This is a genomic window from Fusibacter sp. JL298sf-3 (assembly GCF_053842995.1).
Genome location: NZ_CM132608.1, coordinates 458,451 through 516,121 on the forward strand (window position 1 = coordinate 458,451; position 57,671 = coordinate 516,121).

The 57,671-nt window shown below is 46.0% G+C and carries 48 protein-coding genes and 1 other annotated feature (2 of these 49 cut by a window edge); of the genes, 8 read left to right on the forward strand and 40 right to left on the reverse strand.

What is annotated here, in order from left to right:
* From trpS to ACR6HW_RS02285, 8 genes are all read right to left on the reverse strand, one after another.
* Nucleotides 1–314, reverse strand: the 5' portion of a protein-coding gene (gene trpS, locus ACR6HW_RS02250) for a tryptophan--tRNA ligase (RefSeq protein ID WP_455729547.1). The gene continues 676 nt to the left of window position 1, outside the view; only the first 314 of its 990 coding nucleotides appear in the window; its start codon is at nt 312–314; its stop codon lies off the left edge, out of view.
* A 140-nt stretch (nt 315–454) separates the two neighbouring features.
* Nucleotides 455–659: a binding site (T-box leader), on the reverse strand.
* Nucleotides 660–700: 41 nt separating this feature from the next.
* Nucleotides 701–1,579 carry an exonuclease domain-containing protein gene (locus ACR6HW_RS02255; protein ID WP_455729548.1) on the reverse strand — a complete coding sequence of 293 codons (879 nt, stop codon included), beginning with the start codon at nt 1,577–1,579 and terminating at the stop codon, nt 701–703.
* A gap of 12 nt (nt 1,580–1,591) precedes the next feature.
* Complete coding sequence (locus ACR6HW_RS02260; protein ID WP_455729549.1) at nt 1,592–1,963, reverse strand: VOC family protein; 372 nt, start codon at nt 1,961–1,963, stop codon at nt 1,592–1,594.
* Nucleotides 1,964–2,023: 60 nt separating this feature from the next.
* Nucleotides 2,024–2,671, reverse strand: a complete 648-nt coding sequence (locus ACR6HW_RS02265; protein ID WP_455729550.1) for a hypothetical protein — start codon at nt 2,669–2,671, stop codon at nt 2,024–2,026.
* Complete coding sequence (locus tag ACR6HW_RS02270) at nt 2,661–3,518, reverse strand: ATP-binding cassette domain-containing protein (RefSeq protein ID WP_455729551.1); 858 nt, start codon at nt 3,516–3,518, stop codon at nt 2,661–2,663. Before ACR6HW_RS02270 ends, ACR6HW_RS02265 begins: the two co-directional genes overlap by 11 nt.
* Entirely contained in the window at nt 3,518–3,895 is a 378-nt protein-coding gene (locus ACR6HW_RS02275; protein WP_455729552.1) for a GntR family transcriptional regulator, read from the reverse strand. The genes ACR6HW_RS02270 and ACR6HW_RS02275 overlap by 1 nt, the downstream gene beginning before the upstream one ends.
* Before the next feature lie 192 nt (nt 3,896–4,087).
* Nucleotides 4,088–4,606: a GNAT family N-acetyltransferase gene (locus ACR6HW_RS02280; protein ID WP_455729553.1), complete on the reverse strand. Its 519-nt coding sequence runs from the start codon at nt 4,604–4,606 to the stop codon at nt 4,088–4,090.
* Nucleotides 4,606–4,914 (reverse strand): MTH1187 family thiamine-binding protein, encoded by a 309-nt coding sequence (locus ACR6HW_RS02285; RefSeq protein ID WP_455729554.1) that lies wholly within the window; start codon nt 4,912–4,914, stop codon nt 4,606–4,608. The genes ACR6HW_RS02280 and ACR6HW_RS02285 overlap by 1 nt, the downstream gene beginning before the upstream one ends.
* Nucleotides 4,915–5,129: 215 nt before the next feature.
* On the opposite strand from ACR6HW_RS02285, the gene ACR6HW_RS02290 reads away from it, so the two are divergent.
* On the forward strand, nt 5,130–6,533 hold the full coding sequence (locus ACR6HW_RS02290; RefSeq protein WP_455729555.1) for an MFS transporter: 1,404 nt from the start codon (nt 5,130–5,132) through the stop codon (nt 6,531–6,533).
* A gap of 75 nt (nt 6,534–6,608) precedes the next feature.
* Complete coding sequence (locus tag ACR6HW_RS02295) at nt 6,609–9,521, forward strand: insulinase family protein (RefSeq protein WP_455729556.1); 2,913 nt, start codon at nt 6,609–6,611, stop codon at nt 9,519–9,521.
* A 119-nt stretch (nt 9,522–9,640) separates the two neighbouring features.
* On the opposite strand, the gene zupT is transcribed toward ACR6HW_RS02295, so the two are convergent.
* Together zupT and ACR6HW_RS02305 are read right to left on the reverse strand one after the other, a co-directional pair.
* Nucleotides 9,641–10,429, reverse strand: a complete 789-nt coding sequence (gene zupT, locus ACR6HW_RS02300; protein WP_455730849.1) for a zinc transporter ZupT — start codon at nt 10,427–10,429, stop codon at nt 9,641–9,643.
* A 31-nt stretch (nt 10,430–10,460) separates the two neighbouring features.
* On the reverse strand, nt 10,461–10,706 hold the full coding sequence (locus tag ACR6HW_RS02305; RefSeq protein WP_455729557.1) for a glutaredoxin domain-containing protein: 246 nt from the start codon (nt 10,704–10,706) through the stop codon (nt 10,461–10,463).
* A gap of 154 nt (nt 10,707–10,860) precedes the next feature.
* Between ACR6HW_RS02305 and ACR6HW_RS02310 the strand changes: the two genes are divergently transcribed.
* Nucleotides 10,861–11,601, forward strand: a complete 741-nt coding sequence (locus ACR6HW_RS02310; protein ID WP_455729558.1) for a YwaF family protein — start codon at nt 10,861–10,863, stop codon at nt 11,599–11,601.
* 281 nt (nt 11,602–11,882) lie between these two features.
* Here the strand turns inward: ACR6HW_RS02310 and ACR6HW_RS02315 are convergent, their stop codons facing one another.
* The 5 genes from ACR6HW_RS02315 to ACR6HW_RS02335 form a co-directional block, all read right to left on the reverse strand.
* The gene (locus tag ACR6HW_RS02315) at nt 11,883–12,833 is read right to left on the reverse strand and encodes an ABC transporter ATP-binding protein (RefSeq protein WP_455729559.1); all 951 of its coding nucleotides are present in this window, start codon (nt 12,831–12,833) and stop codon (nt 11,883–11,885) included.
* The gene (locus ACR6HW_RS02320) at nt 12,826–13,884 is read right to left on the reverse strand and encodes an ABC transporter ATP-binding protein (RefSeq protein WP_455729560.1); all 1,059 of its coding nucleotides are present in this window, start codon (nt 13,882–13,884) and stop codon (nt 12,826–12,828) included. The genes ACR6HW_RS02315 and ACR6HW_RS02320 overlap by 8 nt, the downstream gene beginning before the upstream one ends.
* A gap of 16 nt (nt 13,885–13,900) precedes the next feature.
* Nucleotides 13,901–15,040, reverse strand: a complete 1,140-nt coding sequence (locus ACR6HW_RS02325; protein ID WP_455729561.1) for an ABC transporter permease — start codon at nt 15,038–15,040, stop codon at nt 13,901–13,903.
* Entirely contained in the window at nt 15,040–15,987 is a 948-nt protein-coding gene (locus ACR6HW_RS02330) for an ABC transporter permease (protein ID WP_455729562.1), read from the reverse strand. The genes ACR6HW_RS02325 and ACR6HW_RS02330 overlap by 1 nt, the downstream gene beginning before the upstream one ends.
* 74 nt (nt 15,988–16,061) lie before the next feature.
* On the reverse strand, nt 16,062–17,861 hold the full coding sequence (locus ACR6HW_RS02335; RefSeq protein WP_455729563.1) for a peptide ABC transporter substrate-binding protein: 1,800 nt from the start codon (nt 17,859–17,861) through the stop codon (nt 16,062–16,064).
* 497 nt (nt 17,862–18,358) lie between these two features.
* Here ACR6HW_RS02335 and ACR6HW_RS02340 point away from each other — a divergent pair, with 497 nt between their 5' ends.
* Nucleotides 18,359–18,727 (forward strand): hypothetical protein, encoded by a 369-nt coding sequence (locus ACR6HW_RS02340; RefSeq protein ID WP_455729564.1) that lies wholly within the window; start codon nt 18,359–18,361, stop codon nt 18,725–18,727.
* A gap of 77 nt (nt 18,728–18,804) precedes the next feature.
* Here ACR6HW_RS02340 and ACR6HW_RS02345 read toward each other — a convergent pair whose 3' ends face one another.
* The 6 genes from ACR6HW_RS02345 to carA all read right to left on the reverse strand — a co-directional run bounded on the left by ACR6HW_RS02345 (nt 18,805) and on the right by carA (nt 29,804).
* Nucleotides 18,805–19,602: a P-loop NTPase gene (locus tag ACR6HW_RS02345; RefSeq protein ID WP_455729565.1), complete on the reverse strand. Its 798-nt coding sequence runs from the start codon at nt 19,600–19,602 to the stop codon at nt 18,805–18,807.
* Nucleotides 19,574–19,954 (reverse strand): DUF134 domain-containing protein, encoded by a 381-nt coding sequence (locus tag ACR6HW_RS02350; protein ID WP_455729566.1) that lies wholly within the window; start codon nt 19,952–19,954, stop codon nt 19,574–19,576. Before ACR6HW_RS02350 ends, ACR6HW_RS02345 begins: the two co-directional genes overlap by 29 nt.
* A gap of 221 nt (nt 19,955–20,175) precedes the next feature.
* Nucleotides 20,176–21,429, reverse strand: coding sequence for a glyceraldehyde 3-phosphate dehydrogenase NAD-binding domain-containing protein (locus ACR6HW_RS02355; RefSeq protein ID WP_455729567.1), 1,254 nt, complete (start codon nt 21,427–21,429; stop codon nt 20,176–20,178).
* Between the two features lie 43 nt (nt 21,430–21,472).
* Nucleotides 21,473–25,519, reverse strand: coding sequence for a PEP/pyruvate-binding domain-containing protein (locus ACR6HW_RS02360; RefSeq protein ID WP_455729568.1), 4,047 nt, complete (start codon nt 25,517–25,519; stop codon nt 21,473–21,475).
* A gap of 98 nt (nt 25,520–25,617) precedes the next feature.
* A complete protein-coding gene (gene carB, locus ACR6HW_RS02365) occupies nt 25,618–28,749 on the reverse strand; it encodes a carbamoyl-phosphate synthase large subunit (protein ID WP_455729569.1) in 3,132 nt (1,043 codons plus the stop codon).
* Nucleotides 28,740–29,804, reverse strand: a complete 1,065-nt coding sequence (gene carA / locus ACR6HW_RS02370; protein WP_455729570.1) for a glutamine-hydrolyzing carbamoyl-phosphate synthase small subunit — start codon at nt 29,802–29,804, stop codon at nt 28,740–28,742. The genes carB and carA overlap by 10 nt, the downstream gene beginning before the upstream one ends.
* A gap of 383 nt (nt 29,805–30,187) precedes the next feature.
* On the opposite strand from carA, the gene ACR6HW_RS02375 reads away from it, so the two are divergent.
* From ACR6HW_RS02375 to ACR6HW_RS02385, 3 genes are all read left to right on the forward strand, one after another.
* Complete coding sequence (locus tag ACR6HW_RS02375) at nt 30,188–31,603, forward strand: ISNCY family transposase (RefSeq protein WP_455730850.1); 1,416 nt, start codon at nt 30,188–30,190, stop codon at nt 31,601–31,603.
* A 148-nt stretch (nt 31,604–31,751) separates the two neighbouring features.
* Nucleotides 31,752–33,359, forward strand: coding sequence for an amidohydrolase (locus tag ACR6HW_RS02380; protein WP_455729571.1), 1,608 nt, complete (start codon nt 31,752–31,754; stop codon nt 33,357–33,359).
* Between the two features lie 15 nt (nt 33,360–33,374).
* Nucleotides 33,375–34,466 (forward strand): DEAD/DEAH box helicase, encoded by a 1,092-nt coding sequence (locus ACR6HW_RS02385; RefSeq protein WP_455729572.1) that lies wholly within the window; start codon nt 33,375–33,377, stop codon nt 34,464–34,466.
* Between the two features lie 75 nt (nt 34,467–34,541).
* Here ACR6HW_RS02385 and ACR6HW_RS02390 read toward each other — a convergent pair whose 3' ends face one another.
* The 17 genes from ACR6HW_RS02390 to ACR6HW_RS02470 all read right to left on the reverse strand — a co-directional run bounded on the left by ACR6HW_RS02390 (nt 34,542) and on the right by ACR6HW_RS02470 (nt 54,475).
* The gene (locus ACR6HW_RS02390) at nt 34,542–35,408 is read right to left on the reverse strand and encodes a cell division protein FtsX (protein WP_455729573.1); all 867 of its coding nucleotides are present in this window, start codon (nt 35,406–35,408) and stop codon (nt 34,542–34,544) included.
* Nucleotides 35,405–36,064 carry a cell division ATP-binding protein FtsE gene (locus ACR6HW_RS02395; RefSeq protein WP_455729574.1) on the reverse strand — a complete coding sequence of 220 codons (660 nt, stop codon included), beginning with the start codon at nt 36,062–36,064 and terminating at the stop codon, nt 35,405–35,407. The genes ACR6HW_RS02390 and ACR6HW_RS02395 overlap by 4 nt, the downstream gene beginning before the upstream one ends.
* Before the next feature lie 9 nt (nt 36,065–36,073).
* Nucleotides 36,074–37,120 (reverse strand): hypothetical protein, encoded by a 1,047-nt coding sequence (locus ACR6HW_RS02400; protein WP_455729575.1) that lies wholly within the window; start codon nt 37,118–37,120, stop codon nt 36,074–36,076.
* Between the two features lie 127 nt (nt 37,121–37,247).
* Nucleotides 37,248–37,463 carry a hypothetical protein gene (locus tag ACR6HW_RS02405; RefSeq protein ID WP_455729576.1) on the reverse strand — a complete coding sequence of 72 codons (216 nt, stop codon included), beginning with the start codon at nt 37,461–37,463 and terminating at the stop codon, nt 37,248–37,250.
* A 17-nt stretch (nt 37,464–37,480) separates the two neighbouring features.
* Complete coding sequence (locus ACR6HW_RS02410; protein ID WP_455729577.1) at nt 37,481–39,034, reverse strand: oligopeptide/dipeptide ABC transporter ATP-binding protein; 1,554 nt, start codon at nt 39,032–39,034, stop codon at nt 37,481–37,483.
* Nucleotides 39,027–40,019, reverse strand: a complete 993-nt coding sequence (locus ACR6HW_RS02415) for an ABC transporter ATP-binding protein (RefSeq protein WP_455729578.1) — start codon at nt 40,017–40,019, stop codon at nt 39,027–39,029. Before ACR6HW_RS02415 ends, ACR6HW_RS02410 begins: the two co-directional genes overlap by 8 nt.
* A 12-nt stretch (nt 40,020–40,031) precedes the next feature.
* The gene (locus ACR6HW_RS02420; RefSeq protein ID WP_455729579.1) at nt 40,032–41,870 is read right to left on the reverse strand and encodes an ABC transporter permease subunit; all 1,839 of its coding nucleotides are present in this window, start codon (nt 41,868–41,870) and stop codon (nt 40,032–40,034) included.
* A 14-nt stretch (nt 41,871–41,884) separates the two neighbouring features.
* Nucleotides 41,885–42,871 carry an ABC transporter permease gene (locus tag ACR6HW_RS02425; protein WP_455729580.1) on the reverse strand — a complete coding sequence of 329 codons (987 nt, stop codon included), beginning with the start codon at nt 42,869–42,871 and terminating at the stop codon, nt 41,885–41,887.
* A gap of 136 nt (nt 42,872–43,007) precedes the next feature.
* The gene (locus tag ACR6HW_RS02430; RefSeq protein ID WP_455729581.1) at nt 43,008–44,948 is read right to left on the reverse strand and encodes an ABC transporter substrate-binding protein; all 1,941 of its coding nucleotides are present in this window, start codon (nt 44,946–44,948) and stop codon (nt 43,008–43,010) included.
* Between the two features lie 456 nt (nt 44,949–45,404).
* Nucleotides 45,405–47,369: a polyphosphate kinase 1 gene (ppk1, locus tag ACR6HW_RS02435; protein ID WP_455729582.1), complete on the reverse strand. Its 1,965-nt coding sequence runs from the start codon at nt 47,367–47,369 to the stop codon at nt 45,405–45,407.
* A gap of 155 nt (nt 47,370–47,524) precedes the next feature.
* Nucleotides 47,525–47,689 carry a hypothetical protein gene (locus tag ACR6HW_RS02440; protein WP_455729583.1) on the reverse strand — a complete coding sequence of 55 codons (165 nt, stop codon included), beginning with the start codon at nt 47,687–47,689 and terminating at the stop codon, nt 47,525–47,527.
* 166 nt (nt 47,690–47,855) lie between these two features.
* Nucleotides 47,856–49,025 (reverse strand): SpoIIE family protein phosphatase, encoded by a 1,170-nt coding sequence (locus tag ACR6HW_RS02445; protein WP_455729584.1) that lies wholly within the window; start codon nt 49,023–49,025, stop codon nt 47,856–47,858.
* A gap of 9 nt (nt 49,026–49,034) precedes the next feature.
* Nucleotides 49,035–49,340 (reverse strand): STAS domain-containing protein, encoded by a 306-nt coding sequence (locus tag ACR6HW_RS02450; protein WP_455729585.1) that lies wholly within the window; start codon nt 49,338–49,340, stop codon nt 49,035–49,037.
* Entirely contained in the window at nt 49,337–49,756 is a 420-nt protein-coding gene (locus tag ACR6HW_RS02455) for an ATP-binding protein (RefSeq protein WP_455729586.1), read from the reverse strand. Before ACR6HW_RS02455 ends, ACR6HW_RS02450 begins: the two co-directional genes overlap by 4 nt.
* A 13-nt stretch (nt 49,757–49,769) precedes the next feature.
* Nucleotides 49,770–51,557, reverse strand: coding sequence for a putative Na+/H+ antiporter (locus ACR6HW_RS02460; RefSeq protein ID WP_455729587.1), 1,788 nt, complete (start codon nt 51,555–51,557; stop codon nt 49,770–49,772).
* A 135-nt stretch (nt 51,558–51,692) separates the two neighbouring features.
* Entirely contained in the window at nt 51,693–52,592 is a 900-nt protein-coding gene (locus ACR6HW_RS02465) for a MerR family transcriptional regulator (protein ID WP_455729588.1), read from the reverse strand.
* A 71-nt stretch (nt 52,593–52,663) separates the two neighbouring features.
* Nucleotides 52,664–54,475 carry a transporter substrate-binding domain-containing protein gene (locus tag ACR6HW_RS02470; RefSeq protein ID WP_455729589.1) on the reverse strand — a complete coding sequence of 604 codons (1,812 nt, stop codon included), beginning with the start codon at nt 54,473–54,475 and terminating at the stop codon, nt 52,664–52,666.
* Between the two features lie 175 nt (nt 54,476–54,650).
* On the opposite strand from ACR6HW_RS02470, the gene ACR6HW_RS02475 reads away from it, so the two are divergent.
* Nucleotides 54,651–55,778: an MGDG synthase family glycosyltransferase gene (locus ACR6HW_RS02475; RefSeq protein WP_455729590.1), complete on the forward strand. Its 1,128-nt coding sequence runs from the start codon at nt 54,651–54,653 to the stop codon at nt 55,776–55,778.
* Between the two features lie 184 nt (nt 55,779–55,962).
* On the opposite strand, the gene ACR6HW_RS02480 is transcribed toward ACR6HW_RS02475, so the two are convergent.
* Nucleotides 55,963–57,015 (reverse strand): lysylphosphatidylglycerol synthase transmembrane domain-containing protein, encoded by a 1,053-nt coding sequence (locus ACR6HW_RS02480; RefSeq protein WP_455729591.1) that lies wholly within the window; start codon nt 57,013–57,015, stop codon nt 55,963–55,965.
* A 62-nt stretch (nt 57,016–57,077) separates the two neighbouring features.
* Nucleotides 57,078–57,671 carry the 3' portion of a lysoplasmalogenase family protein gene (locus tag ACR6HW_RS02485; protein WP_455729592.1) on the reverse strand. 117 nt of this gene lie beyond the right edge of the window, so the window shows 594 of its 711 coding nt (coding positions 118–711); its start codon lies off the right edge, out of view — the gene reads right to left on this strand; its stop codon occupies nt 57,078–57,080.

The following is a 57,671-nucleotide window of genomic DNA, read 5'->3' on the forward strand; positions in this document are numbered from 1 at the left end:
CGCAATGTGTTCACAGTTGTAATCATTGAGTAAAATACCGTGAGTTCGGCAATTGCCGCCACATGTGACTGCTGAACCAAAGTCACCTTCTCGGGATCTAAACCCACCGACAAGTTGTCGAGAGCGACGTCGAGAACACTTTCCCGTATCAGAGCCGGCGACTCAAAATGCGTGGTCATCGCTTGGACATCGGCAAGTAGGACATACGTATCGTATGTGTCCTGAAGTGCAACGCGGTTTTTTAAACTCCCGACATAGTGTCCCAAATGAAGTTTGCCGGTGGTGCGTTCGCCTGTTAAAATTCTTTTTTGCATAAAAAATACCTCCCTAATTACTGTGAGGCATGTGCACCATTAAGTGTGGTTTTATAAAGCTCGGCGTTCAGCACCCAAAAGCACTCAAAGTGCCTTGATACAAGCGATGAACCACGAAAAATACAAAAAGCTCCTATCCATTACAGGATAGAAGCCACCTTAATTGTCTATTTGTCACATACCATCATATGCTCTCATCATAACGGTTAGAGTTTCCGTCAACGCCTACTGAATTCGGGTTGCCCTCATGAGCCCACTTCAACTTTTCTCCCAATGCCGTCTCTCACCAACAACGGCTCTCTTTAAATCTTCAAAAAGTCTACTCTTCTCAATCAACGGTTTCACTGAAGCCTATTGTACACGATGTACAGGGGCAAGTCAAGCTGCTACAGAACATCGCTTTCTTTAAGAATCTTCAAGTCCACGCCTTTTGCCTTGACGTACAGTGCCTTTTGAATTTTCGTCCCAAAAGAACCGCACACCCATCGACTGCTTCCAAGAGCGCCTACGACGAGATAGTCCACCTTTCTCGACACTTGTGCCACACAAACACCGCCTTTAGAAGTAATAAAAGCCGTGACATCGCCCTTGGAACCGAAACTGAAATTGCCGGTCAAACAAAACCACTTGCCCTCAAATATCAGAGGGCCTTCCAAGGCGTCAATATAGTCGCAGGTTTCAGTGGAAAGGCTGATATTAAGCGCACTGCGACGTACATAGCGGTCGTTGATTTTAGGGTGAAACAGTTTGACGTCTTCAGCTGTGAAGCCGAACAACTGGTAGAGGCGTATAAAAATACCGTAACAGCCCCAAGTATCCGCCATGGCGTTGTGATGGTTCTCAAGCGGTATCCCAAAGGTTTCGCAGATGCCGTCTAAACTGTACCGCGGCAACTCCAAGCGCTGATTGCACATTTCCCACGTACAGGCATAGCGCAGTTCGGGAATCTCGATTTCATAATAATACAACACTTTTGTGAGAACCGTTAAATCGAAACGCGCATTGTGGGCGACGATGACGGCGTCTGTAAAATAAGGTGCCACTTCAGGCCAAAGCGCTTTAAAAGTCGGCGCATCCTTCACCGCTTCCGCGGTGACACCGTGGAGATCCACATTAAACGGATCGAAATACGCCTCAGGATCTACGTAATACTCGTGCTCGAACACCACTTCACCGTCGACCATGTGCACGATTCCAAAAGAACAAATGCGGTCGTTCAGTTTGTTGGGGGTCTCTAAATCAAAAAAAGTAAACTTGTCGTTCAAAACTGCCCCCCTCTACTCAAAGCATTGAAACTCAATGCGGTTTCCCGAAGGGTCTAGAGCGTAAAACTGATAGATGCCGAATTCGGGTTTAAACATCGGCTCTGAAGTTGCAGAAGCCCCCAGTGAAGCCGATTTAGATACTAGGGCACTATATACGGCATCAACCGCGGTCCTATCCTTTAAAACAAAACACACGAGGCCCGCCGAGCCCGCTTCTTTATAGTGTTCGCAAAAGCCTATGAGCCCGGACGGACTTTTATAAATTCGGCAACGCCCTTGATCAACAGCTAAGGGCAATCCGAGAAATGTATTGTAAAATGCGTGTACGGCCTCTAAATTCAGGCCCTTTAAAAATGTAATCGTCGATTCAATCTCAAAAGCCATAAAACATCCCTTCTTTAACGTCGTGTTATAACTATTGTAACACGAGCGTCACAAGAAAGGCTACCTGAAATCGGAAGTTTCAAGTTTGATGTGGTTGTAAGGGCGAAGAAATAAAATCGGTATCAGGCAAATCCCCACAATCGCCGGTAAGAGCCACTGGGTGGGTAGAGAAGTCAGCGGCAACAGCAGAATGTTGAGCGCTAGAACACCTGCGACACATAGAGCAGTGGCCCTAAGTGGCGGCTTGGTTAAATAGAGCACTACGACTGCCGTTGCAAGTGTCATTACTGCAGACGATGCCAGTAGCAGGAGCATCAACAGTTTAAAATAAAAGCCTGCAGTAGGTGACGCACCAATCCATTGCAGATGTGTCATGCTTCTTAAAGACAGGGCTACCGCGGGAACATAGGCGACGATGCTGCCCACTAGAACCACCAGCCATTGATAGCGGCCGATTTCTTTTAAAGTACGTTTTCTAGGTGCTGAAAAAACAATGGCGTATTTGTAGTTGATTAAAGGCATGGCAATACCGTGTATTACCGCGACGACAAGCGAGAGTATAGCGAAAATCAGGGCGACCACTTGGTAGGCGGTGTTGGGGTTCGCCCAGTGTTGAACGGGAATTTGAATAGCGAGGTTCCCTAGTGTCACTAAGCCAAATATTAAGTAGAGCATCTGAAGCTCTTTAAAAATGCGTTTAATCCACATACGTCCCTCCTATTCGCTTGCTGTACAGGATGAGGTCGTCTAAGGAAAGCTGGGAAATTACTGCGCCACGCGCCTCCAACTGACGACGCTCCGTTTCGTTTAACACATCGTAAATGGCGCATACAGACTGCTGTCCGAACTGTGATGTATGAAGTCGTCTTTTGTTATCTAATAGCGATGCCACCAGATCTGTAGGCATCTTAATCTCAAACGCGCGTCTGCGCACATCGTCATAAGTGGCGTCGATGACGAGCTTGCCTTCAGACAAAATCAAAACATGGTCAAGCAGCGGTGACAACTCGTTGGCATGATGCGTCGTTAAGATAAACGTGCGGTTGTCTCGCATATAATCGTCAATCAGTCTTTCGAAAATAAGTTTTCGCGTACCGACGTCTACAGAGACAAATGTTTCGTCGAGTACCGTTACAGGTGACCGGCTCGCCAGTGCCAAAGCGGTGCACACAAGACCGCGCTCCCCCTTTGACAACCGACTGTATCGCTTTTTAACCGGAATTTGAAAGGTGTTGACCAGCTTCGCTTCGTAGTCGACGTCGTACGACGGATAATAAGGGCGCGCCACTTTAAACAGTTGCTTTACCGTAATATCTACTTTTTCAAAGTCCCTATCGGTAACCATACAGATATGCCCATCGCTCTGATCCACAACGACCTCCCCAGACGTGGGAAACAATCGACCGGAAAGCAATTTTAAAAGCGTTGTTTTACCGGCGCCGTTCTCGCCGAACAACCCGATTATCTGACCGCAAGCCATCGTCGTCGAAACGGCATCTAAGGCAGACACGCCGCCTTTATAAACCTTTGTAATCTCTTTAAACTCTAGAGCCATTATAAAACACCTCCTTTGTACTTCTCGTCTATCAATCCCATCAAAGCTTCTCGTGTAATGCCTAGTTTCTTAGCGGTTAAAATCGCCTGTTCTAATTGTACATCGAAAAAATACCGCTTGCGTTCTTCCACGATTAGAGCTTTGGCATTTTCTGAAACAAACATCCCAATCCCCCTCTTTTTGTAGACCATTCCTTCTTCAATAAGAAGGTTGAGCCCCTTCAACGCCGTCGCTGGATTGACTTCGAGTTGCGCCGCCAAGACATTCGTCGAATAAACGCGTTCGTCTGTACAGAGTGCATCTGAAAGAATTTCCTCTTTAATGGCTTCGGCAATTTGAACATAAATCGGCGTCGGCAAAGTATAGTCGATAAACAATTTTACCTCCTTCGTTAGCTGGTTAATCAGTTATGTAACTAACCTATGAAGTAAGTATACGCCCCTTCTATGCACTTGTCAAGAAAATTTACGTTAGCCCCCTCTCCCAGCGCATCAAACTGTTTTGCGCTGACGTCTAAGACTAACGCTTACCGTCAAAAAAAAACGCAGAGCTCAGCTCTGCATTTTCCCCTAAAGTTTCAACTTGTAATAAAGCGTCTGACACAAGCGGTTGTCCAAGTTTTCAAGGCGCTTCTCCCTTGTGTAAATGTACTCAAAGCCAAGCTTTTCTATGACCCGCTTGGAGTTGGCGTTAAAATCAAAGTGAGCGCACCAAAGATGTTCAACCCCTTGTGCTTTCAAAGAAGCCATACACGCCTTTGCCGCCTCCACCATAATGCCTCGACCCCAATAATCGGGGTTGAGTACGTAGCCCAGTTCATAGTCCAGACCACCTGAAGCCTCGTCTATCTTGCGCTGATGCAAGCCGATACTGCCGATGACTTCGCCGGTTTCACACCACTCAATGGCGTAGACATCGCCGTTATCGATAAACATCTTTACAATGTCTTTGCTCTCTGAAAGGCTTTTGTGCGGGCGCCATCCCGCTTGAGGCCCGACGCGTTCGTCTTTTGCATAGGCGTACAGCGCCGGTACATCCTCATAAGTCCATGCCCTTAGTCGAAGGCGATCTGTTTTAAGTGGCTCCATTAAATCCCCTCCAACTTCGATGTGACCGACGCTATCTTCTGCGCCATTGAACCCATTCTATCCCGCCTGTCATCTATTTTAATACTCGTCGACACGCGCTTGGCACCATTTTCAAACGGCACTTCGTGCATTTGTGCCACAAGTGCCATAATGGCTTGTAGGTCGCCCTCTAAAATCGTTCCCATAGGGGTTAATTGATGCGCAATCCCCTCTGCCGCTAAAACCACTTTATGGACATCTGCCACATACCGACTTAAACTCGTCTCTCCCGTTCCCAATGGGACAACGGTGACCTCTACCAATGCCATATCTTACCTCCTCATTCACTCCCTAAGCGGGAAAGCGCTTTCACGTCCCGTCTGTCACTTCTAAAACCGTCCAAAGTACAAGCCTATCAGCTGCGCTCACTTGAACTTTATTTTAATACAGTATAATCTTTTCGCTTTAAATGTTCAATATTCTCATAGCATTTTAACCTTTTGATGTTACAATAAGCAAAATGATTTTACACAAGGCGGACTTTATGAAACCAACTCTGAAAACACTCTGGGGCTACGGCGCCGGCAATTTTGGCTACGGCCTAATCTTTCAAATTATTGCGACCTATTTTGTCTTTTACGCGACAGCAGTTTTGGGACTCTCAGGCGCACTGGTGGGAACCATCGTCGGCCTCGGCGTCATCTGGGACGCGGTGTCCGACCCCATTATGGGGTATATATCCGATGGCACACAAAATAAACGCTTCGGTCGCCGGCACCTTTATCTCTGGGTGGGCGGCATCGTCATTGCGCTGTCGAACTTGCTCGTATGGAACTTACACTTCGGATTGCCCCACTGGCTTCAAGTGGGGCTAATGGTTCTCGCCCTCATGTTTGTCAAGACGGGGATGACCATCTATGGCACGCCGTATACCGCGCTTGGGGCAGAACTCAGCGATGACCACGAACAGCGCCTTAAACTGCAATCTGTGAAGATGGTTTTCTTTATGCTCGGCATCGCCTTTGCTGCGGCAGGCTGCATGCTCCTGTTTTTCAGACCCACTGCCGCTTACCCGGTGGGACAACTCAATCCTTTGAGTTACCGGTATATGAGTGTCGTCACCACCGCACTGATGCTCTGCTCCATGCTGGCGGTTATCCAGACCACCAAGCACGCTATACCGGCACTTTCCGCTGCAGCGGCAAAACAGCCCCCCAAAAGGTTCGGCGATTTTTTTCACGCCATGAAAAGCGCCTTTGCACATGGCGATCTCAGGGCCATTGTCTTCGGCTACCTCTTTACCAACTTGGCCAGTGCCTTACTCAGCACTATTGGGCTACACGTCTACACGTATACGTTTAGAATGGGAAACACTGAAATTGCTTTAATTGCCGGTGCACAACTCTTTGTGGCCATTGTGTCGCAGCCGTTTTGGATTAAACTCAACCACCACTGGGACAAAGCCAAAGCCATTCGCCTCGGACTGGCGCTTTCCATTGCAGCCTTTGTATATTTCCTTTTATGCGTTGCAATGCGCACCATAACGGCAGAGCATCTATGGGTTCTATTGCCCTTTATGCTCCTAGGTGGCATCGGCTCAGGCGGTCTCGTCACCTTGCCTCAGGCCATGGTGGCAGACACTGTCGACGCCAACGCTTTAAAAACGGGACGCCGTGAAGAAGGTGTCTACTATGGGACGATGACACTCACGTATAAACTCAGCCAATCCATTGCCATTTTCCTCATCGGTTACTTGCTCGACTGGATCGGTTTCAACGCCGACTTGGCGGTGCAGACGCCGTTTACATTGACGGCGCTGGGAGTTGTTATGGGCGCCGGCAGCCTACTCGCCCTAGTGGCGGCATTTGTCAGCTACCGACACTATCGATTGAACAGGCAGAAAATGGCAGCCATTCACTTGGCAATTCAACAAGCAGGAAGTATTTAAATATTCTGTTTTATTCTCTAATCATTTATGATACAATAACATCAGTTTAAAAAAGAAAGAAAAGGCGGTGACTCCATGACACAATTTACAGAACCTAAGCACGGTTTTAAGTGCTTGAGCAACACCTACATCGACGAAGTCGGCAGTCGATGCTATCTCTTGGAACACGAAAAATCCGGCGCCAAACTCATGTACCTTGAAAACGACGACGACAACAAAGTTTTCTCAGCGACCTTTAAGACGCCGCCGAGTGACCACACCGGCGTTCCACATATTGTCGAGCACTGTGTGCTCTCAGGGTCTCGTAAGTACCACACCAAAGAACCTTTTATGGACATGGTCAAAGGGTCGATGAACACATTTATCAACGCGATGACCTTCTCAGATAAGACCATGTACCCGGTGGCCAGTAAAAACGACAAGGATTTTATGAACCTAATGGACGTCTATCTAGACGCGGTGTTCTTCCCTAAAATTTATGAGATCGAAGAAATCTTTATGCAGGAAGGCTGGCGCTACGATATTCAAAATCCAGAAGATCCCATCACCTATAAGGGTGTTGTATACAATGAAATGAAGGGCGCTTACTCAGACCCCGAGAGAGAGCTCGACCACTTGATGGAACAGACATTGCTGAAAGGAACGCCGTATGCCAATGAGTCCGGCGGTCATCCGAACCATATCACGGCGTTGACTTACGAAGACTTCCTCGCCTTCCACAAGACGCATTACCACCCGTCTAACGGTTACCTCTACCTCTACGGCAACCTCGACATCGACGCCGCCCTTAAACATATTGACGGCGAGTACCTGTCGCAGTTTGATAAAAAAGTGTGCACACTGGAAATGGACACCTTGCCGAAAGACAATCCGAAATCGGCTAACGGCTATTACCCCATCGGCGATGACGACGCCACGGAGGGCAAAGCTTATAGCGCACTTTCGTACATTATTGGTAAAGCAACAGACCCAGCTATCCACCTAACGGCAACCGTGCTGCTCGAAGCTTTGGTAAACTCATCGGCATCGCCGTTAAAAAAGGCCTTGCTGGAAGCCGATATCGCTCAAGACATCAGCGGCAGCACCGGCGGCGGTTTATACAAGCGCTTTGAAATCAAGTTAAAGCACTGCCAACCGAAAAGCCTCAAAACCTTCAGAAACATCGTCGTCAAAACACTGAAACAAGTGAGCGATGACGGTATCGATCCTGCACTGCTCTCTTCTGCTATCAACAAGCTCACTTATGCGCTTAAAGAAGCAGACGGCTTCCACACAAAAGGCATTATCTACCACATGTATTCTATGGACAGCTGGCTTTATACCGATGATGCCACGGCGCTGTTGCGCTACAACGAAGCCCTTCAAACCATGCAAGATGGTATTGAAAGTGGCTATTTTGAGAACTTCGTTCGAGAAGTGCTGTTAACTCAAGAGCCGACAGTCTGCATCATCGAACCACGCAAGGGCTTGTTAAAAGAAAAGACGATGGCCGATGAAGCGGCACTTAAAGCCTACAAAGATGCGTTGACCCCTGAGGCACTTGAACAGCTGGTGGCGAAAAATCGCGCGCTAAAAGAAAAACAGCTGTCACCGGACACCAAAGCCGCTTTGGACACCATTCCAAAGCTGTCTAGAACAGACATTGCGGCAGACGGCGAACGCATTGAAGCCACAACTGTTAAAACTGAGCCCTACACCTTACTGCACACAGACAGTTTCACAGGCGGCATTCAGTATGTCGACGTGGCGTTCGACATCGGGCATCTCACCAACGAGGAATTGCCTTATGTTTCACTGGTGGCATCGCTTCTCGGCAAGTTGAGTACCGAAACTTACGACTACGCCGCCCTTTCAAATGCCATCTATCAGTACACCGGCGGCATTTCATTTAACCTACTTCCGTTTAAGCACCATACGGACCGAGCCCTGAACAGTGTCAAACTGATCTGTCGTACGAAAACGACACCGGATCAACTTGAAAGCGCTTTTAACCTTATTCGGGACATTGTTTTAAAGACACAGTTCGGCGACAAAAAACGGCTCAAAGAAGAACTCAGCGCTTTAAAGGCCGCCTTACAGTCCGATTTAATCGACTACGGCAACCGCTACGCTTCCGGAAGAGTTGCAGCCTATTTAGGCGGTACCGGAGCTATAGCCGACGCCACTGACGGCATTGGGTTCTATCAGTTCATCGCCTCACTACTCGCACAGTACGACGAAAAATACAGTGCTTTAGTCGGCCAACTGGATAACATCTATGCCAAACTGTTTAAGCAAAACGGCGCCATCGTCTCCTATACCGGCGAGGCCTCTGAGCTACCAACAGTGGAAAGATGCGCCGACGCTTTTGTAAAGCACTTCGGCACTGCCACTGAGGCAGCTGTAGACTTCACTTGCGCACTTGGACTTCTCAACGAAGGGCTTAAAACAGCTTCCAGCGTCCAATATGTCGCACAAGGCTTTGACAGAGCGGCCTATGGCCACGGCCATACCGGTGCACAGCATGTACTCGTCACATGGCTCAACGGTGATTTTCTACACAATCGCGTTCGCGCCAAAGGCGGGGCTTACGGCTGTTACGCACAAGTCTCTCCAACTGGGTATTTCGGCATTGCTTCTTATAGAGACCCCAATCTTAAAGAGACATACGCGGTATACGATGAAATCGCCGAGGCTCTAGCCACCACAGAGTTCTCCGACGAAGATGTGCAGAAGCTGATTGTCGGCACTATGAGTAAAATTGACGGCGCGCGCACGCCGAGACAAAAGGGGTATCTCGGATTGACCCGATTTATCACCGGCGAAACCTATGACGCCGCGCAGCGCATCAGAAAGGAAATTATCGAAACGACACCTGCTGACTTAAAAAATTGCGCCGAACTTATGGCCGACTTTTCAAAGGCAAATACACGCTGTACACTTGGCAATAGCGATAAAATATCAGAATCTGAAAACTGTTTTAAAACATGTGTCACTCTTGACTCATAAACTACAAAAGCCCCGAACTTCAGGACATCTCGTCCTCGAAGCTCGGGGCTTTTTATGTTGACAATTAGCTTTGTTCTCGCAACTCACCAACCGTAGACCGTTTCGTCTTAAGCAAGTGATTAGGCAAACATGAGCAAACTCAATGCCATAACCGCCATTCCCGCAATTAATCCGAAAATAGCTACATGGTGTTCACCGTATTTTTCTGCCGTCGGCAGGAGTTCGTCTAGTGAAATGTAGACCATAATCCCCGCTACTAAAGCGAAGACGATGCCAAATGTACTCTCTGTAAAGAAGCGCATCAGCAAGAAATAGCCGAGCAACGCACCGACGGGCTCTGAAAGACCTGATAAAAACGAATACATAAAGGCCTTTTTCTTATCTCCTGTTGCATAATAAATCGGCACAGACACTGCAATGCCCTCGGGAATGTTGTGTATGGCAATGGCCACGGCAATACTGAGACCAAGAGCAGGGTCTTGAATAGCCCCTGTAAAAGTGGCCAACCCTTCCGGAAAGTTGTGAATCGCGATGGCAAGTGCAGAAAATAGGCCCATACGCAAGAGCGCATGGTCTTTGTTCATCTCGGTAACATCTCGGACTTCGTGCGGGTTCTCGGCATTGGGCACAAACTTATCGATGAGCCCAATGAGCAAAATGCCCGCAAAAAAAGCGATGGTCGTCACCCAGTAGCCTTTTGTCGGTCCGTAGACAACCGCAAGAGAATCCTTTGCCTTTGCAAAAATTTCAATCATGGAGACGTAAATCATCACCCCGGCGGAAAATCCCAGAGCTGCTGAAAGAAATTTCTTATTGGTTTGCTTCGTATAAAACGCTAAAGCACTCCCTATACCCGTTGAAAGTCCAGCAAATAATGTGAGTCCAAATGCAAATAGAATTGTATTAATTGATACGTCCATAAAAATCCCCCCATGTTTTTTATTTTGCTGACAATTGACCCGCCTGATCAAGTGCCATCAGTTCATCACAGCCACCGATAAACTTTTCGTCAATAAAGATGTACGGTACTGTGGACTGACCGGTTAACGTCTCATAGGCCTCCCATTTGGCCTTGTCGTTTGTCACATCTATAATCTCACTTTGGAAGCCCTTCTCATTTAAAAGCTTAAGCGCTCTCTGGCAATAAGGGCAATAGGTTGCTAAAACAATTTTTGATTTTTTCATAATAGTTCTCCTTTCAATGTTATAATACCCGATACGTCTTTCTTGAAACAATACTTTAAGTTTCCTTAGAATTTAATTAGAATAAAAAGTTCAACCCATTTATATGTTAAAATACAATGGTGTCATCACGAAGTATTATATCAAGAGGTGAGTTATGTTTCAATTATTTTGGGAACCGTTTAATACGGGACCACAGTTTTATCCGTTTTCATTTGAACACCTTCTCAGCGTACTGCTCATTGGATTGGCTGTCTACTCGCTGTTTGCCTTTAAAGGCTTCTATCGGCGCCACGACTGCGCCGTCAGATGGTCAATAGCGGTACTCATGGGCACGCAACAACTGTTTTTGTACGCCTGGTACATCACCAGCGGCAGCTTTACTTTAGGCGATTCACTGCCCCTTTACACGTGTCGACTGGCCATCTTACTCTGCATCGTTATGATGCTTCGACCAAAACAGTGGCTGATAGACATTACGTATTTCTGGGGAATGGTGGGCGGTATTATTGCCTTAATTACCCCCGATACCTCGACCTTTACAGTGCCGCATTTTATGTTCCTCCAGTACTTTATCGGCCACGGTCTGTTGCTCTTCTCTATTTTTTACATGCTGGTCATCAAGCAAAGTCGGATTACGATGCAGTCGCTACTGAGAACCACCAAAGTGTCACTAGCCTATGTGGCCGTTATTATTCCTATTAACTTTTTACTAGACGGCAACTACTCGTATCTCAATGGGAAACCTGTTACGCCCACTTTGTTGGACGCGCTTCCGGCCTACCCCATTTATGTGCCGATACTGGTCATTATTATGTTGTCTCTCTTTGCACTGGCCTATGTGCCCTTTTACTACAAAGCGTCTAAGAACCCTTCATACGCTAAGTCTACAATTTAAAGTTCCCTCATCGCCATCTGAAGCTTTTCTCAGGTGGCGATTTTCATATGCCAACGGTTGATATGCTTACAGCGTATCAAAACGCCTTGCACTGATCGAAACGCTTTCGGCTCAAAGCTTGTTTGCTGACAACATTTGATACGCTTGCAGCGTATCAAAACGCCTTGCACTGATGTGTTCCCGCGTTGAACATTCGCGAGAACACTTTTGGTGCAAGGCTTGTTGTCTAAAAAAAGAGCCGATGGTTATTGTCGACCATCGACTCTCTTGTTATCTGTTGTTTATTTAACCAAGCTCTTTTTGTAAGCTTCGGCTTCCGGCTCTGAACAGTAGACAAAGTGTCCCGGTTCAATTTCGCGCATTGCCGGCTCGTGCTCGCTGTAGTCGTGAACACTTGGATCGTAGATCATACGCTTTCTCGTACGCTCGATATTCGGGTCCGGCGTCGGCACTGCAGAGAGCAATGATTTCGTATAGGGGTGAAGCGGGTTTTTATAAAGCTTGTCCGCTTCGGCCAACTCAACCATTTTACCGAAGTGCATAACGCCGATTCTATCTGAGAAGTATTTGACAACTGAAAGGTCATGGGCGATAAACATAACCGTTAAGCCCAGTTTCTTTCTGAGGTCGTTTAAGAGATTGAGTACCTGTGCCTGAATCGACACGTCCAGCGCGGAAATCGGCTCATCGGCGATGACCAGGTCCGGTTTGGTAATCAACGCTCTGGCGATGCCGATACGCTGTCTCTGACCACCTGAAAACTCATGTGGGTAACGCGTCGCATGCTCTTTTGTTAAACCTACAGTCTCGAGAATGTCGTATATCAGCGGCATCATTTCTGCGTCGTTTTTAACCATTTTATTGATTTTCAGACCTTCACCGATAATCTCTTTAACCGTCATTCTCGGATTGAGAGAGGATATCGGATCTTGAAAAATCATTTGGATACCGCTGGTAACCTCTTTAATTTCTTGTTTCGACAGTTTGCCGTTGATTTTTTTGCCGTTAAACAGAACTTCGCCGTCTGTCGGATTGTAAAGTCTGATAATTGAACGGCCTGTAGTCGTCTTACCGCAGCCCGACTCGCCAACGAGACCGAAGGTCTCGCCTTTGAATACTTGGAAGCTCACGTCGTCTACAGCCTTGACAACAGTCTTGTTTTTACCGACGCCATTGGTGAAGTACTGCTTAAGGTGTTTTACCTCGAGTACAGGAATTTTAGTCTTAGCCATTGTTTGCCACCATCCTTTCTTTTTGCTTTTCGATACGCTTTTTCAAGATGGCCGGCATTTCAACCTTCGGCGCGTCTGGATGCAACAACCACGTCGCGGCGTAGTGCGTATCCGTCACTTTAAAGAAAGGCGGTTGCTCTTCGAAGTCGATTTTCATCGCGTACTTGTTACGCGCTGCAAAGGCATCGCCCTTCGGTGGGAACAGCATGTTTGGCGGCGTTCCCGGTATCGCCATAAGTTCTTCGTCAGAATCCGTTTCTAAATCTGGCATCGAGGCCAACAGCGCCCATGTGTACGGGTGTTTTGGGTCGTAGAAGATTTCATCAACTGTGCCGTACTCGACGATTTTGCCGGCGTACATAACAGCGACGCGATCGGCGACATTGGCTACAACACCGAGGTCGTGTGTGATAAAGATAACCGATAGGTCCTTTTCACTTTGCATGTCTTTAATCAGCTCGATAATCTGCGCCTGAATCGTAACGTCTAGCGCTGTTGTCGGCTCGTCACAGATGAGAAGCTCCGGATCGCATGCCAAAGCCGTGGCGATAACAATACGCTGACGCATACCGCCTGAAAACTGGAAGGGGTACTGATTGTAACGCACTTCCGGTTGCGGGATTCCTACAGCGGTCATAAGTTTAAGCGCTTTTTCTTTGGCTTCTGCTTTAGAGATTTTGTGCTTAATGATAAGCGCCTCTGTAATCTGCTTCCCAATTTTCATAACAGGGTCCAGCGATGACATTGGGTCCTGGAAAATCATCGAAATCTTGTTACCGCGGATGCGGTTGAATTCTTTATCTGAAAACTTTGTAAGGTCATTGCCATCGTATATAATCGAACCGTTGTCGATGTTGGCATTTTGGGAGAGAATTCCCATAATCGTCTTGTTGGTTACCGACTTACCGGAACCCGACTCGCCGACAATAGCAATGGTTTCGCCTCTGTAAAGGTCGAAGCTCAGCCCACGTACAGCGCGTACTTTGCCGGAGTACGTGTTGAAGCTGATTTCCAAATCTTTAACTTCTAATATTTTTTCTTTTGCGTTCACTTTTACACCCCCGCTACTATTGTCCTCTTAAAGTTGGGTCAAATGCGTCTCTTAAACCATTACCAAACATGTTGAACGATAACATCAGAATTGAAATGACAATCGATGGGAACAACACGAGGTGTGGTGTCGAGAGCAATACTTTTTGACCTTCTGCCAGCAAGTTACCAATGGTCGGTTCCGGCGCTGCAATTCCCAGTCCTAAGTAAGACAATGTCGCTTCGAGGAAAATAGCACTTGGAACAGCCAATGTGGCTTGTGTAATAATCGGACCGATGGCGTTCGGTAAAATGTGTCTGAAGATGAGGGTTCTGTCCTTAGCGCCCATGGTACGAGAAGCGAGGACGTATTCTTGCCCCTTGTACTTGTAGAACTGGGCACGAATCATACGGCTCATGCCAATCCATCCGGTAAAGACAAACGCTATGATAAATGAGCTAATGCCGTCACCGAGGAACATCATTGCTAAGATAACGACAATCATCGTCGGAATAGAACCGATAATCTCGATAAAACGCTGCATCAGCATATCGACCCAGCCGCCGTAGTAACCGGAAACTGAACCGTAGACCACGCCGATAAACACGTTAATAAGCACTGCTGAGAAGGCGATAACCAAAGATACACGCGCCCCTCTCCAAAGTCTCGTCCACTGGTCTCTACCGAGAGCATCGGTGCCGAACCAGAAATAGACGTCTTCTGCACCGTGTAACTTGTACATGTCGATCTTAACGTCGACCATAGGAATTGGCTTGTTTCTATAGTAAGTGTCGTATTCTTTTACCACTTCGATAATGGCATCACCGTAGTTGGCTTCAAGTGTCGCTTTCTTGGCGCTAATCACTTTTGAACCGTCTAAGATACCCATGTTCTCAATGCCCGGTACTCTAGGAGGCAACAAGGTCCACCCCTCTTGGAGATGCTGGTCTTTAAAGCCATACGCGTTAAAGCTCGGGCCAAAAATAGCCAGAAGGATCATACAGGCGATAAAAATACCTGCAATGATGGCGCCTTTGTTGCGTACAAAGCGAAGCATTGCGTCTTTGAAGAAGCCTATGGGCTTTGATTGAAACTTTTCGTCTTTTAACGCCGTACCGTATTGAACCATTTCAAAATCGGAGGGCTGTAATTTCTTAATATTGCTGTTATCAACCATTACTTCTTACCTCCTATTCTGATTCTTGGGTCAATGATGCCGTAAGAAAGGTCTACCACTAGAATTGAAGTCAAACTGATAATACCGTAGAAAAACATAACGGCAATTGTAACAGGGTGGTCTAGAGCGTTAAGCGATTTTACCATAATTTGGCCCATACCCGGCACGCCGAAAATATTTTCAATAACCATTGAACCACCTAAGAGTCCAAAGAACATCGGTACAATGATATTGGCCAATGGAATGAAAGAGTTCTTAATTGCATGGCGTACAGTTGCCTGAACTTGCGTCAAGCCTTTTGTTTTGGCGAGCAACATGTAGTCAGAATTTAACGCCTCGCAAAGTTCTGAACGCATGTAACGGGTGATAACTGCGATACCACTAAATGCAAGTGCCATCATAGGTAAAATCATAGAAACGAATTTTTCCCAATTGAGGTGTTCAATTGAAGCCAAACGCATTGGCAATAAGCCCCACTTGAATCCAACAAAATACTGGAGTAAAGCACCAAATACAAATGGTGGGATAGAAATAAAGAAAATAACCATTAAGTTGATTAAGTGATCGGCAATGCCGTTTTTCTTTAGTGCTGCTGTTATCCCGAAGAACATACCCAGCGGTATGGTTAACAATAACGCAAAAATATTCAACTGTAATGTAATTGGAATTTTATCCTTAATAATATCGAAAACCGGCACACGTGGCTGTAGTTTAGCGGAAGAGCCAAAATCAAAATGAGAGGCGTCTTTAATAAAGTACATGTACTGTACCGTCAGCGGTTTGTCTAAATGCATTTTTGCTTCAATAGCAGCTTTTGTTTCCTGTGGAATCATAGGATCGTTGATAACACTTCCCGGCATTAAACGCAGTGTGAAAAACAAAAGGCTAATAAGAAGGAACAAGGTGATTGCTATGGCAACCAGTCTCTGTCCTATATACTTCAACATAATGTGTCCCCCTTCTAATTTTCCTAGTAGTGATGATACAGCGGCCCGAAGGCCACTGTATCTTAAGAAATCTACTAGTCGATGATGTCAGCTTGTAAGATAGCAAATCCTACATCCGGTAAATAAGCGCCGTTTGTTTTAAGGTAAATGCGCTCTTGGTGCAATACTGCGTTGTCGTTTTGGAAAATAGGAATCATCGGTACTTCTTCAAGTAATAATTTTTCCATTTCCACTAGTGCTTCTAAACGACCTTCTGCATCAAATAGGAGATCACCTTTTGTTGTTCTTTCGTAAAGTGCATCAAACTCTTCGTTTCTAAAAGCTTCTGCTTTCTCAGGGAAATCAGATGTCCAAACTTTCATGCTTGACCAAGGGTTAAACGCGTTTTGGCTTCTTGCGCCAATACCGAGTTCAAAGTCGCCAGCATAGTAAGCGTCGTAAGCAGCCATTGCCGGCATTGCTCTTAACACAACTTCTAATCTGTCTGAACCAAATGCTTTTTCGTATTCTTCTTTAGCCACTTCACCGATACGCTTCATTGTGTCAGCGCCTTCGAAGTAAGTGATTTCTAATGTGATTTTTTTGTTGCCATTCTTCTCGTACGCTTTGTCGAAGTACTCTTTAGCAACTTCTACGTCAAAACCGTCGTTCGCCGCTACAATTGCTTGGGCTTCTGGTGTTTTTCTGTACTTCTCGCCGCTGTCAGGGTCGCCGACTTGGCAAATAGAAGAGATGAAGTATGGTGTCGATGGGAATGTTTTAAAGATTCCTTTACCCATTAACTCTCTGTTTGTTGCGTAGAAAAGTGCTTTTCTGAAGTCTTTGTCTTGTAACACTGGGTTCTTTTCAGAAGCACCATTGATGTAGAAGCCCCAGATGGTGTTGCGCTCTTGGAAAGAAAGTCTTGGGTCTTCTGCAAATCTTGTGTAGTCTTCACCAGATACAGAAACTGAATCGATATCGCCAGCTTCAAACATTTGAACTTTTGTAGCATTTTCAAGAACAACTAAGCTCTCAATTGTATCCGGCACATAGATGTCCGCCATTTGGTGGCCTTCAACTTTTTCAAAAGTTCTGCTTTGGTCTTTGATCCATTGTGTCAACTTGTAAGCACCATTTGAGTTGATTTTATCAAGCGTTGTGCCATAAGTGGTTTCGCCTCTGTCGTCGCTCATGTTCGCTTCGTACAACTCTTTGTCAAGCGCTGTTAAAGAAGAGCTGGAAAGCATTGTGTATACATCGATTTCCGGCATTGGTGTCGTCAAAGTCATTTCGATTGTGTACTCGTCTACCACTTTGATACCAACATCTTCCCATGCAGCCTCGCCTGTGAAGTATTCTTTAGCGTTAAGTACCGGTACATTGTCGAAAAGTAAGAAAGCAGAGTAGTTTGCTAAGTTTTGGTCTAAGAGCATCTTCCAAGAGTACTCGAAGTCGTAAGCGTTGTACGCCTTACCGTCGACAAATTGAAGATTGTCTCTGAACTTTAAAGTCCACTTGAGGTTGTCTTCAGTTGACGGCAATTCAGCCAATTGATCTGGGTAGAATTCTACACCGTCGCCAGCTTCATTAGCGATTAATGTAAGTGGTGCACTGTAGATGTAAGAAATCAAAACATTTGTTTCAGTGTTGCTGCTTGCATGTGGGTTAAATGTGTCTGCCGACGTTGTCGCAAGTCTTAAAACTTTAGGACCTGTTGACGCCGTGTCGTCAGTACCTTCACCCTCATCTGTCGCACCGTCGCCCGGTACTTCAGTCGATGGCTTCTCACCGTCTGGTGATGTTGCAGCATCTTTGTTGCCACAGCCTGCAAATAATGACACAACCAATGTCATTAAAAGCATCATTACTAATACTCTTTTAGTGTTTTTCATAGTAACTTCTCCCCTTTTAGTTTTTCCGCGAACGTCACAACTCTTGCAACGCCTGTCTCCCGCGGATTAATGATAATATTAGCATCTTTTTAATAGGAAATCAATTTACATTTTTTTATTACAATACGATGACAACAATTGATGTTACCATAACGTAATAGTTCGCATTTTTTTTGCCTTCTTTTCAAAAGTCAAATGTTACAAATAAAATGAATCGGCACATAGCATTTGAATTCTCAAAATATTGTAATTACAATGGAACTGTCATAGATTTGTTTAAAATGTGAATAAATTATTAACGACTAATCAAATTTGTATTAACATTTCTTCTTAAAGTAAAATGAAGTAACGGGAATGATAAGATTCATTTTAATTTTTTTTAACACGTCAAAATACAGTCCTTCTCTTACAGTTCAGTAATATTTCTGAATTTTTCTTGTCGCTGAATTGCAAAATAGTTTATAATAAGAACATCATCAGTACAAGGAGGACATCTTTTGAAACGCATCGTTTTAACCACAGCGTACATCATCGGACTCATCGCCCTTTTGCTCGTCGGCTTCTTTCACAGTCCAGAGTCGGCGATTCAACTCAGGATCATTAACGCGACATTTATCAGCGGTTTTTACAGTTTGGCCGTGGCGCTCGGCATCCATGTGCACAACTTGGCTTTCTTTAAATTTGTAAGCTACGGCGCCTACTCACTTAACAAAATGCGCGACCGTTTCGACGACTCTGAAAAAATGGAAATGCATGAGTTTGTGGCAGAACGCTACGGTGAAAAAAAATCAAACGCCCTTTTCTATCTTATTGCGTTTGTTCTAATCGCTATCGCCGTTATCATGACATCTGTTTACTACATGTAAAAAACGCCTTGAAAGTCTCTAAAAACTTTCAAGGCGTTTTTTTCCTTCCTTTATATAGGGCCACTAATTAAAAGGCGCTATAACGCGATGGCATCTGCAAGACCTTCTAAGTAGGTCCCTTCAAATGATTCTATGTCACCACTGTCACAAGCTTTCGCAAACTTAGGTTCAATAGGCAGTTTGGCCAGTACCTTCAGCCCGTAAGTGTCGGCGACGGCTTCTATATGGCTCTCCCCATAAATCAAGTGCTTTTCATCGCATTTGTCACATTTAAAATACGACATATTCTCTACGAGACCGAGGATCGGCACATCCATCATTTGTGCCATTTTTACGGCTTTAGTGACGATCATGCTCACCAGTTCCTGAGGCGATGTGACAATGACAATCCCGTCTAAAGGCAGAGACTGAAACACAGTAAGGGCCACATCCCCCGTGCCAGGCGGCATATCGACGAAGAGGTAATCAATCTCCCCCCATACGACATCTGTCCAAAACTGCTTTACAGCACCGGCTATCATAGGGCCACGCCATACCACGGGATCGGATTCATTGGCGAGCAACAGGTTCAAACTCATTAACGGAATGTCCGTTCGGCTTTTAACCGGTATAATACCGACTTCTGTCGAAACGGCCTTTTCTTTTATCCCAAAGGCCTTTGGAATAGAAGGCCCCGTAATATCGGCGTCCATAATGGCGCTCTTATACCCACGGCGGTTCATTGTGACGGCGGCCATTGACGTTATTAGCGATTTACCGACACCGCCTTTGCCACTGATGACACCGATGACTTTTTTTATTTTACTGAGGTCGTGAAGACGCTCTGTGCAGGTTTCACTGCAGCTGTTACAATTGTGATCGCATTGACTTGGCATGACAAGCTCCTTTTTTCTTTTTTTGGCAACCCCCGCATCCTCCGATGCTCTCATCCAGTGAGCACAGCCGGTAATCGCCGCCGTTTATATGCAAATGACGTCCTTCGATTAACGCTTCGGCAAGTTTTCGGCGCGCGTCGGTATACATACGCTGCACAGTGGTCCGTGCCACGCCCATACGCTCTGCACACGCCTCTTGGTTTAAGCCCTCGTAGTCCATGAGTCTGATGACTTCATACTCTTCTACGAGCATCTCTACTTGATCTGGCCCGCCCTTTTCAGAGCAAGTTGGTCCAAAATAAAGTGCCCCCGGAAGCGCACAAACACGTCGCCATTTTTTCGGTCTTGGCATTTGTACCCCTTTCTATGTTCATAAAAAATGGTGTTGCCTACGGGTATAGTATACGCTTTTATGAACATATGTCAATATTGTTTTGAGAAAAAAGGCTCTCCGAAGAGAGCCCCAAATTATAATTACAATGAAAAAAGCATTTATTCTAAATGCTCTACAAGGATATAAAAAAATCGTATCCTTGTCAATTCATTTTGAGAGATGTATCGTTTATTTAACGATTATACTAAATTTTTGTCCAAATATTTCGTTAACTTCCCGAGGCAATTGACGTAGCTACCGAACTCGTTGTCGTACCAACCGAAAATTTTCGCATGGGTCACCGGTAGATTGGCGTCGTGTGTCACCTCGATACCCAACCGCTGAAGTACGTTTGCATCGACAGGTAAAAAGCCGGTACGCGTGTGGTTCTCACGTCCTTCAATAACCACAGCCGCTTGTTTGCCCATGAGGTCAGAAGATACATTTTGGTTGTCGCTAAACACGAGAAGGCCCTTTTGTTCACCTTCAGATGCCTTGCGGTAGAGGTCGTTGATAAACGCCTTGCCGATAATCGGTTCACCGCTCTCATTGAGCGTCGTGTGGAAAGTCAAGTTAAGCGATATTAAAGAAACCGTATTGGTCGGTACGCGAATAGAGTCCGCCATAAAGCCAATGTCCTTAATTTGCGGCATAACCTTTTCCAGGGCAATGGCGGCACCTGTACTCGTCGGAATAATGTTGTTAAAGAGGGAACGGCCTTTTCTAAGGTCGCCTGAGCCCGATTTAGGCGCACCGTCTAAAATACTTTGATTGTTGGTCGCCGCGTGAACTGTGGTCATAGAAGCGGTAACGATTCGCGAAGTCTCCTCAGTTTCGAGAAGCGGCTTCATCATATGTGCAAGCCCTGTTGTCGTACAGCTCGCCGCCGAGAGGATGTGGTGCTTCTCAGGGTCGTAAGTATTGTGGTTGATGCCATACACGAACAAACCGCTGTCCTCAGGCATCTTCTGAGAAGAATCTTTGATTTTAAAAGGCGCGCTTAAAATAACTTTTTCCGCACCGGCTTCTAGGTGACCTCTTAAACTCCCCTTAGGATGATCGGCAGGCACTGTCGGGTCTAAGAACACCCCGGTACAATCGACGACGATGCGCACGCCTTCACGATGCCACTCAATGTCTTTTGGATTTCGCGCCTTAGTCAACAGCTTAATCGGCATGCCGTCGATTTCAAAGATAGCCGCTTCTGCGTCGATTACTTTGGCGTCGATGTCTTTACCGGAAACGCCGTATAAAAAGCGTTCGAGCGCACCGTAAGTGGTGTCTGTGGTCAAGTAGTGCAGACAATCTTCCAGCGACTTGCCAATAGAACGTCCTGCATTAATGACGATGCCGTCGAAATGCTTTAAGCTCAAGTGGTTCCAAAGCGTTAACTTTCCAATACGACCAATGCCGTTAATCCCCAACAACCGTTTGTTTTTTAAGTTCGTGTTCATTTTGATCTCCTTTATCCCCTTTTTTACTATGAGTTCAACCACTTTATGTGGCAACTGTTTCAATGCTGTGATGTCCCATGTAGACATTGCCCAAATGGCCGTCCATAGCCACTGCGTCTCCTGTCCTCAGTACGTGGTTTGCTGCGGAGACCGTTTTGGTCACCTCGTCAATTTGCAGCCCCTTTGTCTCTACAATACACGATTTCCCCAATCCCGCCGCCGTCACTGCCGCATGTGATGTAATGCCGCCTTTGGTGGTTATCAAGCCTTCTGACTCAAAAATCAGCGGAATGTCGTCGGGGACTGTGGCCGTTCTAAAGAGAATGACATTGGCCTCAGGGGTTTTCGACTTAATCGCTTGGATATCTGCTGCGTCAAACGCCACAAATCCGTTAATGAGGCCGTTCCCTGCACCGATGCCCTTACCGAGCTTGGTGAGTTTGTCGTCGGCGACGCCAAAGCGCTTACCGACGTGCTTGCTTTTGATTTTTTGGTTGCGCGTCTGTAAAATATACAAATCGTCGCCGTCATCCGACGTAAAGGTAAACTCAATTTCTTGGTGAACATAGCCCTCTTCGTGGATGAGTTTTTGTGCATATTGTTTCAGTTTCGCATAGAGTGCCGGAAAAGCCTCCTCCATAGAAGAGCCGCTGGCACGTCCTTGACTCTTTGAGACGGGACGGGTATTAACCAGACCGGAGACGACGTCTTCCCCTTGACTTTGGAGTACGTAGTCGCCAAACAACTCGATGTCGGACAAGTCGTCCATCGGGTTGTTCGTAAAGACGACACCGGTGCCCGACGAGGCGTTCTGATTGCCCAGCACCATCTTTTGAACGAGCACCGCGGTGCCCCACTCTTCTGCAATTTCCATATACTTGCGGTAGGTTTTAGCGCTTTCAGAAAACCACGACTCTATAACCGATTTAATAATGATCTCCAGTTGAGCCACGGGATCGGATTCAAAATACACCCCGTGAGTTTTTAAAGCCGATTTATAGGCCCCTGCAATTTCAGCCATTTGTGCCCCTGTAAAATCCGATTTGTAGCGGACGTTAAAGCGCGCCTTAAAGGCCTCCATCATTTGATCAAAGACGTCGCGGTGCATGCCAAACGCCATACCGTAGCTTTGCAGCAAACGTCTGTAACAGTCGTAGGCCATCCACTTGTTTTGCGTTTTCTCGCCGAACTTCTCAGCAATGGCATCGTTCATGCCCACGTTTAAAAACGTCATCATGGCACCGGGCAGTGAAATCGAAGACCCGGAGCGCACCGATAACAGGAGCGGGTTTTCTGTATCGCCGTACCGTTTGCCAGTGGCCGCTTCCAGCTTTTGCATTTCCACCGCAATGCGCGCCTTCAACTCATTTCGAATATGCGGATGCTCCCAAATACAGCGCCTGTGCCTAAACACTTCTGTCGTGAGCACGAATCCTTCGGGAACGTTAAGCTGCATCGCCTTTAATCGCTTTAGGAAAAATGCCTTGGCGCCGATAAAAACCGTATTGTCCACGGCGGTGTTGGCCTCTGTCAAAGATGTAATCGTCTGATCGGCGCTGTATGTCATCATATTCTGTAAACACGCCCGTGAATAAAGCGCCGCCATTTCATGCAATGTGCTTAGAATCTTCGAGACATACTGATCCAAATCCTGTATAAAAAACGCGGTGTACAAGTGGTCTCTTAAAAAACCTTCGGTGACTTTTTGCTTCTCTGTATCGGTGTCATAGCCCATCTGAGGCAGTATCAACTTCAGTGGTCGCTCGTAAACATCGATAAAATACTCTTGTATAATCTGCTTAATGTCTCGACTGATGAACTCAAAGATGTTCATAAATTGATCGAGACTGAAACTCTTCGACGTCAAACTGAACTTGAGCATGGACATGCGTGAGTTAAATCCCTCGTTGTTGATCCCGTCCAGTGCCAAGCCCTCTTTAAAATAGGTCAACACATCGTATACGCGGTCCAGTGTCTTTCCGGTGACAAAATCGAGATTTTGTGCTTCGACCCAAGCGCGCATCATTTTGGAGGCGTAGACTTCCAGACGGTAAATCATCCCCAAAGCCTCAAACTTTGGCTCCACGTATTGACCGTACATCGACGGTATCCCCACTGCCAGATGACGTTTGTAATAGATGTTTTCAAACCCTTCTGTCTTTTCGCTGTCTACGACGATAACTTTAAGGCGCTGCATCCATTCAAACAGCTTGTCTAATGCCGCTCGATAATTTTCTGATGCCACGGCATCTACAAACGTTTTTATCTCACCTTCTGTAAAGAGCGGATTGCCTCTGAGTAAGTTCACCACGTGCTCCGAGGCCATAGCATACTTCTCTCTGAGCAAGTCATGTACTTTAAACAACAGCAAAACGCGTTTTTTAATGACCGCCTCTGCATCGATGCGGGCAAGGCAGGCTTCGATATCTGTTTGCGACTGGTAAAACAGCTCGGCAAATGGGGTCTCCATTTCCGTCACAAGCGCTTGCACGCACTGTCGACTCGCCGACGACCACTGGGTATCCGATGCCAGCCACTGTGCGACATCGGCCGGTATTTTATCTTCCAGTACCGCATGGTCTCCACTGTACCAAAAAGTTAGGACGGCTTCTGTAAGCGCGATATGCGTGTTGTTGCTCTCAGTATGAATTTGTTTGCGCAGAAAGTGTATTAAACGGTCTTGACGCATGCTGAGTTCGTCGACAGCTGTTGAAACATCGCGCAGCTCGCCCTCGGCGCCGATGTCTCTAAAGTAAACGGGGAACAACTTCGCCAGCTGTTTAATTTCCCGATACACCGGTACGATGTCGCTGTTGAGCAGTTGAGTGACGTCGCGTTGAAACAAGTCGGTATCGGCGATGAATACGCCGCCGAGTTTCAGATTGACGATAAGTGCCGCTACGAGATTTCTCGAAACCGACGGGTTGTAACCGATGAGCTCCAACCAAGTTCTAATGTTTTTAATATGGTTGGGATTGACCTCAATTTGCCAGTTTTCATTTAGTGTCGGTGCACCCGGCTGATGGAATCCCGATTCTATCAGCTTAAAGACAAAATAACGCAGATTGTTTTCGTTGCCCGTGTGAATAATTTCTTTCCCTAGGGTCAACATACAGTCCAGTACCGTGGAAGGGTTGCGCTCTTCCAGCGCAGTGAATTCCTGCATCATTGCATCGATAAATGCCTGAGTATCCGACTCTGAAATCTCTTTAAAAACGTGCCGCATGTTCCTATTGATATCGTAGAGCAAGTGATTGCTCAAATGTGCCATATACCCGGTATGCAACAGCAAACTTAGATAATAAATCGTTTCCAGCGGCGACTCAAACGCCTCAGTAAACGATCTGAAATAATTGGCGATGTCGTTGTAACTCATAAGTTCTTCGACGTCGCGCCACGAACTGCTCGATTCTATAGCCGCCTTCAAGCGCCGATAAAAGTGCACCGAACCGTCTTCCAATTGCGCTTCTGTAATGACGTTGAGTACCTCGCGTTTCTCTTTGTACCAAGTCATTAAGTCGAGATGTTCTGCCCACGCGTCAACACAGGCAGAGAGCACAGACTTTGTCAACTGTATTACACGGCTTTCAAACCCTTCTACATAAGCGGCCTTTGCCAAATAGGTTTTAAAATACCGAGAATTTTTAATGTAAAGTGCCGGATAAAGCGTCCAGTAGTACTCCAAAAGCTCTAACGAGCGGTCGATAACTGAAATCGGGAAGGTTTCGAGTTTGACGAGACGATCGATAAACTTGACCAAACACATCAACCACTTGTCCCGATAACCTTCTTCCGCTGCCAACTCTGTAAAGAGGTCTACAACGACTATAAGCGCACGTTCAGCATCTTCAAGGCCGTTGTAGAACCACAAGTCCGATAAGCAGATGGTATGGAGCATGTCCAGGACATCGCTCGTGTTCCGCATTGCGTGGTTCAACTCTCTTAAAAATGCATCGGTGCGCTTATGAATACCCCATTTTTCTTTTGAAAGTTCTAAAAACCACTGCTGTTCCTCCGGAATAACAATGGTTTTTACTTTTGTCTGTTCTAAGTTGGCTTCTAACGCCTTCGATTTAAAACTTCCACCCATGACAGCCTCCTCAAAGCGGGATAATTTTCTTCCCTGCCTTGAGTATAACATAAACTTTCTAGAATAAAAGGGTTAAATTTGTGAAGATTTATTAAGAACTACAGCTGGACATCTTGCAAACACAGCGGGCTTATTTTAGCCCTATCATCAGTGAGCTTAAGTGCACGCGCATAGAGGTCGGCTGTCTCCAGTGCTGTAAAAATCGGCTTTTTCATAAGCGTCATTTTTTGTCTGATTTGGAAGCCTATTTTTTGAGCATCGTGTCCCTTTGTCGGCATATTCAGCGCCACGTCTATACCGGCAATCATCTCCGCTGTAAACAGCGTCGAAGCCACACCATGAGCTTTTAAGTACGCATGTGTCTGCAGTGTCGCTACGAAATCAAATCCCAGTGCCTCAAAGGTCGATATGACCTTTAGCGCTTCTGGTGTTTTGCTGTGGCTGTTGAGGGCAACCAGCAAGCGTCCGCCGCGTTTCATTGGGTACCCTGCGCCTAAAAAACCCTTGTAAACAGCGGTATCCAAATCCCTATCCAGTCCAAGTGCCTCGCCTGTGGACTTCATTTCAGGGCTCAGGAAGCTGTCGCCACCGACCAACTTTTCGTTTGAAAAGACGGGGACTTTTACCGCCACAAGTGCTTTATCCGGCAATACCCCAACGCCGTACGGCAAATCTGCCAATTTTTTGCCGAGAATGGTGCTCACTGCAATGTCCACCATAGGCGTTCGAGTCACTTTACTGATAATCGGCACTGTACGCGATGCCCTCGGGTTGACTTCTATCACATACAGAGCACCGTCTTTTAAAACGTACTGTATATTAATAAGACCCAAAGTGTTAACCCCTACGGCGATGGTCTTTGTCATCTCGTAGAGCGCCTTTTTAACCGCTGCACTTAGAGTGCGTGTCGGGTAGACGCAGACGCTGTCACCAGAGTGGACGCCGGCCTTCTCTACATGCTCCATAATCCCGGGAATTAACACATCTTCGCCGTCGCAAATGGCGTCTACTTCAATCTCAGTTCCCTCGATATAGGCGTCAATTAAAACGTCTCCTTCAAAAGCGGTTGCCTCAAAATACTGCTTCAGTGCCGGCGCCCCATCGACGACTTTCATCGACTGGCCGCCGATAACGTAACTCGGACGCACCACCACGGGGTAGCCTATGGTCTCAGCTGCTTCAAGTGCCGCTTCAAGGGTCCGAACCGCCGTGCCTTCAGGTGCTTTTATGCCCTTTTCTTCTAAAAAGACCCTAAAGCGTTCTCGGTTTTCAGTTAAATCGATGGCATCTTGTTGGGTGCCTAGGATTTTGTAGCCGGCTTTTTCAATGCTGTTCGCCAAGTTAATCGCGGTTTGCCCACCGAACTGAACAAAGACCCCTTCCGGTTTTTCCAGTTCGAGTACCGCCTCGACGTATTTGGGATCCAGTGCCTCAAAGTAGAGTTTGTCGGCACTGTCGAAGTCCGTACTGACCGTTTCAGGGTTGTTGTTGATCATTAGGGCTTCAATCCCTTCTTTTTTTAGCGCTTTTAGCGCGTGAACACACGAGTAGTCAAACTCTATGCCCTGACCGATTCGAATAGGTCCCGAGCCGATGACCACTATTTTTTTCCGCTCTGAAACAACCGATTCGTTTTCTTCCCCTAGACTCGAATAATAGTAAGGCGTCTGTGCTTCGTACTCGCCACTGCACGTATCGACCATTTTGTAGACGCGTTTTTCCTTCGGTATCGCTTGTACACCGCCGGTGAGCTCGTTAATATCTCTTTCGGTAAAGCCCATCTTTAGAGCTGTTTCTATGCTTGTTCCCCGCTTCAACTGCTCTTCTACAGACAGCCATTCTTCAAAGCGCTTTAAAAACCACCTGTCGATTTGCGTCATCTCGTAGAGGCGTTCAATCCCCCACGACCGCCTCAGCCCTTCAATGACCGCAAAGAGCCTATCGTCGTCGCAGCTTCTAATTTTGCAGTCGAGGGCGTCGTCTGAAAGACATTCTAGCTGGGGCGCACGTAAGCTGTAGAGCGCCGTTTCTGTCGACAGCAAGGCTTTCATAAAGGCGTGGAGGAAATTCCGGTCGATGGCCATCACTTCCCCAGTGGCTTTCATCTGAGTGGTCAATTGACGACTAGAGGTCTTAAACTTCTCAAAGGGAAACTTGGGGTATTTCACAACGACGTAGTCTAGTGCAGGCTCTGAACACGCGCTGGACTCTCGAGTCACGTAATTTTTAAGCTCGTGAAGACGGTAACCCAAGGCGATTTTAGACGCGATTTTTGCAATGGGGTACCCGGCTGCTTTTGAAGCCAGTGCACTGGAACGGCTCACCCTCGGGTTGACTTCTATGACGATGTAGTCTTTGTGATTCGGGTGAAGGCCGAACTGAATGTTACACCCGCCCTCAATGCCTAGCGCGTCGATAATTTTAAGCGAGGCATCCCTTAGGAGCTGATAGGCGTGGTCCGGTAGTGTCTGAGAAGGTGCGACTACCACGGAATCCCCCGTGTGGACACCCACGGGATCGATGTTCTCCATATTGCATACAATCATGCTGTTGCCGTCAGCATCGCGCATAACTTCGTATTCAATTTCCTTCCACCCTGCGATGCTCTGCTCAATCAAAATTTGTCCAATTGGGCTGCTGTCGATTCCCGACTTGCAAATGCGCACGTAGTCGGCGTCGTTTTCAGCGATGCCACCCCCTGTGCCCCCAAGCGTGTACGCCGGCCGTATAATGAGCGGGAGGCCGACAGCGGCTTTAAACTGTTCACAGGCTTCGAAAGTCGACGCAATCAGACTTTTGGGAATCGGTTCTTCGATACGATGCATCAACGCTCTAAACGCCTCTCGGTCTTCAGCGTTTTTAATGGTAGCGGCCTTCATGCCGAGGAGTTGCGTTCCCAAACGTTCCAAATGCCCCTCAGCCTCAAGTGACATGGCCAGGTTGAGCGCCGTTTGTCCCCCGAAGCCGGCCAAAATACCGCAGGGCTTTTCACGCTCTATAATTTTCACGAGGCTTTCTACTGTAAGCGGTTCAATGTAGACGCGGTCTGCGGTCTCCTCGTCCGTCATAATCGTCGCCGGGTTGCTGTTGACGAGAACGGTCTCAATCCCCTCTTCCCTAATAGCAGCGCATGCTTGAGTACCCGAGTAGTCAAACTCCGCCGCCTGCCCGATAACAATAGGACCAGAACCGATAATCAATACTTTTTTTATAGAAGTGTCTAATGGCATGAAGCGCCTCCTTTTTCACACAATTGTATAAAGTCGTCAAACAGTTGCTTTGAGTCATTGGGCCCCGGTGCCCCCTCTGGATGGTATTGAACAGAGAAGAGCGGCTTTTCTTTGTGGCGAATGCCTTCCACCGTACCGTCGTTTAAGTTGACATGAGTCACCTCGAGAAGTGTTTTCAGTGTTTCTGGGATGCGTACCGCGTACCCGTGGTTCTGGCTCGTTATTACAGTACGTTTGCGTCTGAGGTCTAAGACGCCGTGGTTGGCGCCGCGATGCCCGAAGTGGAGTTTATACGTCTCAGCACCTAGTGCAGATGCCAGCAGCTGATGTCCCATGCAAATCCCGAAAATCGGGTACCGTTCACTCAGTCTTTGAATCGTCTCCACTGCTTCTTCGGCACAGGCGGGATCCCCAGGACCGTTACTTAAAAAGATGCCGTCCGGTTCAAGGGCAACAATTTCGTCATACGTCATGTCGTAAGGACAGACATAAACATCGCAGCCGCGATCCGTTAAAGCGTTTAGTAAGTTCGACTTGATGCCGAAATCCATAACAGCCACTCGAGCACCGGCACCTTCAATACGGTACAATTGCTTCGTTCCGGCACTCTTCATCGCCAATCTGTTGCCAAGAGGCTTCTCAAAATAGGCCGCTACTTCAGAAAGCGTCAACGTCTCTGTTGTCAAGAGGCATTTCATAGCGCCATTCTTTCGAATATGTCGTGCCATTTGCCTAGTGTCTACACCGTCGATGGCCACGACGCCATGTCGCTTTAAGTAGTCCGTGAACGCCGGTTCGTGTGCGCCGCATCCCACGATGAGCCCAGCACCTTTTACGCTTTCCGACTGCGCCACTGCAGGTTCGACACCGTAATTGCCAATGAGTGGGTATGTCAACAGCACCACTTGACCGGTATAAGAGGGATCTGTAAGTATTTCTTCATAACCTGTCATGGAGGTGTTAAACACCAACTCACCTAATCGCGTCCCATTACTGCCGATTGCGCTGCCAGTAAATACGCTGCCATCTTCCAAATACAAAAATCCCTTCATCATGTCGCCTCCGCATTAATAATCGTTTTTGTGTATAAAAAAAACCTCTTGTCGAGAGACAAAAGGTTTTGCGCGCATTAAAACATCGACGTGCTACTTGTAAACACGTCTCTGGTAGAACTTCTACCGACCTTTTTAGTATCTCGTACTATTTTAAAGGAAACTATTTACTTATCAGTTGATGCATAATCATACATCTCGCCTAGTATACAACAGAACGACGCAACATGCAAGTCTTTTTTGGATTTAAGAAAAGTTCTATGATTCACATGTGATAATGTCTTAAGTAATCAAACGTGATTTTGTCCCAAAAGATATAATGCTATAATAATACCTCAATGAATGAAAGCATCGAGGTAAATTAAATGACAAAGGTAGAATTACGTATGAATGAAAATCTAAAATATGAAATCATTAAAAAGCTCGTCGATACGAATGGCAATAAAAAAACAGCTTCACTTAAGCTAGGCTGTAGTATTAGAACGGTTAATCGATTAATCCAGGGCTATCGGTCAGAAGGGAAAGACTTCTTTGTCCATGGAAACCGTGGAAAGAAACCCGTTCACGCCCTGTCTAGCGAAACTAAAACGTTGATTTTAGGACTTTACAGGACCAAGTATCCCGATGCGAATTTCGCTCATTTTACTGAAATCCTAGCAGAGCAAGAACACCTTTTTCTTTCTCCAACTACTGTAAAAAATATCCTTATGGAACAAGATGTTTTATCTCCCAAGGCTCACAGGTCAACAAAGAAAGCCCTTCGTAAAAAATTAGAAGCCCAAAAGAAAAAGACTACTTCTAAAAGGGACATGGCGATTATTCAGCACAAGATTGTTGAACTCGATGAAAGCCACCCTAGAAGACCTAGATCCGCCTACTTTGGGGAAATGCTTCAGATGGACGCTTCAGTCCACATCTGGTTTGGTGGCGTCAAAACCCACTTACACGCTGCTATAGACGATGCCACAGGGCGAATCGTGGGGGCTTACTTCGACCACCAAGAAACACTTAAAGGCTATTACAATGTCTTTCATCAAATTTTAACAACCTATGGTATTCCACACATGTTTTACACGGACAGAAGAACTGTTTTTGAATACAAACAAAAAAAGGCCCCCTCACTTGAAAAGGACACCTTCACTCAGTTTTCTTACGCTTGCCATCAACTGGGGGTAGATATAAAAGTAACAAGCGTTCCACAGGCCAAAGGACGCGTAGAACGCTTATTCCAAACACTACAATCACGACTGCCGATCGACTTAAGAAACGCAGGCGTATCAAGCGTAGAGCATGCCAACGAATTTCTGAACTCCTACATAAAGAAATTCAATGACAAGTTTGCTCTGCCTTTTGATAATAACAAATCTGTGTTTGAAACGCAACCGTCTGATGAAAAAATCAATCTAACGCTTGCGGTAATTGCTGAGCGCAAAATTGATACAGGCCATTGCATTAAATTTGAAAATCAATATTTTAAACTCATGGACGACAGAGGCCTCCCTATTTATTACCACAAAGGCACTCCGGCTGTCATTATTAAGGCTTTTAACGGCTGTTTGATGGCCTCTGTAAACGAGAACGTTTATGAACTCGAACTTATCCCTTCTCATCTAAGGAAATCTAAGAACTTTGATTTTCAGGACGAATTCGAGGCTCTGCCTAAAAAACGCAATATCCCTTCCATGATACATCCATGGCGGAAGAGCGCCATCAAGAAATTTATCAAAACACACTATGCTCAACACAATTATACTTTTGAGGACATCATTAACACTCAAGAAAACTTTTTCTCCGCTAATTAACAAAGCACCAGCTTTTTACTGGTGCTCATGTTTCATTTATTTTGGGACATTTTCAAAAGTGATTGACAGTCTTTTTTGGATTTAAGAAAAGTTCACATAGTCAAGCTGTCGATTTTATGATACGCTTAGATAAAAACGGAGGTTCGATATGAAAACGCTCTATTACAACGGGGAAATCTATCTCGATCACCGCAATTTTACCGATTTTCTACTCGTGGAAAACGGACAAATACAGGATCCCGACGGTCAGTGCGCCGAGTACTGGCTATCTCTTTGCGACAACGCCGTCGATTTAAAAGGCCGCACAGTTGTTCCCGGATTCAACGACGCACATTTGCACCTCGCTTCAGTGGGTGAGCTAATGGAAGCATTAACACTCAATGACGCCGATTCTATAGAAACCGTTGTCGCCCTCGGTCGCAAGTACCTTACAGAACATCCGACCTCGACGCTAATCGGCAGGGGCTGGAACGAGGACCTCTTTACGTCCGGCGACCTCAGACCGCTGACGCGTTGGGACCTCGACCGCATCAGCTTAGACGTTCCCATCGTCTTTACCCGCGTATGCGGCCATGTGGCCGTCTGCAACACTGCGGCACTTGTAGAGCTGGGGATTGACGCACACACACGCGTCGAGGAAGGCGAGATTCTCAAGACGCCTACAGGCGAGCTCAACGGCAGATTTACAGAAAACGCCCTCACGCTGTTCAAACCTTTTTTTGAGAACAAGACTGTAGCGGATCGAAAGCGTGCCCTGTTAAAAGCCATGGCTTACGCCAATGAAAACGGCATAACAGCGGTTCAATCAAACGATATCATGGCACCTGAACACACCGTTTACTTCGATATACTGAAAGCCCTTAAAGCTGAAAAGAGACTTACACTGCGCTACACACATCAGTTTAATTTTCAGCAATTAAGCGACTTTGAGCACTATTTGCGCACCGAGCAAAGCAGCACTTCTTACGACGAACGCTGGCTTTCAAAGGGGGCATTGAAACTCTACAAAGACGGCTCTCTCGGCGGACGCACCGCCTTGCTGCGTGCCCCCTATGCCGACGCTCCGGAAACCCGTGGTGTCGATGCGTTGGAAGACGCGCGCTTTGAACGCCTTTGCCGTTTGGCGCACGAAAACGGCATCCAAATAATCACCCATGCCATTGGTGACGGCGCCGTGGAGAAATGCATCGATGTCTACGCCAAACTCAACGGTGGCACAAAGAACCCTTTGCGCCATGGTATCGTGCACTGTCAGATTACCGATGACGCTTTGCTCAAGCGCATTCACACGCACCATATCACGGTGTTCTTTCAGCCTATTTTTATCGACTACGACCACCGCATCGTCTCAAAACGCGTGGGCGAAGCCCTAGCTTCTACCTCTTATGCCTGTGGGCATATGGCGCGCAACGGTACAGCCATCGCCTTTTCCACCGATGCACCGGTAGAAGATCTGAATCCGTTTAGGAATCTCTACTGTGCTGTTACACGCAAGGGCCTTAAACCGACAGATTGTACGGTCTATCGACCTGAAGAATGTCTCTCCGTGTCAGAGGCTGTAGATGCCTACACCCTTGGCAGCGCTGTCGTCGACGGCAAAGACACTTGGCTCGGAAGACTTTACCCAGGCTACGCCGCCGACTTTGCGGTGTTGAGTCACCCCATTTTTACCGCATCCCCTGAAGTGCTAAAAACCACGCAAGCACTTTTAACTGTTGTAGACGGCCGTGAAGTCTATCGGTCCGACACGTGGTAACAATAAGGAGAACCTATGAAATTTCAAGATTTAGGCGTCACAGACGCACTTGCAGGACACCTTCAAAACAACGGTGTCAAGCACCCAACACCCATCCAATTCAATTGTTATGCCCCTATTGTAAAGGGCGAGGACATTCTCGTCACAGCGCCGACGGGCTCCGGAAAGACACTGGCGTTTCTCTTGCCGCTGCTCAAGCGTATCGATGCCGATGTCCACGCACTGCAAGTGCTCATCGTCTGCCCCACTAGAGAGTTGGTAAGACAGGTAAACGACGTGGCCAAAACCTACAGCACAGTGGCATGTGCAGCCCTCTACGGCGGCACAGATACCCAGCGGCAGTTTAAAAAAATGGCGTCCGGCGCACAACTTGTCGTCGCAACCCCCGGACGCCTACTGGATTATTTGAAACAAACACCTACGGCACTGGACCGCCTTCGCGCCTTGGTGCTCGATGAGGCAGACGAAATGTTGTTGCTCGGCTTTAGAAATGAAATGGCGGCACTTTTGGACCGCGTGCCAAGCAGCACTCAAAAATTGTTTTTTTCTGCTACTGCCGACGCCAAAGTCAAAAAGCTCGCCTATCGATACGCCGACGCGTTAAACGTCGTTGCACACACAGAAGACGCACAGCCTAAAATCGACCACCAGTTCGTCCAGTGTAGCGACCGCTGGAAAAAAGAAGCGCTCTATGAGACACTAAAGGCGCAGCACCCGTTTCTCAGCATTATCTTTTGCCGAACGATTCGACGTGCAGAAGCGCTCTATGACGATATGCGTTCAATGGGATACGAAGTCTTGTGTCTGCATGGTGATCTCTCTCAAAACCACCGCCAGAGAACGCTGGAAGCTTTTAAATCGCTCAAATACCCTTACCTCGTCGCTACCGATTTAACCGGTAGAGGGATTGACATCGACGGATTGACACACATCTACAATTACGACTTTCCGGACACTGCTGAAAAGTATACCCACCGCACCGGACGCACTGGTAGAATGGGCAAATCCGGCATCGCCGTAAGCTTTGTCACGCCGAAGGATATGCCGTGTTACGACGTGGTCTCAAAGGAAGTCGACGGCGTGATGACGCAGTACACGCGCCCATAACAAGAACTTAAATCCCTAAAAATCCTGCTAAAAGAAGCGCTCTGCTTACTTTTGCAGGATTTTTTTTATGGCGACTTACAGCTGCTTCGACGTCTTGGCGTAGGCGCCGTATGTGACAGATGCCGCAAATACGGCCACAAAGAGGTATAACAGCGCATACGGCACCCCCATTTGTACGGTTGCCCCTTCAAATACACCCAAGAAAGGCACCTGTATACCGCGCTTCAATAAACCGTGGAGCAAAAGCGCCAATACAAAACTCACCGCTACAAGCATTTCACTTTGAATAACATAGGGTGCCGCGATAAAGCTGTCAGAGGCGCCGAGCCACTTAAGGGTCTCAATCTCTTTTAGATGTGTTACCACCAATTCCCTTACCAGATAAAAAACGATGACAAACGTCGCCGTGAACAAAACGATGAGGACGGCGATAAGAACGGTTAAAAGCGTCTTAATACCGTCGCCGAGGACAGTGAGTACCTCTTTGTTGTCTTGTACATAGGTGACGTGTTCAAGTGCCTCTACAGTTTGTGCCACTTCCCGATGCGCTTCTAGTTGAAGTTCTACCCTGAAATAGGGTTCAAACGGGTTGTCATCGTACAGCTCTAAAATAGAAGCCTGTTCCCCAAGAGCTTGTGCCATCTCACTATAGGCGGTATCGGCATCCACCAAATCGACACTTCTCACACCGTCTACAGCCGACAGTGCCTCTGTTAACGCCTTAAGCGAATGGGGGTTGAGGTCCGATGTAAAAAACACACTGATTTCCGCCGCCCCTTTTAAGCGCTCAGTCTGCGGTACAAGTTGCACCGCCGTTTCAAGTGCCGTCACACTAATGGTAAACATAAGCGTCAACGCTAAAATACTAAGCAGATAGCTGCGACTTCTCTTTCTGCTACTCGCTATTAGCGATTGTCTCAAATACGTGCTGCGATTTCTCATAGTTCTTCTAACCGCCCCTCTCTCATGTGCAGGTGTCGGCCTTGCGGCAATTGTTTCAACAAATGGGTAGTATGTGTCGTAATCACGACGGTTTGGTCAGGTGACTTTAAAGAAGTCATCAACTTCAGCACTCCTACGGCGTTGGTTTCATCGAGGTTGCCCGTCGGTTCATCGGCTATAATCAGCCTCGGCGAACGCATCAAGGCACGTGCAATGGCAACCCGTTGTTTTTCACCATAAGAAAGCGTATCCATTGTAGAATGCCGCTTATCGGTTAAGCCGACAGCTTCTAAAAGGCGCGTCAACGCCAATATATCTTCAGACGTCATTCGACGTGCGACTTCGACTGACAGCGCGATGTTCTCTTCAACTGTGAGCGCCTCTAGTAACCGGAAGTCTTGAAAAACAATTCCGATCCTTTGACGGTAGCGCTCAACCTCGCGGGCAGACAGTTGTTTAAGCGGACAGCCCTCTACCGAGAGTTCACCTGTATCTTGGACAATACGGCGTTCTAGTAACTTGAGCACAGTTGTTTTGCCACTGCCGCTGGCACCTGTGAGGTACACGATTTCCCCGCTGTTCACTTTCAAATCAATCGCCTCTATACCACCGGTTCCGTTTGGATACCGATAGCTGACGCTTTCAAATTTTATCATTGGGCACTCCTAAAACAGTTTGATTTTAATTTTCAGTTCAATTTGACCGTCGCGATGCGCCAATGCCTGTATTTCACTTTGCCCAAGCATCTCATCGAGATCAAATCGAATTTGCACTTCCTTGAGCAGGTGGTCACAAGTGACTTTCGAAAGCAAGCGCTCTTTGTAATACCCATGTGTCGCTTCAAAGACGATAACCCGCGGCGCTTCCAGAACAAACCGCCCTTCAAGTGCCGTTTCATAGCCTTCAAAAACGACCTGAACGGCGTCCTCTTGAAAGTCGAAACGCACATCTGAGACGCGCGACTGACCGGCGAGCGCTTCGTTAAAACGCGCCTCAATCAAAGTGGCAAACAGGGTGCCGCCTTCAATGTTCAAATCGAAAATCGATTCCGGCAGCACTTGATTTTCAATTAGCAAATTAAAGCTCGCCACTTTCTCTTTAAAAAGTGGCGGGATACTCTGCCACGACGCCCATAACGCTTCAATATAAGCGGTGGTCTCCGGCATGTCTTTGTAGCGGTAGACAAGTGCATCTAGCGCCGCTTTTCGTTCAGTCAATCGACGCGCTTCAACGACATGTTGTACCTTTAGGGCTTCAAGTGTCGATGCCGTCGATTTTAGAGCGGCTGTTGACGCTTCCAAAGCCATCTGTGTCTCTTGTATTTCATTAAAAAGTGTCTCAACAGCTTTTGCCATCACACTGTGATAATTGAGACGCTTTATAAAATCCGATAGATTTTCTGCTGTATAAATGGCTTCCACCACCGTATAGGGGCCCTGCTTTTGTCTACGGTTGAGTAAGAGCGCATACGCTTCAAGTGCTTCCTCGCGCTCACTCTTATACTTCTCAATTTGAGAAGTGACCTCAAGCAGTTCGTTTTCTGTGCGCTCGACGCGCTGAGAAATTGATTCTATCTCGGACTTCAACAGCGCCGTTTCTTGTTCTAGCACGAACCATTCGTCTAAAGCCTCAGCTTCACGATCGGTTACTGCCCAGTCAATTGGTGCAAAAGCCCATATCAAGAACAAAAAACACAATAGATGCTTTTTCATAGATTCCCCGCCTCATAAGTTTATAAGAGTATTATAACACATCTCTCAACTCGCTGCTCTTTGCAATTAAATAGCGGCACAAGCCCGGTGAGAACCGAACCTATGCCGCTTAGACACAGACTGCTATTTAGTAAAAGCCTCTGAATATCAGATACATAATCCCGCAAAGGACAAGAAGTACTGGGCCAAAGACCATCAGTGCCGAGATGACGATTGCCAAAATGTCTTCCTTTGTATACTTAAACACTTCGTCATGAGAGACTTTCCCATCATCCCACTCCGTTTCTGTTTTCTCTTTTTGAAAGTCGAGCATACGCTGAACTTTCTTCTTATAGGTCAACATGGCAACCTCCCTTATCTCTACTGATTCAACTTATGGTGACAAGCGACGTAATGGCCTTCTGTCACTTCCTCTAGAAGTGGCAACACCTTCTTACAGATGTCCGTTGCATAACGACAGCGCGTATGGAACTTACACCCTTTCGGCGGCTTTATCGGACTCGGGATATCCCCTTCGAGGACATACGTCTCTTTCTTCTCCTCTGTATCTGTCGTCGGAATCGCTAAAAGAAGCGCCTCTGTGTACGGATGCATCGGTTTGTCGTAAAGCGCTTTTGTCGGCGCGAGTTCGACGATGTTTCCAAGGTACATAACGCCTACCCGGTCGCTGATGTACTTGATAACACTCAAGTCATGCGAAATAAACAAGTACGTTAAGTTCTCTTGCTCCTTTAAGTCTAAAAGCAAGTTGATGACCTGAGACTGTATCGAAACGTCAAGAGCCGATACCGCCTCGTCACAGACAATGAACTTCGGTTTTAACGCAACTGAACGCGCTATACCGATACGCTGTCTCTGACCACCTGAAAACTGATGCGGGTATCTGTGCACAAAGTATTTGGCAAGGCCGCACTTCTCCATAGTCTCAAGAACATAATCCTGTCTGTTGGCATCGCGCTTTTTAAACATCTTGTGCGCGTACAGCCCCTCTGAAATAATCTGACCCACTGTCATTCTCGGGTTCAGCGATGAATACGGATCCTGGAAAATCAACTGAAGGTCTTTTCTAATGAGTTTCATTTCATCAACCGTTAGCTTCGCAAGGTCTACCCCTTTGTCGCGGTATGACTCGAGCTTTTCAAACTCCGGATGCGATGCATAAGGCTTGAGCATCTGCTGAATTTGACCTTCAATGGTCTTCAGCTGATCTTCATACGTCTTTAACGTCTTCTGGTTCGCTTCTATAGTATTCTTCAAGCCAACAACTGTACCTTCGATGTCTGCCGCACTGACGCCTTTTGCTTTCAGCACCGATCTCTTCGCCTCAATTCGAGCCGTCTCCGCCTGTATTTTGTTTCGGACTTTACGGGCTTGAATCGCCGTTTCATTTTCTTTTAAGAAGATTTCTGACACAGGGCCAAGGTCGTCGGCGAGCATAAATGCGCCAATCAGCTGTACCATGTTCATGTAGAGCGTCTTCGCCTTTTTCTCAGCCTCTCTCAGCTCTTCAAGCGCCTTGTACTGCTCTTCTTCTTCTTTTGCCGCCTCGTACTCGGCGCGCGCCTTAGTCTCTTTTTCTCTTGCATCTTCTAAATCTTTGCGCAGCCCTTTCAGGTTTTTAAGCGTCTTTGACACATACGCCGGCGCTATCTCGTCAAGACCTCTCCCATAGTAAATGGTGCGGCCATCAGTTTGCGTATAAATCTGGAGCAATGTACGGCCAAGTGTCGACTTCCCACACCCGGACTCACCTACCAACCCCAGCGTCTCCCCTTCGTAAATGTCCAGCGTCACATCGTCATTGGCGCGAACATACAGCTGCTCCGCTCTCATGGAGCTCTTTTTAATCGGGAAATACTGCTTGAGATTCTCTACTCGGATTAAGACCTTTTTTCCGTTTTTCATTTTAGCCATTAGATCTCACTCCTTTCACAGGATAGAAACAGCGAATTTCATGTCCTGGTTCCACTTCTTTAAATGCCGGTTCTTCGTGTTCACATTTGTCTGTCGCGTACTTACAGCGCGGCGCAAACTTACAGCCCTTCGGCAAGTCGAGAGGATGCGGCACCGAGCCGGGAATCGCCTCAAGTCTAGCGTCTGCAGGGGTGTCCAGTCTCGGAATTGAAACCATAAGGCCCTCTGTGTAAGGGTGTGAGTACTGACTGATATTTCCAAAGATTTCACGAGCAGTGGCCTTCTCAACCACTTGCCCACAGTACATAACTGCAACGTCATCGGCCATTTCGTTAATAACGCCGAGGTCGTGGGTGATAAACAGAATCGAGGTGCCAATGGTCGTCTTGAGTTCATTCATCAGTTTTAGAATCTGTGCCTGAATCGTAACGTCCAGCGCCGTTGTCGGCTCGTCGGCAATGAGGAGCTTCGGACGACACGCCAGTGCCATGGCAATCATCACACGTTGTCTCATCCCACCTGAAAGTTGATGCGGGTACTGTTTGGCAACCGCTTCAGGGTTTGGAATCTTAACTAGGGCCAACATCTCAACCACTTTTTCTCGCGCCTGTTTTTTCTTCATCTTCTGGTGAATGATAAACGGCTCTGAAAGCTGTCTTTCAATAGTGAATACCGGATTTAGAGACGTCATCGGCTCCTGGAAAATAACCGAGATGTCGTTCCCTCTGATCTTTGTCATATCTTTAATTGAAACGTCTGCAAGGTTCATGCCGTTAAAGTGGATTTCGCCTTTGGCGATGCGGCCGTTTCCGTCGAGCAACTTGAGTACACTCATTGCAGAAACACTCTTGCCGCTACCGCTCTCGCCGACGATGCCCAACGTCTTACCCGATTCTACCGAGTACGTTACGCCGTTTACCGCTTTAACCGTCCCTTTTTTCGTCTCAAAATATGTGTGTAGATTTTTAATTTCTAGTAATGCCATAGTCATATCCCCCTATCGTTCTTGAGATTTTGGGTCGATTGCATCACGTAAACTCTCACCGATTAGGTTGATACAGATGACGCAAATTGAAAGTGCAATGGAAGCAAATACCCATCTCCACCAGTAATTTTGAATGACGATACTGTTTCTCGCGCCATTGAGCATATTGCCCCACGTCGGTTGCGGTGCCTGTACACCGAATCCGAGGAACGAAAGGCTCGACTCTGTGAGCATACTGGAACTAAATGATAGAGTTGCTGAAACGATAATAATTGAAATTACATTTGGAATAATGTGTCTGAATACAATGTTAAACTGATTGATACCGATGACTTTTGCCGCTGTAACGTACTCTTGTTCACGAACAGAGAGCACCTGTGCACGAATCAATCGTTGGAGACCCGGCCACGTTAAGAGACCGAGGATAATCATAATCATAAAAATCTTTTGGTTACTGTCCATCCTATTGCCGATAAGTGCTGATAAAATCATGGCAAATGGTAAGAACGGTAACGACGCCACCATCTCTGAAATACGCTGGAAGAAAATATCGATTCTCCCGCCGAAGAAACCTGAGATACCGCCGATAATAATGGCAATCAACGTCGAGATAACAACTGCGACACCACCGATGGTCATGGTCATGCGGCCACCGTTTAAGAGTCTCGTGAAGATGTCTCTACCGAGTTCGTCGGTACCACACAGATAGCCTTTAAGGCCCCATGTCTCAAGGGCGCCGTTTGCATCAACTGCGTAGTTTTGATAAAAACCGACGAAGTAACTCTGAACAGTGCCTTCGTTGACACTTGAAGGAATCGATGCCTGTTTGAAGTTGTCGGCACCCCAAGCAGCTAATTTGCCGTTTTCAAGGAGCACCACGTAGTGGTTTCTGCCGCCTTCAATGTCCACGGGTTTACTTTCAAACTCAGGAATCTTTGCTTCACCTTGTGATTCTGTAGAGTTACCCCAGACAAACACTTCACCGTTTTCATTTACCGCTGCCAGCGTCGCTGATGTTCCCGAGATGTCTACGACTTTACCCATTTCTGGAATTCGTCCAAAAGTCCCATCTATTTGAGACCCTAAAAACACGACTTCTCGGTCGTAAGTGAGACCGATAAAACTCTCACCAGACATGGCCACTTTGTCGATTTGACCTTGGTATTGGTGAAATTCGTAGTAATCGTTTGTTCTGGAGTTACCGAAGAAGAATGTTTTGCCGTCTTCTGTTAAGACCACTGAACTTTGGTAACCTGCGTAAACGTCTTTGATGTTGTTGAGCTGTGCAACCTCTGGCGGAATGCCCGATTGTTTTTGTCTGTCATTTCCCCAAGTAAAGAGTTTGCCTTCCGCATTTATAGCAAGCACGTGGTCGTGACCAACGGCAATCTTCTCTACTTTTCCCATATCCTTTGGTACATCTTTAATATCGATGGTATTGGTGATTTTGCTTTTACCCCAAACGAAGATTTCACCGTCGTTTGAAAGCCCTACTGAAAACGTCGGGCCTATGCCGATTTGCTTGATGTTGCCATCGAGCTCTTTAGGCACTTTCATCATATCAAATCCCGGCGGCACGTTTATTTGGCTGGACTCAGAGTACGCCAAATCAATTGGAACAACTTTAGGACCGATGACTACGGTTAAAAACACCAGTAAAAAGATACCGAGCGCCGTCATACCGACGCGGTTTGCCGCAAACGTTTTAATTACAGTAGTTAACGGACTCTGGATTTGTTCTTCTTCGTATATGGACAACGCCTTTTTCGACTTAAACAACCGTGCTATTAAAGGGCGTCGCGTATGGGCGTTATCATTCTTTTGATCTACTTTTTTTGATTTGTTGCTCATTCGTTTTTCCCCCTCTATTTATTGACGCGTACTCTAGGATCTACCAAGCCGTAGCTCAAGTCGATAATCAAGTTGGTTAACAGTGCGATGATAACGTAGAAAAGTTGAAGTGCAATGGTGACATTATAATCTTGGTTAACCAGCGATTCGTACAGGAACTTACCCATACCATTGATATTGAACATCGTCTCGAGAATTAGAGCGCCTGAGAAGAGGGTCATCATATAAGCAATTAAAAGTGTAATGACACTGAGTAAAGCATTGCGCCAAGCGTGTGACAATACGACGACGCGTTCTTTAAGACCTTTTGCACGTGCGGTTCTAATACACTCCATTGAGAGCGCATCGCCCATAGCGGCGCGGACGTAACGCGTCATACCGCCTAGAGAGGCAAATGTTAACGCTGCAATTGGCAACACCAAGTGTTTGAGCATATCGATGAAAGCTTCCCACTCTGTTCCTTGGAAGTTTGGCGTCTTCATACCGCTGACCGGGAACCAACCGAGTTTAACGGCAAAAACATAAATAAATAAGAGCGCAAAGATAAACGATGGTATACTGTACCCGACAATGGTGACAACCTGTACCACCTTATCGAAAGTCGAATTCTTTTTAATGGCACAGACGATGCCAAGCGGTACTGTTATAATGAATATCATGGTTAGAACGAAAATATTGTAAAATATCGTGGTTCTAAGTGGTACTTTGACGACGTCGGCAACTGGCTTTTTGTAAACGCGCGACTGACCAAAGTCGCCCCGTACAAACTTACTAACCCAGTTGTAGTAACGGATATGCAATGGGTCGTCAAGACCGAGACGCTCCCTGGCAAGCTCATACTTGAGCTGATATTCTTCTGCCGATAGCGTGTCTTTCATCGGTTCGACCTCGGCTCTCGCCGGGTCACCCGGAATTAAGCTGTACAGCCAAAATAACAATACAGACATGATCATGAATACAAAGATCATGTATCCAATTCTCTTAAATACATACTTTATCATTGAGATACCTACCTTATCCTAATGTATTAAAGCGAATTCACATACCCCACATGAACCTCACTTTTGACATAAAAATAGGGTATGTGAATACCCTATTTTTATTTTGATTGAAATAGTACTCTTCGCGATTAGCCAATTATTCAGTTACATAAGCGTAAAGAATGGCTTGAGACGTTCTGATAAGCGAGTTGTTGTTGAAGTTTTGAACCTTATCAGAGTAGAAGTCATGGTAGATGTTAGAGTAAAGTGGAAGGTCCGGTAAAAGGTCGTTCCATTTTACGACGAAGTTTACAAAATCCGCTTTGAACTTTTCTCTGTCTGTTGGATCGTTGAGAACCATAGCTTGTGCAAAGTTGTAAAGTTCTTCGTCTCTAATAAAGTTTGTATTGAGACCCTGCTTAATGTCTTCTTCTTTGATTGAGTACGTCTTAGTTAAGTCATATCTTGGGTTAAAGTTAACAGCCAAGTTGAACATGTGGTATGTTGGCACACCGTATTTTGCATCTTGGCTACCATCTCTGTAGTAGTAAGAGAGGAGTTCGTTAAACGTCATAACCGTTTGATTGATTTTAATACCGGCAGCTGCAAGGTCTGGGTTCTCTTGAAGTTCTACAACTAAGAGGTCAGACATCGCATTTTGCTCTGAAGAAGCCCATTCGATAACGAGTGGTAACATTGTACCATCGTCCATTTTCTTGTAACGGATACCTTCTGAGTAGTCGTTACCGTTTTCATCGTATACCCAACCGCCTTCTTCTAAGACTTTAATAGCGTCTTCTAAGCTGTAAGGGTATGCGTTTAATTTTTCATTTAACTCTGCTTTGTTTTCTTGGAAGAACCATTGGCCTTCGCCGTAAGGACCGTTAACGATTGAACCGAAACCTGACGTAAACGTTCTAGCGAACTTGTTTCTGTCAAGAAGGTGTGCGATCGCTTGTCTTACTTCTTTGTATTGCGTTGGGCCGTAGTCACAGTGGAATGTTAACTTACCGTAACCTGCTCTTGGGTAATCTGTGTAGTTGAAGCCACCTTGGTCAACTAAGTCGAAACCTGCGTTGATTTCGTCGCCACCGACAAGTTTGATTAAAAGGTCTACTTGACCTGTTGCCAATTCGTCGATTTGTGTATCTTGTGTAACGCGTTTGAAGATAACGGTTTCGATCATTGGTTTTTGACCTTCAAAGTTACCTGCATACTCAGGGTTAACTTTTAAGACAACTGTTTTAGTTGCTTCGTCATAGCTGTCTACCATGTAAGGGCCTGAAGATACGTAAACCGGGTTGTTTCTAGCCGCTTCAAAAGTTTCTTTGTGCGTGTCGAGTGTCAACTCTGTGCTGAAGTAAGCGCCGTTACCGTCGTCCATAATGTCTACGCCTTCGCCTAACCAGAACGGCCAGTACTCAGGGCCACCTGATACCATTGGAAGCTCGTAGAAATACGGTAAGAACTCAGGGTTGATTGTGAAAGAGAAAGAGTAATCGCCTAACAGTCTCACACCTGCAAACTCTTTAGCTTCGCCTTTTGCATAAGCGTCATGACCAACGAGTCTATAAGCTGTTGTGTTATCACCTGTTAAATCTGCGATTAACTTGTGGTTCCAAAGAAGTGTCTCAGCAACATAATGCTTAGCTGTAATTGGCTCACCGTTGCTAAACTTCATATTTGGATTAATGTTCCAAGTATACGTTTTAGAACCATCTTCGTTTTCTGTAACATCATAACTCTCTACAACAGTTTCGTCGACGATGTACTCACCGGCAAATGTTAAACCAACTGTACTCTGACCACCGATAAAGTTGTAAATGTCGTAATCAGAAGCGTTGTTTTGGAAGTAAGGAATCCAGTCACCGCTTAAGTCAGTTGTGCTACCGATGATGACTTCGCCAGTTGGCTCAGTTGGTGCAGTCGGCTCATTTGATGTATCATCGCCGTCAGTATCTGTGTCACCGTCAGCATCCGTTCCCTGATCAGTATCTGTACCTGGATCAGTCGTTGGCGGATCTGTTTCATTGCCGCCACATGCTACTAATGTAAACATTAGAACAGCAATCAACAAAATAGATAAAGCTTTTTTCATGTGTAAATCTCCCTTCTCTTTTTGTGAAAGTTTATAAATAAGTTCCGATGGACTCGGACTTAAATATAACAAAGTTCACTCTTTTTCGTTACATCCATGTTACAGTGTTTTAAGTTTGTTACATGTTGATGAACAAATCGTTAATATTTATAACGGTATCGAAATTATAATATACATTTGTTCAAATGTCAATATTCAGACTTTTGCGTTTATGGGCACATTTACCTATCATTTCGAAATACTTATGTTAACTTTATTTTCAAATCGGATAATCTTATCAAAACAAGCAAACGGTATAAAACGCCTGTTTTCCAACGTTTTATACCGTTTTGGTTTTTGTATATCAATTATCATTTTCAATTATGATGAAATCCTAAATCAATTATTTCCCATTTTTCTATTCTGATTTTTCAGATAAACTGACACTTTACAATTTGTTCATATTTACTTTTTTTGCTATATCCGATTGTTATTCGATAAATCTCTCCCCGTTTTCTTCAGTTGCTCTTGTGCACAGATTTCGTTTTGGGACTGTGTTATTCGGTGGTAATCCCCTTCACTACTCATTGTCCATGCCTTTGAATCATCTCGCATGTACAAATCAAAAACCGCTCGAATTTCATCACGGATGCGAGGGCACGCAACAGGAAAAAGCAGTTCCACACGTCGGCTGAGATTACGCGGCATCCAGTCTGCGCTAGACAGAAAAACACCTGTGTTCTCAAAGATGACCAATCGGCTGTGCTCTAAAAATTCTCCCACGACGCTCCTGACACTTATATGAGTGCTATAGGGCGCTTTCCCTGGAATCAATGTACAGATGCCCCGTATAATCAGTTCGATTTGTACGCCTTCACGCGACGCCTCGTAGAGTTTTAGAATCGTTTCTTCGTCTAACAGCGCGTTCATTTTAACGCGAATCTGCGCTTTATCACCTCTACGGGCGGCCTCAATTTCTCTTCTGATTGCATCACTTATAAAAGACCGCATGTGAAAAGGCGCCATCTTAACGACAGAGAGTTCGGGCACTGCACCACAACCGGTTAAATAATCAAAAAAAGCGGCGATGTCGTCCACCACATCTTTTCGCGTTGTAAAGTACCCCATGTCCGTGTACCTACACGCTGTTGAATCATTGTAATTTCCCGTACTTAAGTGGACATACCGCTTGAAGTGCTTTTTCCCCTTTTTCACAACCAGTAAGGCTTTTGCATGAGTTTTGAGTCCCCTAACCCCGTAGACAACTTGAACGCCCTGTCTCTCTAACTCGCGCGCCCATTTGATATTTTGTACCTCGTCAAATCTCGCAAGTAATTCTACAACGACTGTGACTTGCTTACCCGCCCTAGCGGCCTCGCCAAGTAATTTAACAATAGGAGAATCTGCACTTACCCTATACAGCGTTTGCTTAATAGCGACAACTGAAGGGTCGGTCGCCGCCTGATGCAAGAAATCCAAAACGCTCTGAAAACTGTCAAAGGGATGGTGCAGAAATACATCGTCCTTCTCTATTGCCTTAAAGATATTTTTACACGGAACATGGTTTGCCCGATAGACGACCTCACAAAGCGAAGCATGGGATTTGGGCATCTTGAAACTGCTGAGAAAAGTGTAATCTAAACGTCCTGACGTCCTGTACACCACCTTATCGTCTATTTCCAGACCATCGGTCAATAGGTCAACAAACCATCCTGATGCCGCTTCATCGATCTCCAGCCGAACGACACGACCCCACTTTCGGTATTTAACCGCTTGAAAGACAGCTTCTGTTAAGCACGCTTCGTCAGATGCCTCCAAATTCAGTGCTGCACTGCGCGTGATTCTAAAGACGCATGTCGCCTCGACTTCACATCCACTGAATAGCCCGGCGATATGCGCTTGTAAAATATCTTCGACAAATGCATAACTCACCTTTTCTGCGGTCTTCTCTATTTTTACCAGTCGATTGAGCAAATAGGGCAACTCTACGACGGCGAAGCGAATTGCACCTCCAATATGCAACTTCACGCCGATATGCAGTTGATGGCTACTCAGAAACGGGAATGTCCGCTCGGTATCAATTGCCAAAGGTGTTATAATAGGGCGAATCCGCTGTAAGTATTTCCGTTCGAGTTTCTCACAATCAGAAGGCGTCCATTCACATCGCCTTTTAAAGACGATGCCGGCAGTACTCAAAATGTCTAAGACCGACTGGCTAAACACCACTTGCTGCGCTGTAGCTGTACAAACAGCTTGGCGAATTTTCGCTGAAACGGCCCTTTCCATGGAAAGCGGCATCCGCTTCATAAAAAACTCATCTAAGTTGGACGAAAAAATAGCGCTGTATGCGAGGCGCGCCATAGGCGCTCTCGAAGCATCTGCCATTTCATGCAAAACCCGCTCATTAAATTTAAGCCAACTCAAATCTCTGTTGAGAAACATGGAACCTCCTAACGTACTGTAGCTTTGAAAGTTAATTAAAAGTCCGACTATTTTCCTCGAACTGTCTATAGCGATGCGGAGGATTATCAAAAACTTAGCCCTGCAAGAAGGTTGAGTAGACAAGCTATATTATTTATTGTAAACGGTACGGTGCACTAGACGTCTTTCACTTTTTTACCTTTACATAACAACGACTCGTCATTTGAGAACAGACCACATTTCTTGCAAACGTATTGCGCCGGCAAAGCGTCTTTTAAATAGGTAGACATATCATCTTTTAAAACGCCGTCCTTAACTTTTTTACACATTTTTTTCCCCATACAACGCTCCTTCCTGAGCTCTCACTCTTGTTTCCCCACTCCGGAGGAAAACGCCTTTCGCTGACCCCTTCACGCGTTAAACCATCGCGTGAAGGCTTTCGGCTCAAGGCTTGTTGTCTGTCAAACTAAAAAGTATGGCTGTGTGGTTGGCCATACTTTATGGTGCTTACTCTGTTAATTTTAACAGCATCATAGCGACGTCATCGGTGAAGTCGATGCCGTTGGATTTATGGATCATATGAAAACCATAGAACAATACTTCTAAAAAGTCGTTGGGATCTACCTCTAATGTATGGGTCAATCCTTGTGCCATACTGTTTACGCGCTCCCATCCCGTAAAGTCAGTCCCCTCTCCCGCACAAAACAAGCCGTCTGTGTAGAGAAAGAGCACATCGCCTTTAAACAGGTCTACGACTTCAGTCTCATAGGGTACGCCTTCTAGCATGCCAATTAAAAAACCATTTTGTTGAATACTTTCAAATTGCTGCAGCTCTTTTCTATAAATCAAAGGGTACGGCTGCCCCGCATTGGCATACGACAGTCGACCGTCCTCAATAACCCCCACAAAGGCCGTAAAGACGAGGTAATTATCCTCCCCTGCAAAATCAAATATTCTAAAAATCGAATCGTTGATATCTTGCAGAATTTCATGTGGGGCTAAATCTGTCTTCTCAATGCTCTTACGATACAAAATTTTGACCATCGAAGACGCCATACCCGCAGCTATGCCATGCCCGGTGACGTCGGCTACCATAAAATGAATTTTATTGCCCACTTTGACACAGTCGAAAAAGTCACCGCCGATGCCTAGAGACGGATGGTATTTGATGAAGAGCTCTATCTGTTTAAATACCCCTGGGTTCGGCAACATGATGTTGGCAAACGTATTGGCATTTTTGAGTTCTTCATTGATTTCTCTGTTCAGCTCGATAATCGTTCTACTCTGTTCGTACAGCAAAAGAGCGTTTCGAGCTTTTAAAGGTAGAATAATGTTCATATCGTTTTGAGAAAGCGGCTTGGTAAAGTAATCCACCGCCCCGACTTTTAAAGTTTCTTCTATTGAATTGATTTCATTGATCGCGCTGTTGACGATAACGGGAATATCGTGATGGAGGTCGTCCTCTTTTAACCGTTTAAGCGTTTCATACCCGTCCATTTTTGGCATAATAAGGTCGAGTATAATTAAGTCAATCTGGCATTTAGAGACGATTTCCAGTACTTCAAGCCCGTTTTCAGCCTCTTCGAACATACAATTTTCGAGATTTTGCTCCAGTATCTTCTTTATGAGCATTCGATTCATCAGCGCATCATCTGCAATGAGTATCCGATACCCCATAGAAACCTCCTAGCTTTCCATTGGAAAAAACTGATCGAGTTTCATCAATTTGAACAAACTCTGTATGTCATCACTGGCGCCGGCTACTTTAAAATGCTTTTCACTGTTTTTTAGACGCTTGTACAAACCGATGACAAACGTCACGCCTACGGAGTCGACATTTTCCGTGTGATCGAGGTCTAAGACGACTTCATCATACGAATCGCCCACACTCAGCATGCTATCGATTTCATTATTAAACTTCGGTACATTGTTTGCTGTAAGACCTTCCGTCAAAATTACGCGCATCGACGTACCGTTCCATTCGCTTTTCATACGATTTCCTCCTCTTTTAGAGCCATAGTCGCGACGACTTGGTTGCCTTTTACTTCTATTCTAAATGCCATTTCCAAAAGGGTTGTAAACCCCCTGGTACGCTCTCTCAGCAAGTCGTCCGGCAAAAATTCTGCTTCAGATGGCGCATCCCACTTGAAGCCATGGCCTTCATCTCTAACCACAAATGCCAGTTCCCACTTCTTTTTAATAATTTCACAATGCACTTCTTTTTCCGGTGAAAAGCGGTTCCCATGCTCAACAGCGTTGTTCAACAGTTCTCTGAGCATAAAGCCGATATTAAACAACGCGTGCTTATCGGTTACATAACCTCTTGTTTTTAAGAGGTCTAAAATCTCGAGAACAGCCTCGTCGACAGAGTGAAATGTCGAGGGCATAGACTTTTCATATACTTTCACCTCAGCCTCCTCTCTATCGGAATAAATAAAATACCGTGGCCGTAATGACGGTCGGTAAAAGTGCCAGTTTAAGCAGCTGCAGCGACGAAATTCCCCGGTCAAAATACTTTTTCAAAATTGACTGACCGACGGGATTCGGCGCATTGGCAATCACCGTTAACCCACCTCCGGTAATAGCACCGGAGACCACAGCGTATTTCAGCGATTCTGGCAGATTCGGTACCAATGTACTCAAGTAGGTAATCGAAGCGTTATCGTTAAAAGCAGTGAGCACAATAGATGTCACGTTGAGTCCGAGTTCAGGTAAACTGCCCAGCAACGGTGCAATCCACCACGATTGAAGTTTGCCGTGAATCATCAACCCTGCCAAAAAGAAGGCGACGAGCAATGACGTTTTCAAATCCATTCGGTTCTGATAAAAGTTGGTTACCTGATAAAAGCCCAAGAAAAACAAGAACCCCGAAACAAAGAGCACAGGTTCGTGTGCGTTGGCCACTGTCCAAATCAGAAAGCCTACGTGCACCAGCATAATCCACAGCGGTACTTTATCTTCTCTTTGATCCCATTTCGGATCGTTGTAAACCGGACGCTCTTCAACAGGCAAAAGTCCGGGAATGGTGCGTTTCATTTCTTCTAATTTAATGCCGTCGAATTTCTCATCGATAGCGTTATCGATATCGTATAAGACGCGTTCGTCTTCTGTGAGCTTCTCGGAAGCCAACACCTTGATATTTTCTTTCAAGATAAAACTGTAGGCGTGAAGTTCACTTGTGAACGATACGCGCTTGTCTACAAGCGATTCAAGTTCTTCAAAACTTTTTTCAAGTTCTTTTTGACTGATAAAGCGGTGTTGCACATACCGCTTGTACCGGTAGTGTTCATAAGCGCCCTTCAAATCATTTAAATCTTTCTTCAACAAGAAAAAATAAGTCCCGGTGGACAAAACCATAGCCACAATAGCCTTTATCCCAAAGTGGGTGAACATATAGAGGTTGTCCCACTCCCACGGTCCAGCCACCATTAGAATCGGCGGATTGGAAAAGTTAGTCAATGCGCCACCGACAGAGACATTGACAAAGAGCAACGCCAAAGTGGCGTATTTTAACCGTGTAGAAGGGCCCAAACTGTAAAACTTATCGGCGAGCATAAACGCTATAATGGTCATTGCCGCAGGACCTGTTATAAAGGAACCGAGCAGCGGCGCAATAATGAGTATACAAAGCCACCACGCCTCCAGTGTACTACCGAACAAACGCACGATGCGCCACATAAAGAGCTCAAAAATCTTCAGTATCGGACGGCTCGAAGCAATAGTCATAATGACGATTACAAAAAGGGGTTCTGTAAAATGTAACTCGTTAATGTAGGCGACAAAGGTGGACCAATCGTAATAGGACGTTATGGCAATGGCGAGCGCTATAGCCCATATGCCAAAGACCACTTCAACTTCACCGAGCAAGTGTATAAAACTCGCCGGTATTGAATGGGAGTTCTTCTCTTTTTTCCCCGCTTGTTTTGCGCGTTCATACCGATCTTCCATTCGATGTGCAACCTTCTGGAAAACACTTGTCAGCATGGTATGTATTATGGCCAGTATAAAGATGAGTGTTGCAACGAGGTTAAACGGCTCGGCCTCAACTCGACTTTTTATCTTTTCAAAAAAGCCTTCTATGGCCTCGTCTTGATAACTCTCTTGACTTCTGGGAATGCTGCTTTCCGACACGTCAGCATTGGCAAAGACAGTTCCTGAAAAAGCCATTATCAAGAGGAGGCTGAGACCAATCAAAAGTTTCTTTCTCATACAGTTCCTCCAAGACACTTGTTTTGAATCATTTATACCCATTGACCATGGTGCGAATCAAGAAACCCCCGACAGGCTTTATAAACAGACCGTCGAGGGTTAGTTGGAGCAATAAAACAAAGCATGTATTGGCCTTTAACAGTGTTGCTGTTTAATAAAAACCCCTTCTAAACTCGGGGTGACATCCGGGCATGCGCGTCTTAACAAAACAGCGGTTTCTTCGAGCATATCGCGCATGTCCACTGCGGCACTCGCCTGTGTAATGACACACGACGTGTAAAAGTCGATAGGCTTGTGTGCCCCCAGCTTTTTGTAGTCAATGGTATTCACATGGGCTTTGAGATCGTAGACAATCGCCTCGATATCGGCAGGCGCCCCCTCCAGATAGATGACGAACTCATCGCCGCCGGCTCTGGCTATGGCGTGGTTGAGGTTGTAACCGGCGACCACTTCCTGAAAGTAGCGGTAGACCATGACGATGATTTTATCGCCTACTTCGTAGCCATCGACCGTATTAAACGCTTCAAAATGTCTTAAATCAACTCGACACAGCCCAAAAATGGTGCCCTCAACAGCATTTCTCACCAGCGCTTCCGCCTGTGTCACCAGGTGTTCAAGCGCCGGTATGGCTTCTTTGTATGCTGTAATCTCTTCTGCACGCATCGTGTAATAAGCAGTTAACTTTTCCATATCAAACCCCTCCGTTTCAAGAAATGAAAGCAGGGCATCCAGTCTTATTGAGCGTTCAATAACGGCACTCAACACCTTTGCCTGTTCCATTCGTTTGCGTGAAAGCGCCAGAAGAAGTTTGCCAGCGTCACCGACATCACTGAGTACATCCTTTACTTCAGTCAGCGAAAACCCGACGGATTTCAGCAGTAAGATAAATCTTAGCAGTTGAGACTGCTCGGGGCTGTAACGCCGATAGCCACTGCTTTCATCTACCGCTACGGGTTTCAACAGCCCCATATCGTCATAATGTCTGAGCAATTTTGGGGTGACGTTGTGCTTTTTAGCAAATTCTCCAATGGTCATCTTTACCTCCATAGACGCCCGGCCGGGACTGATTACAGTTTAAACCTTCCCCTAGGGGAAAAGTCAAGGGGCTAGAGTGGAATTTTCATAACGACTTTAAACCCGCTCCCATAAGTGTTTTCAATATCCAAATCGCCCCCCAGTTGATGTTTCACCAAATTGAACACGATGTGCATGCCGAGGCCTGTGTTGCCCAAATGTCTTTTTGAGGTGTAAAACGGATCGAAAATTTTGGTTACCTGAAGCTCAGACATACCGATACCGTCGTCTTCAACGACTAAAACAATGCCGCCTACCACATCTTCACAAGACACTTTAATGGTTACAGGTCTCGACCCGTCTCCACTGTGCTGAATGCTGTTCTTTATAAGTTGCGTCAGAATTTGAGTAAATGCGCCGGGACTGCTTTTTATAATAAGAGTTTTCGGCACACCGTTCTCAATCTGCATGCCAGTATGCCCCGTCATGCGAAACTGTTCTATAACGGCATCGCATGTCTCTTTCAATGAAAAGACTGTTTTTTCTGTCTGGTTCTGGTCCACAGCCAGTTGTTTAAAACTTTGCACCAATCTTGAAACGCGGCGCGCATTTTCATCTATGATTTCGGTTAAAGAGGACACCGTCCCGAGATACTTGGTCAAAGCCCCTTTGGTCATCGTCGATGTTTCAAAAGCCTCTACCGTTTTGTCGGTCTCCGACTTGAGATGGGTGCTTCCAGTCAATAGAACGCCCAACGGGCTGTTGATTTCATGAGCTACTCCCGCTACTAAATTGCCCAAAAAAGCCATTTTTTCAGACTGAATGACTTTTTCCTGCGTTTCGTTTAGGTCCTGAATCACTGTTTCCAACTCCCTTGTGCGGATTTTCACCTTTTCCTCCAAAGTCTCATTTAAGTTTTGAAGGTTCACTTCTATCTGTTTGACATGTGCCAACTCTTTTTGGAGCTGTGCCGTTTTCAGAGCGACTTCACGCCTCAAGAGCCGATTGACAAAGAGGAAGCCCAGTGCAATGAGAATCAAAACGGCAATTGCTACTGCAACACCGGTTACAAAGCGTCTGGAAATTAAAGGCGCAACTCTTATGCCAATCCAGTTCTGATGGATGGCCTCTCGCTCGTCCTCACTCAATGCCGCCAGCGCTTTGTTGAGGATTAACACGAGCTGCTCGTCACCTTTTCTAACCCCAAACCTCAAATCGCCGTCACCGGATATACGTGCGCCATCCAAAGCTTGGATGTTGTGGTAGCCATACTTGTATATATAGTAAGCCGCTTGCGAAAAATCGGTGACAAATGCATCGATTTCACCGAAAGATAGGCCTTTCAAGCCATCGGTGATGTTGGGGTACGTCGTTAAATCGATATCGGGATAAGCTTCTAACAAATAGGCGTTAACCGAATAGTCTTCAATAACCCCCGTCGGCAGCGTTTCTAGTGCCTCTTCGCTGATATCGCCAAAGTCACTTCTCACTAGGATAACATCGTAATTGGTATAAAAGCTGTCTGTAAAGTGCATATGCGGCATCCGATCTTCTGTCCTTATCGCCCCACCTGTCATCATCACTTCACCTGCGTACACCGCCTCTAAAATCGCTTTAAAGGTCGGGTAGTAAACGTATTCGAATGTAAGGCCCGTATGGGCACTGAGTAAGTTCAAGTAGTCGATGGTAAGGCCTCTGGGTTCCTCGTCTTCATAGAATTCAAACGGCGCGTATTCGGGGTCGATGGCCACCGTTATCACCGGCGCCGATTCAATGTATGCCCGCTCTGCCTCAGACAGTATCAGTGCGTCACCACTGTCTATTTTACGCGTTTCTACTGTGACGACGAAAATCAGTCCGACGACTACACATATGTAAATGCTATACCATAAAAATCGTTTCATATTTAAAACCTCCGCCGTTTAATATCTTACCCGTACACAAGGGCTATCAATCTCTAATCAATTTAGAACTTTACAAAAACAAAATTTAAAGAAATTCTAATGGTCTTTTAAAAATAACACTTTATAATAAGAACGTAAACTCAATAAATCATGGTTCTGAAAAAAGGAGTCCATCATGAGAGAGAATGACAAACCAACCAGTTTAATATTTACAGCCAGTACAGGCGGCGGTCACAATCAGGCCGCACAGTCCTTGAAACAACAGATGGAAGCAGACGGCTACCAAGTACACGTCATGGACGTCTTTCGAGAAAACAGCAAATTCCTAGAGGTATTAATAGAAGACGGCTACAACATTATTTCAAACTACGTACCGCATTTGTACGGCAGCATTTATAAGATAACAGGAAATGATTTTTCAAACAAGCATCTCCGCAAATTTTTCTTACTTGTATTAAGAAAAAAACTCATTGAGGTGTTTAAAACGTACAACCCATCGGTGGTCATCGCCACACACCCTATTTTCGTCAACCTCATTGCGCAGCTTAAAGACGAAGGGTACACCGACGCCGTTTGCGTCACGGTGGTTACGGATCTAGGGGTCCATCCCTTTTATTTTCACGAGAGCATCGATGCCTACATTACAGCGATGGAATGTACTAAAAATCAGCTGATTCGTTTCGGTATAGACGAACACAAAATACACACATTCGGCATCCCGGTGAAACACGTTTTCTACAAGGAGAAACCAAAGCCTAAAATGATGGATCACACGTTCACCATCTTACTTATGGGGGGAAGCCTCGGCAGTAAAAAGATGTACGGCACATTAAAAGCACTCGTCAAAATCGATCAAAAAGTAGTGATTCACGCGGTGTGCGGCAACGACCAACAAGTGTACAAAGCCATCCTCAACGATTTTAAACACTTGCCGGAGAACATCACCCTTCATGTACACGGCTTTGTAAACAATGTTCACGAGTTGATGGACCAAGCCGATGTCCTCATCAGCAAGCCCGGTGGTTTAACTTTGACAGAAGCCATCCACAAACACTTGCCGCTGATTATCCCCTTCTATATTCTCGGTCAAGAAGAAGAAAATATGGAAATTCTCGAAGCGGAAGGCCTCGGGGTTCACATAGAGGACATTGATACGCTGGATTCAAAGGTTAAAACCTACATGAAAGACCCCGATTTGCTGAAGCGCATAGAAATGAAAATGCAACACATATCGACACAGTATTCCATTTCTAAAATCAGCGAGTTGTGCAGTGATTTGATTCTGTCCAGATGCCCTGCGTAATAAGATGTCTTTTTCAAGATAAAAGCACCTATAAAAAGTTAGAAGCAAACGCTAACTCTTTATAGGTGCTTTTTTATGGGATGTCCCCGTCGCTCTAGAGCATACAGGCGTGTTTAGGCATATTAAAATAGCGCAACAGATTTGAACTGTTGCGCTATAGCGTCGATTGCATAAGACGGTTCTGCTACCCCACTGAAAGCGGCCGTTTTTTATCCTGTCTCGACTCCTTTAAGGCGACGCCGACAGTGAACACACCGCAGACAATTAAACTGAAGTAATAGCTGACAAGCCGCCACAACAACATGGCGAATCCAACGAGGTTGTGGGTAAACACAGATGACAACACGGTGCTAAAACTGAGTTCCGAGGCACCCAGCGTCCCTGGGATGGGTACGAATGACACGCACATATACACAATGGACTGCAAGGTAATAATCTTAATCAGCCCCACCCCGTTCAGCCCCAGTGCGTAGTAAATCATCACCGTGATACCGAAGAATAAGGTGATCTGAATCAAAGACAAGACAAACAGCTTCAACGTTTCCAGCGGCATTTTTCTTAATCGATTTAAGCTGTCGGTGTACTCGCTGACAAATCGGTCGACATTGGCGTGTTTTTCGCCTGATTTCTTAAACCAACTGAACCTCGACAGTTTTTCAATAACCCGATGTAAAAAACGCGCCAAGAGCGCCGGTCTAAAGGCTACCATAATAATCAGTAAAAGCCCTACCGTGTTAATGGTTAAGCCAAGGAGCAAAGTCATAATAATCGCCGGCTGACTACCGGAGAGAAAGCTAAAATGCGTCGCCGTCAATGTCAGCGCGTACACGGTAATAGTCACTTGATAAAACAGAAACTTAGAGACCAGTACACCTGTGCCATGTGACGGTGAAATGTCGTGTTTCGTAAAGTGAAACAGCTGCATCGGCTGACCACCACTTGAGAACGGCGTTATGTGACTGTAATACTGGCCAATCAGCGTCGCTTTAAGAGCAATCCATCCGATACGGCCTTTAATAACAGCCCCTTCGCGCTTTGTCTGTAAGATTAAGCGGTAAATCATATGTGCTTCAAGGCCCTGATACGCCAACATAAATCCAAAGGCGATAAACATGTATCTTAAATCTAATTTTTTGAGCAGACCGTAGAGTTCCTTCCACTCGAATTGTGTTCGAGCCAAAATAAGCAAAAGGATAAAGGAAACCACTACGAAAAGCAGTTCTTTACGTTTTTTCATTCTTCTACACCTATCCATTTGTTTTAATGAATTCAGTATAACAAATGAACATTAGAATCACATTAAAGGGCCCTCATAAAGAAGCCTAAAACGATAAAGAACTGACCGCTGATATAACTGAACATCACGTAACTGGCCGGTAGTTTCGTCACTTTTTTGATGCATTGAAACGCCAAAACGGAATCTGAAGAACCGAAGAGTATTGCCCCGAGCAACACCATAAAACTCGGCATATCCAAATGAACTCTAAAGCCGTCCATTGCGAGAAAAATCATCATACCAATGGCAATCATATAAAATACGGTTCCGATTTTAATGGCGCCCGTTGGCGCAACCCCTTTGTATAGAATAATCCCGTACCAAAAGATAAACAGCAGGAATGCGTACATGTAGGTCGGAATGGTCTCGAGCTGTGCGGCGCTCAAAAACGCCGCCGAGTACGCCACATGTCCCAAAAAGAAAAAAATCAACCCGAGCATAAACATGCTGTCGGGCAATTCAATAGCCACGCGAACGCCGGACGCATCCGGTGTCCGCCTACCGAGCAACCACAAGTCGCCAATCCAACTCATAGCGAGGGCGACGAGTATCAAAACATTGGGTGAAGCCCCTGCGTAGAACGCCATCCACTGGCTGTAAGCAAGCGCCAACACCGG

Excerpts from the sequence above, each read along its gene's own strand:
- ACR6HW_RS02400 (WP_455729575.1), bottom strand. The coding sequence starts at position 37,120 with ATGAAAAAGCATCTATTGTGTTTTTTGTTCTTGATATGGGCTTTTGCA.
- ACR6HW_RS02395 (WP_455729574.1), bottom strand. The coding sequence starts at position 36,064 with ATGATAAAATTTGAAAGCGTCAGCTATCGGTATCCAAACGGAACCGGT.
- ACR6HW_RS02470 (WP_455729589.1), bottom strand. The coding sequence starts at position 54,475 with ATGAAACGATTTTTATGGTATAGCATTTACATATGTGTAGTCGTCGGA.
- ACR6HW_RS02265 (WP_455729550.1), bottom strand. The coding sequence starts at position 2,671 with ATGTGGATTAAACGCATTTTTAAAGAGCTTCAGATGCTCTACTTAATA.
- ACR6HW_RS02290 (WP_455729555.1), top strand. The coding sequence starts at position 5,130 with ATGAAACCAACTCTGAAAACACTCTGGGGCTACGGCGCCGGCAATTTT.
- ACR6HW_RS02335 (WP_455729563.1), bottom strand. The coding sequence starts at position 17,861 with ATGAAAAACACTAAAAGAGTATTAGTAATGATGCTTTTAATGACATTG.
- ACR6HW_RS02260 (WP_455729549.1), bottom strand. The coding sequence starts at position 1,963 with ATGGCTTTTGAGATTGAATCGACGATTACATTTTTAAAGGGCCTGAAT.
- ACR6HW_RS02475 (WP_455729590.1), top strand. The coding sequence starts at position 54,651 with ATGAGAGAGAATGACAAACCAACCAGTTTAATATTTACAGCCAGTACA.
- ACR6HW_RS02310 (WP_455729558.1), top strand. The coding sequence starts at position 10,861 with ATGTTTCAATTATTTTGGGAACCGTTTAATACGGGACCACAGTTTTAT.
- ACR6HW_RS02360 (WP_455729568.1), bottom strand. The coding sequence starts at position 25,519 with ATGGGTGGAAGTTTTAAATCGAAGGCGTTAGAAGCCAACTTAGAACAG.
- ppk1 (WP_455729582.1), bottom strand. The coding sequence starts at position 47,369 with ATGTTTCTCAACAGAGATTTGAGTTGGCTTAAATTTAATGAGCGGGTT.
- ACR6HW_RS02440 (WP_455729583.1), bottom strand. The coding sequence starts at position 47,689 with ATGGGGAAAAAAATGTGTAAAAAAGTTAAGGACGGCGTTTTAAAAGAT.
- ACR6HW_RS02425 (WP_455729580.1), bottom strand. The coding sequence starts at position 42,871 with ATGATAAAGTATGTATTTAAGAGAATTGGATACATGATCTTTGTATTC.
- carA (WP_455729570.1), bottom strand. The coding sequence starts at position 29,804 with ATGATGAAGGGATTTTTGTATTTGGAAGATGGCAGCGTATTTACTGGC.
- ACR6HW_RS02460 (WP_455729587.1), bottom strand. The coding sequence starts at position 51,557 with ATGAGAAAGAAACTTTTGATTGGTCTCAGCCTCCTCTTGATAATGGCT.
- ACR6HW_RS02465 (WP_455729588.1), bottom strand. The coding sequence starts at position 52,592 with ATGACCATTGGAGAATTTGCTAAAAAGCACAACGTCACCCCAAAATTG.
- ACR6HW_RS02415 (WP_455729578.1), bottom strand. The coding sequence starts at position 40,019 with ATGGCATTACTAGAAATTAAAAATCTACACACATATTTTGAGACGAAA.
- ACR6HW_RS02480 (WP_455729591.1), bottom strand. The coding sequence starts at position 57,015 with ATGAAAAAACGTAAAGAACTGCTTTTCGTAGTGGTTTCCTTTATCCTT.
- ACR6HW_RS02305 (WP_455729557.1), bottom strand. The coding sequence starts at position 10,706 with ATGAAAAAATCAAAAATTGTTTTAGCAACCTATTGCCCTTATTGCCAG.
- ACR6HW_RS02430 (WP_455729581.1), bottom strand. The coding sequence starts at position 44,948 with ATGAAAAAAGCTTTATCTATTTTGTTGATTGCTGTTCTAATGTTTACA.
- ACR6HW_RS02325 (WP_455729561.1), bottom strand. The coding sequence starts at position 15,040 with ATGGTTGATAACAGCAATATTAAGAAATTACAGCCCTCCGATTTTGAA.
- ACR6HW_RS02270 (WP_455729551.1), bottom strand. The coding sequence starts at position 3,518 with ATGGCTCTAGAGTTTAAAGAGATTACAAAGGTTTATAAAGGCGGCGTG.
- ACR6HW_RS02285 (WP_455729554.1), bottom strand. The coding sequence starts at position 4,914 with ATGGCATTGGTAGAGGTCACCGTTGTCCCATTGGGAACGGGAGAGACG.
- ACR6HW_RS02450 (WP_455729585.1), bottom strand. The coding sequence starts at position 49,340 with ATGAAAAGCGAATGGAACGGTACGTCGATGCGCGTAATTTTGACGGAA.
- ACR6HW_RS02420 (WP_455729579.1), bottom strand. The coding sequence starts at position 41,870 with ATGAGCAACAAATCAAAAAAAGTAGATCAAAAGAATGATAACGCCCAT.
- ACR6HW_RS02410 (WP_455729577.1), bottom strand. The coding sequence starts at position 39,034 with ATGGCTAAAATGAAAAACGGAAAAAAGGTCTTAATCCGAGTAGAGAAT.
- ACR6HW_RS02295 (WP_455729556.1), top strand. The coding sequence starts at position 6,609 with ATGACACAATTTACAGAACCTAAGCACGGTTTTAAGTGCTTGAGCAAC.
- ACR6HW_RS02350 (WP_455729566.1), bottom strand. The coding sequence starts at position 19,954 with ATGCCAAGACCGAAAAAATGGCGACGTGTTTGTGCGCTTCCGGGGGCA.
- ACR6HW_RS02315 (WP_455729559.1), bottom strand. The coding sequence starts at position 12,833 with ATGGCTAAGACTAAAATTCCTGTACTCGAGGTAAAACACCTTAAGCAG.
- carB (WP_455729569.1), bottom strand. The coding sequence starts at position 28,749 with ATGCCATTAGACACTTCTATAAAAAAAGTATTGATTATCGGTTCTGGT.
- ACR6HW_RS02330 (WP_455729562.1), bottom strand. The coding sequence starts at position 15,987 with ATGTTGAAGTATATAGGACAGAGACTGGTTGCCATAGCAATCACCTTG.
- ACR6HW_RS02380 (WP_455729571.1), top strand. The coding sequence starts at position 31,752 with ATGAAAACGCTCTATTACAACGGGGAAATCTATCTCGATCACCGCAAT.
- ACR6HW_RS02345 (WP_455729565.1), bottom strand. The coding sequence starts at position 19,602 with ATGCCAAGTCAATGCGATCACAATTGTAACAGCTGCAGTGAAACCTGC.
- ACR6HW_RS02385 (WP_455729572.1), top strand. The coding sequence starts at position 33,375 with ATGAAATTTCAAGATTTAGGCGTCACAGACGCACTTGCAGGACACCTT.
- ACR6HW_RS02280 (WP_455729553.1), bottom strand. The coding sequence starts at position 4,606 with ATGGAGCCACTTAAAACAGATCGCCTTCGACTAAGGGCATGGACTTAT.
- ACR6HW_RS02390 (WP_455729573.1), bottom strand. The coding sequence starts at position 35,408 with ATGAGAAATCGCAGCACGTATTTGAGACAATCGCTAATAGCGAGTAGC.
- ACR6HW_RS02445 (WP_455729584.1), bottom strand. The coding sequence starts at position 49,025 with ATGGGGTATCGGATACTCATTGCAGATGATGCGCTGATGAATCGAATG.
- ACR6HW_RS02375 (WP_455730850.1), top strand. The coding sequence starts at position 30,188 with ATGAATGAAAATCTAAAATATGAAATCATTAAAAAGCTCGTCGATACG.
- ACR6HW_RS02405 (WP_455729576.1), bottom strand. The coding sequence starts at position 37,463 with ATGTTGACCTATAAGAAGAAAGTTCAGCGTATGCTCGACTTTCAAAAA.
- ACR6HW_RS02355 (WP_455729567.1), bottom strand. The coding sequence starts at position 21,429 with ATGAACACGAACTTAAAAAACAAACGGTTGTTGGGGATTAACGGCATT.